This window comes from Pseudobutyrivibrio ruminis HUN009 (assembly GCF_000703005.1).
GTDB lineage: Bacteria > Bacillota > Clostridia > Lachnospirales > Lachnospiraceae > Pseudobutyrivibrio > Pseudobutyrivibrio ruminis_A.
In genome coordinates this window covers 1,814,043-1,871,713 of the sequence record NZ_JNLH01000001.1, presented here as the reverse complement: position 1 = coordinate 1,871,713, position 57,671 = coordinate 1,814,043, and the positions used below count along the sequence as shown (strand labels likewise).

At 39.5% G+C, this 57,671-nt stretch carries 49 protein-coding genes, 1 other RNA gene and 1 pseudogene (2 of these 51 cut by a window edge); 8 read left to right on the top strand and 43 right to left on the bottom strand.

Annotated elements, in window-relative coordinates; all coding sequences use genetic code 11:
* The 18 genes from BO15_RS0108385 to pckA all read right to left on the bottom strand — a co-directional run.
* Positions 1-843, bottom strand: partial view of a permease prefix domain 1-containing protein gene (locus BO15_RS0108385; protein ID WP_033153914.1) — the 5' portion only. The gene continues 123 nt to the left of window position 1, outside the view; 843 of the gene's 966 nt are visible here — the first part of the coding sequence; it begins with the start codon at positions 841-843; the stop codon falls past the left edge of the window.
* Between the two features lie 10 nt (positions 844-853).
* Positions 854-1,192: a PadR family transcriptional regulator gene (locus tag BO15_RS0108380; protein WP_033153913.1), complete on the bottom strand. Its 339-nt coding sequence runs from the start codon at positions 1,190-1,192 to the stop codon at positions 854-856.
* A gap of 208 nt (positions 1,193-1,400) precedes the next feature.
* The gene (gene ftsZ, locus BO15_RS0108375; RefSeq protein WP_033154799.1) at positions 1,401-2,636 is read right to left on the bottom strand and encodes a cell division protein FtsZ; all 1,236 of its coding nucleotides are present in this window, start codon (positions 2,634-2,636) and stop codon (positions 1,401-1,403) included.
* Positions 2,637-2,775: 139 nt separating this feature from the next.
* A complete protein-coding gene (locus BO15_RS0108370; RefSeq protein ID WP_167541222.1) occupies positions 2,776-3,456 on the bottom strand; it encodes a cell division protein FtsQ/DivIB in 681 nt (226 codons plus the stop codon).
* Positions 3,457-3,526: 70 nt separating this feature from the next.
* Entirely contained in the window at positions 3,527-4,684 is a 1,158-nt protein-coding gene (locus tag BO15_RS0108365; RefSeq protein WP_207641081.1) for an FtsW/RodA/SpoVE family cell cycle protein, read from the bottom strand.
* Positions 4,685-4,702: 18 nt separating this feature from the next.
* Positions 4,703-5,650 carry a phospho-N-acetylmuramoyl-pentapeptide-transferase gene (mraY, locus tag BO15_RS0108360; RefSeq protein ID WP_033153911.1) on the bottom strand — a complete coding sequence of 316 codons (948 nt, stop codon included), beginning with the start codon at positions 5,648-5,650 and terminating at the stop codon, positions 4,703-4,705.
* Positions 5,651-5,693: 43 nt separating this feature from the next.
* The gene (locus tag BO15_RS0108355) at positions 5,694-7,727 is read right to left on the bottom strand and encodes a peptidoglycan D,D-transpeptidase FtsI family protein (RefSeq protein WP_052169857.1); all 2,034 of its coding nucleotides are present in this window, start codon (positions 7,725-7,727) and stop codon (positions 5,694-5,696) included.
* Between the two features lie 15 nt (positions 7,728-7,742).
* Positions 7,743-8,240 (bottom strand): hypothetical protein, encoded by a 498-nt coding sequence (locus BO15_RS0108350; RefSeq protein WP_033153910.1) that lies wholly within the window; start codon positions 8,238-8,240, stop codon positions 7,743-7,745.
* A gap of 64 nt (positions 8,241-8,304) precedes the next feature.
* A complete protein-coding gene (gene rsmH, locus BO15_RS0108345; protein ID WP_033153909.1) occupies positions 8,305-9,246 on the bottom strand; it encodes a 16S rRNA (cytosine(1402)-N(4))-methyltransferase RsmH in 942 nt (313 codons plus the stop codon).
* 7 nt (positions 9,247-9,253) lie between these two features.
* Positions 9,254-9,685 carry a division/cell wall cluster transcriptional repressor MraZ gene (gene mraZ / locus BO15_RS0108340; protein WP_033153908.1) on the bottom strand — a complete coding sequence of 144 codons (432 nt, stop codon included), beginning with the start codon at positions 9,683-9,685 and terminating at the stop codon, positions 9,254-9,256.
* Between the two features lie 244 nt (positions 9,686-9,929).
* Positions 9,930-10,811 (bottom strand): prolipoprotein diacylglyceryl transferase, encoded by an 882-nt coding sequence (gene lgt / locus BO15_RS0108335; protein ID WP_033153907.1) that lies wholly within the window; start codon positions 10,809-10,811, stop codon positions 9,930-9,932.
* Positions 10,812-10,832: 21 nt separating this feature from the next.
* Entirely contained in the window at positions 10,833-11,180 is a 348-nt protein-coding gene (locus tag BO15_RS0108330; RefSeq protein WP_033153906.1) for a PilZ domain-containing protein, read from the bottom strand.
* A gap of 29 nt (positions 11,181-11,209) precedes the next feature.
* Positions 11,210-13,570: a phenylalanine--tRNA ligase subunit beta gene (gene pheT, locus BO15_RS0108325; protein ID WP_033153905.1), complete on the bottom strand. Its 2,361-nt coding sequence runs from the start codon at positions 13,568-13,570 to the stop codon at positions 11,210-11,212.
* A 15-nt stretch (positions 13,571-13,585) separates the two neighbouring features.
* Positions 13,586-14,641 (bottom strand): phenylalanine--tRNA ligase subunit alpha, encoded by a 1,056-nt coding sequence (gene pheS / locus BO15_RS0108320; RefSeq protein ID WP_052169856.1) that lies wholly within the window; start codon positions 14,639-14,641, stop codon positions 13,586-13,588.
* A 96-nt stretch (positions 14,642-14,737) separates the two neighbouring features.
* Positions 14,738-15,775 carry a tRNA preQ1(34) S-adenosylmethionine ribosyltransferase-isomerase QueA gene (gene queA, locus BO15_RS0108315; RefSeq protein ID WP_033153904.1) on the bottom strand — a complete coding sequence of 346 codons (1,038 nt, stop codon included), beginning with the start codon at positions 15,773-15,775 and terminating at the stop codon, positions 14,738-14,740.
* A gap of 121 nt (positions 15,776-15,896) precedes the next feature.
* Positions 15,897-16,751 (bottom strand): YihY/virulence factor BrkB family protein, encoded by an 855-nt coding sequence (locus BO15_RS0108310; RefSeq protein WP_052169855.1) that lies wholly within the window; start codon positions 16,749-16,751, stop codon positions 15,897-15,899.
* A gap of 761 nt (positions 16,752-17,512) precedes the next feature.
* Positions 17,513-17,695: non-coding RNA, 6S RNA (gene ssrS, locus BO15_RS13515), on the bottom strand.
* 136 nt (positions 17,696-17,831) lie between these two features.
* Complete coding sequence (pckA, locus tag BO15_RS0108300) at positions 17,832-19,445, bottom strand: phosphoenolpyruvate carboxykinase (ATP) (protein ID WP_033153902.1); 1,614 nt, start codon at positions 19,443-19,445, stop codon at positions 17,832-17,834.
* Positions 19,446-19,759: 314 nt separating this feature from the next.
* Between pckA and BO15_RS12880 the strand changes: the two are divergent.
* Positions 19,760-21,134 (top strand): annotated as a pseudogene (locus BO15_RS12880) (citrate/2-methylcitrate synthase).
* A gap of 169 nt (positions 21,135-21,303) precedes the next feature.
* Here the strand turns inward: BO15_RS12880 and gdhA are convergent.
* The 15 genes from gdhA to gap form a co-directional block, all read right to left on the bottom strand.
* Positions 21,304-22,665, bottom strand: coding sequence for an NADP-specific glutamate dehydrogenase (gene gdhA, locus BO15_RS0108290; protein WP_033153901.1), 1,362 nt, complete (start codon positions 22,663-22,665; stop codon positions 21,304-21,306).
* A gap of 123 nt (positions 22,666-22,788) precedes the next feature.
* On the bottom strand, positions 22,789-23,889 hold the full coding sequence (locus BO15_RS0108285; RefSeq protein WP_052169854.1) for an AI-2E family transporter: 1,101 nt from the start codon (positions 23,887-23,889) through the stop codon (positions 22,789-22,791).
* 110 nt (positions 23,890-23,999) lie between these two features.
* The gene (locus BO15_RS0108280; RefSeq protein WP_033153900.1) at positions 24,000-25,427 is read right to left on the bottom strand and encodes a DUF4340 domain-containing protein; all 1,428 of its coding nucleotides are present in this window, start codon (positions 25,425-25,427) and stop codon (positions 24,000-24,002) included.
* 13 nt (positions 25,428-25,440) lie between these two features.
* Positions 25,441-26,907 (bottom strand): GldG family protein, encoded by a 1,467-nt coding sequence (locus tag BO15_RS0108275; RefSeq protein ID WP_081828603.1) that lies wholly within the window; start codon positions 26,905-26,907, stop codon positions 25,441-25,443.
* Complete coding sequence (locus BO15_RS0108270; RefSeq protein ID WP_033153899.1) at positions 26,907-27,773, bottom strand: ABC transporter permease; 867 nt, start codon at positions 27,771-27,773, stop codon at positions 26,907-26,909. Before BO15_RS0108270 ends, BO15_RS0108275 begins: the two co-directional genes overlap by 1 nt.
* A gap of 1 nt (position 27,774) precedes the next feature.
* On the bottom strand, positions 27,775-28,776 hold the full coding sequence (locus BO15_RS0108265; RefSeq protein WP_033153898.1) for an ABC transporter ATP-binding protein: 1,002 nt from the start codon (positions 28,774-28,776) through the stop codon (positions 27,775-27,777).
* A gap of 129 nt (positions 28,777-28,905) precedes the next feature.
* Complete coding sequence (gene purB, locus BO15_RS0108260) at positions 28,906-30,357, bottom strand: adenylosuccinate lyase (protein ID WP_033153897.1); 1,452 nt, start codon at positions 30,355-30,357, stop codon at positions 28,906-28,908.
* Positions 30,358-30,369: 12 nt separating this feature from the next.
* Positions 30,370-31,815, bottom strand: a complete 1,446-nt coding sequence (purF, locus tag BO15_RS0108255) for an amidophosphoribosyltransferase (RefSeq protein ID WP_033153896.1) — start codon at positions 31,813-31,815, stop codon at positions 30,370-30,372.
* Positions 31,816-31,842: 27 nt separating this feature from the next.
* Positions 31,843-32,709, bottom strand: a complete 867-nt coding sequence (locus BO15_RS0108250) for a phosphoribosylaminoimidazolesuccinocarboxamide synthase (RefSeq protein WP_033153895.1) — start codon at positions 32,707-32,709, stop codon at positions 31,843-31,845.
* Positions 32,710-32,775: 66 nt separating this feature from the next.
* Positions 32,776-34,320 (bottom strand): 2,3-bisphosphoglycerate-independent phosphoglycerate mutase, encoded by a 1,545-nt coding sequence (gene gpmI / locus BO15_RS0108245; RefSeq protein ID WP_033153894.1) that lies wholly within the window; start codon positions 34,318-34,320, stop codon positions 32,776-32,778.
* 42 nt (positions 34,321-34,362) lie between these two features.
* The gene (locus BO15_RS0108240) at positions 34,363-35,742 is read right to left on the bottom strand and encodes a CapA family protein (RefSeq protein ID WP_052169853.1); all 1,380 of its coding nucleotides are present in this window, start codon (positions 35,740-35,742) and stop codon (positions 34,363-34,365) included.
* Positions 35,729-36,958, bottom strand: coding sequence for a tetratricopeptide repeat protein (locus BO15_RS0108235; RefSeq protein WP_033153893.1), 1,230 nt, complete (start codon positions 36,956-36,958; stop codon positions 35,729-35,731). The genes BO15_RS0108240 and BO15_RS0108235 overlap by 14 nt, the downstream gene beginning before the upstream one ends.
* A gap of 166 nt (positions 36,959-37,124) precedes the next feature.
* Complete coding sequence (tpiA, locus tag BO15_RS0108230) at positions 37,125-37,871, bottom strand: triose-phosphate isomerase (protein ID WP_028242618.1); 747 nt, start codon at positions 37,869-37,871, stop codon at positions 37,125-37,127.
* A 165-nt stretch (positions 37,872-38,036) separates the two neighbouring features.
* Positions 38,037-39,260, bottom strand: a complete 1,224-nt coding sequence (locus BO15_RS0108225; protein WP_033153892.1) for a phosphoglycerate kinase — start codon at positions 39,258-39,260, stop codon at positions 38,037-38,039.
* Between the two features lie 191 nt (positions 39,261-39,451).
* Positions 39,452-40,468 carry a type I glyceraldehyde-3-phosphate dehydrogenase gene (gene gap / locus BO15_RS0108220; RefSeq protein ID WP_033153891.1) on the bottom strand — a complete coding sequence of 339 codons (1,017 nt, stop codon included), beginning with the start codon at positions 40,466-40,468 and terminating at the stop codon, positions 39,452-39,454.
* Between the two features lie 225 nt (positions 40,469-40,693).
* Here gap and BO15_RS0108215 point away from each other — a divergent pair, with 225 nt between their 5' ends.
* Positions 40,694-41,503 carry a histidinol-phosphatase HisJ family protein gene (locus BO15_RS0108215; RefSeq protein WP_033153890.1) on the top strand — a complete coding sequence of 270 codons (810 nt, stop codon included), beginning with the start codon at positions 40,694-40,696 and terminating at the stop codon, positions 41,501-41,503.
* Between the two features lie 15 nt (positions 41,504-41,518).
* Here BO15_RS0108215 and BO15_RS0108210 read toward each other — a convergent pair whose 3' ends face one another.
* The 3 genes from BO15_RS0108210 to BO15_RS0108200 form a co-directional block, all read right to left on the bottom strand.
* Positions 41,519-42,304 carry a shikimate kinase gene (locus BO15_RS0108210; protein WP_033153889.1) on the bottom strand — a complete coding sequence of 262 codons (786 nt, stop codon included), beginning with the start codon at positions 42,302-42,304 and terminating at the stop codon, positions 41,519-41,521.
* 125 nt (positions 42,305-42,429) lie between these two features.
* Positions 42,430-44,430 (bottom strand): FAD-dependent oxidoreductase, encoded by a 2,001-nt coding sequence (locus BO15_RS0108205; protein ID WP_033153888.1) that lies wholly within the window; start codon positions 44,428-44,430, stop codon positions 42,430-42,432.
* Positions 44,431-44,566: 136 nt separating this feature from the next.
* Positions 44,567-45,451, bottom strand: coding sequence for a LysR family transcriptional regulator (locus tag BO15_RS0108200; RefSeq protein WP_033153887.1), 885 nt, complete (start codon positions 45,449-45,451; stop codon positions 44,567-44,569).
* A 213-nt stretch (positions 45,452-45,664) separates the two neighbouring features.
* Between BO15_RS0108200 and BO15_RS0108195 the strand changes: the two genes are divergently transcribed.
* From BO15_RS0108195 to BO15_RS0108170, 6 genes are all read left to right on the top strand, one after another.
* The gene (locus tag BO15_RS0108195; RefSeq protein ID WP_033153886.1) at positions 45,665-46,540 is read left to right on the top strand and encodes a shikimate dehydrogenase; all 876 of its coding nucleotides are present in this window, start codon (positions 45,665-45,667) and stop codon (positions 46,538-46,540) included.
* A gap of 16 nt (positions 46,541-46,556) precedes the next feature.
* Entirely contained in the window at positions 46,557-47,762 is a 1,206-nt protein-coding gene (locus BO15_RS0108190; RefSeq protein WP_033153885.1) for an MFS transporter, read from the top strand.
* A 16-nt stretch (positions 47,763-47,778) separates the two neighbouring features.
* Entirely contained in the window at positions 47,779-48,540 is a 762-nt protein-coding gene (gene aroD, locus BO15_RS0108185; protein ID WP_033153884.1) for a type I 3-dehydroquinate dehydratase, read from the top strand.
* A gap of 159 nt (positions 48,541-48,699) precedes the next feature.
* Entirely contained in the window at positions 48,700-49,338 is a 639-nt protein-coding gene (locus BO15_RS0108180) for a TRAP transporter small permease (protein ID WP_330372011.1), read from the top strand.
* Positions 49,339-49,340: 2 nt separating this feature from the next.
* Positions 49,341-50,630, top strand: a complete 1,290-nt coding sequence (locus BO15_RS0108175) for a TRAP transporter large permease (protein WP_033153883.1) — start codon at positions 49,341-49,343, stop codon at positions 50,628-50,630.
* Between the two features lie 59 nt (positions 50,631-50,689).
* A complete protein-coding gene (locus tag BO15_RS0108170; RefSeq protein WP_081828696.1) occupies positions 50,690-51,661 on the top strand; it encodes a TRAP transporter substrate-binding protein in 972 nt (323 codons plus the stop codon).
* Positions 51,662-51,751: 90 nt separating this feature from the next.
* Here the strand turns inward: BO15_RS0108170 and BO15_RS0108165 are convergent, their stop codons facing one another.
* The 7 genes from BO15_RS0108165 to BO15_RS0108135 form a co-directional block, all read right to left on the bottom strand.
* A complete protein-coding gene (locus tag BO15_RS0108165) occupies positions 51,752-52,348 on the bottom strand; it encodes a sigma-70 family RNA polymerase sigma factor (RefSeq protein ID WP_033153881.1) in 597 nt (198 codons plus the stop codon).
* Positions 52,320-53,060, bottom strand: a complete 741-nt coding sequence (gene rlmB, locus BO15_RS0108160) for a 23S rRNA (guanosine(2251)-2'-O)-methyltransferase RlmB (RefSeq protein WP_033153880.1) — start codon at positions 53,058-53,060, stop codon at positions 52,320-52,322. Before rlmB ends, BO15_RS0108165 begins: the two co-directional genes overlap by 29 nt.
* A gap of 122 nt (positions 53,061-53,182) precedes the next feature.
* The gene (locus BO15_RS0108155; RefSeq protein ID WP_033153879.1) at positions 53,183-53,620 is read right to left on the bottom strand and encodes a Mini-ribonuclease 3; all 438 of its coding nucleotides are present in this window, start codon (positions 53,618-53,620) and stop codon (positions 53,183-53,185) included.
* Positions 53,605-55,032 carry a cysteine--tRNA ligase gene (gene cysS, locus BO15_RS0108150; protein WP_033153878.1) on the bottom strand — a complete coding sequence of 476 codons (1,428 nt, stop codon included), beginning with the start codon at positions 55,030-55,032 and terminating at the stop codon, positions 53,605-53,607. The genes BO15_RS0108155 and cysS overlap by 16 nt, the downstream gene beginning before the upstream one ends.
* Before the next feature lie 2 nt (positions 55,033-55,034).
* Positions 55,035-55,580: a 2-C-methyl-D-erythritol 2,4-cyclodiphosphate synthase gene (ispF, locus tag BO15_RS0108145; RefSeq protein WP_033153877.1), complete on the bottom strand. Its 546-nt coding sequence runs from the start codon at positions 55,578-55,580 to the stop codon at positions 55,035-55,037.
* A gap of 115 nt (positions 55,581-55,695) precedes the next feature.
* Positions 55,696-56,670, bottom strand: coding sequence for a DUF4349 domain-containing protein (locus BO15_RS0108140; RefSeq protein WP_052169852.1), 975 nt, complete (start codon positions 56,668-56,670; stop codon positions 55,696-55,698).
* Positions 56,671-56,690: 20 nt separating this feature from the next.
* Positions 56,691-57,671: the 3' portion of a DUF3298 and DUF4163 domain-containing protein gene (locus tag BO15_RS0108135; RefSeq protein WP_033153876.1), read on the bottom strand. Its footprint extends 276 nt past the window's final position; 981 of the gene's 1,257 nt are visible here — the last part of the coding sequence; the start codon falls outside the window, past its right edge — the gene reads right to left on this strand; it ends in the stop codon at positions 56,691-56,693.

The window sequence follows — 57,671 nt, the reverse complement described above, 5'->3', positions numbered from 1 at the left end:
TATTGACCAATAAGATTCCATGAGAATCTTTGCGCCTTTGCTTACATATTCCACATCTTCCTCATTTCCATTTGACTTTATGTCTTTGCGAACAACATTGCCAGCATCCAACAAAGTATCAAAGCTACTATTAATAATTCCAGAATATACAAACAACCATACACCTATGCCAACCATGATAAATATAAAAGTTGCAAATATATCGAAATCAAAAATAATAATTGGCACAACAGCGCATATGCACAAAGCACATCCAAGTGTTATTGCAGCTGCTGTAATAGGCTTAAACTCAGCTTTCTTTTCTTTAATCATATCTGTTGTAGCCATATCCATCTGGCATGGCTCTTTTCTAAGAAAACTGAAATCAGAACTAACAAAACTACTATAAATGAACAATCCTACACCAACTGCTATCCATACAAACATCATAGCTGCGCCATAATTGTCGATATTCATAAAGCCCCAAACAGCATCTGTAACTATTGGCCAGCATACACATGTGATGCAAAGTAAAACGCCTGTAGCTACAAGAAGAGCTCTCTTTTTCTCAGCCTTAATAAACTCAAGTGCTTCATCCATTGAAACGAATCTCTTAGGCTGCTGCTCTCTCTCGTGAACCTCTTCAACCTCTTTGGTAAGCCCTAAATCCTCTGCTAGCTCATCAAGATTACCAAACTCAGAAATAACTGTACCAACAGCAGTATTTTCACTAACACCATCTGCAATAAGCTCGTTATACTTATCCTCCATCATTGATAAAAGCTCAGCCTTTGCTTTTTTAACCTCTGGAGTATTTGGCATACTACTAAACATTGCATCTAAATAGCTCTTAATTGTTTCCATATCTTTTCTCCTATTTTGAAATAAACTTTTCAACTACTTCTTTGGTAAGCTCCCATTCATCACATTTATCAAGGTAATACGCCTTACCCTTATCCGTGATTCTGTAATAAGTTCTTTTCTTTCCATTCCCTTCAGGATCTGGATCAGCCACAAATGATTCGATAAAACCATTCTTTTCCATTCTGGTGAAGGCCGAATAAAGAGTCGTTTCTTTAATAACGTATTTCTCCTCCGAAATACTCTTTATCTGCTTAGAAATCTCGTATCCATACGAAGGTTCCTTCATAAGAATAGAAAGTATCATGGTGTCATTGTAGCCTCTAATAACATCACTACTTATTTCACCCATATAGTACCTCCTACGTCTATCGTACTATGTCTGCCGTACTACGTCTGTCGTAGTACGTTTGATGTAGTAAATATACTACGACTGTCGAAGTATGTCAACCCCTTTCACAAAAAATTTCCATCCTCCATAGCAAATTGTTAGCAAAGCCTCCTGCATTGTGCGGCATAAAAAAGGCACTGCAAAATGCAGTGCCTGTAAGGTTTGATTATTATTTTTTGATTGAATTCATGAAGTCTGGCATTTTGATGTTTAATTCAGGTACAGTGCTCTCTGTAGGTACAGTAGGAGCAGTAGGACGCTGAATTGGAGATGTAGCAACAGGTGTAGGTGTAACAGGTCTGTTAACTACAGGAGGTGTGTTTGTGACACCTGACTGGCTAGCTGGAGCAGCTGCTCCTCTCATGCCTGCAAGTAAGTCAGCGCTTGACTGTCTAGGCTGTGTACCATAAACCATGCCTGTTGAGCTGCGGAATGCACCTGTTGTAGCTGTATTAGGCTCGCCAAGTCCAGTAGCGATAACTGTAACTGTAACTTCATCATCCATTGTTTCATCTTCTGTAACACCGAGGATGATGTTAGCGTCAGCACCAGTCATATCCTGAACATAAGATGTAGCCTCTGATGTGTCGTTAAGTCCAACATCACCACAGATGTTGACGATGACATCAGTAGCACCCTGAATGCTTGTCTCAAGAAGAGGTGAAGCAACAGCCTGCTTAACAGCCTCAAGAGCTTTTTCGTCACCCTTTGCAGTACCGATACCAATATGTGCAAGACCCTTGTCCTTCATAACTGTCTGAACATCAGCGAAGTCAAGGTTAATAAGCGAATTCTTTGTGATAAGGTCTGTGATACCCTGTACAGACTGGTGAAGTACCTGATCTGCAATACGGAAGCTTTCGCCAATTCCCATGCTCTTGTTTGTGATTTCAACAAGCTTCTGGTTAGGAATTACGATAAGTGTATCAACATTTTCCTTTAATCTTTCAATACCACTTAAGGCATTGTTCATACGCGGCTTTCCTTCAAACTGGAAAGGCTTTGTAACGATACCTACAGTAAGGATACCCTGCTCCTTTGCAATCTTTGCAACAACTGGAGCTGCACCTGTACCAGTGCCGCCACCCATACCACAAGTAACGAATACCATATCTGCGCCCTTGATAGCTGCAGAAATATCTTCTGCACTCTCCTCTGCAGAACGCATGCCAACCTCTGGGTTAGCACCAGCACCCTTTCCACCTGTAGTCTTCTCACCTATAGCTAAAAGAGTAGGCGCTTTGCATAAATCAAGTGCCTGCTTATCAGTGTTGATTCCAATGAACTCAACTCCCCCAATACCCTCTTCAACCATACGCTTTACTGCATTGTTGCCAGCTCCGCCGACACCAACAACAATGATTCTGACAGGAGCCCCTGTCTCGTCAGTCGTAATGTTAATCAAAACCATATCCTCCTTTTATTAAACCTCGAAGGGAGGTCGAAAATCTCTAATACCAAAAAAGCATACTATACTTGTACACTAATAACATATTATAGTTTTTCACCTTATTTCGCAACTGTTTTTTACCAAAAATTGCATTTTATTCGACCACCTCAGTATCTTTTTCAAATACAATATCTGTGTTTTGGGTTGAGTAATTCTCAAGATGTAGTGTACCCTGCAATCCTTCGATTTGCGGAAGAATCTTTAATGCACGGTCTATCTTCTCTTCCAGGTAAACGCTACTTCCCAGTGAAATATTGTATGTATCATATTTAAGCGTAATGTGGCTATTTTCATCATATGAAACCACATTAGGCATAATATCATTTTTTTGAAGAATCTTAATCAACGATGTAAGATATCCTATTTGGTCATCGCCGATAGGGAGAGTCATTCCTACTTCAGGTTCTTCGCAAGTTACACCTTCAACCTGCATATATCCTCGGTCAATATAGCTTGCGCTAATCTCTGTAATCGAACCATCATAATTGAAATATACGTATGAGCCATCTTCTTCACTTATGTAACCCAAGATTGGCTTCTCATTGCAAACGATTGTAATACTGTGCATTCCTGTTATTTTCACATCAAATGACTCAATGAATTCAGCGTCACCCTTTGGAAACAGCTTGTTTTTCAAAAATGCATATATGGTATTAGTCGAATACTTGTCATCTAAAATATATTCTGAAACCTGATCAGAAGTATATAAATCAGTGCCCTCTACTGATACATCCGTTAAAGGACATAAGAAATAGGCCAAAACACCAAGTATCACTAATAGTAATATCAGAGAAAATAAAATTTCTATTATAGCCAATACATGGCTTTTTCTTTTTTTACGGCGTCTAGACATCTTCATCACCTTCGAATTCCATATTCTTTGATACGCTAAGCGCCAAACCTAACTCAGTTAAAAGTATAGCTACCGATGTACCACCATAACTAATCAAAGGCAAAATAACACCTGTGTTAGGTATTGAATTTGTAACAACGGCAAGATTTAAAATAACCTGAAGAGCAATATGACTCATAATACCAATACAGATATAGGAACCAAACATGTCCTTTGAATGATTGGCAATATATAAAAGTCTGTAAAGGAGCAAAATATAAAGAAGAATGATACAAACTGCTCCAAATACGCCTAGCTCTTCGCAAATGATAGAAAAAATCATATCGTTTTGAGCCTCAGGAACGATGTACTTTTGCATACTCTCTCCCAAGCCCTTACCAAAAAGACCGCCACTACCAATAGCATAAAGTCCCTGAAGTGTCTGGAAGCCAGAACCAGTAACATAATCTTCAGGATGAAGCCATGTAGCAACACGATCAGAACGATAACTTGCTAACGAAATATATAAAATAATAAGTAAAACTCCACCTGCAGCGGCTCCAAAGAAATACCAAAACTTTGGAGAAGCAATAAATACCATTATAAATGCGATACCCATAATGATAATCGCTGTAGAAAGGTTGTTATAAGCAACTACTGCAAAGATAGGAAGGACAAGACACATTGTCTTGATGGAACCTTCGAATGACCTTTGAGCCTTCGGTGCTCTATCTATAACATTGGCTAAAAGCAAAATAACTGCAACCTTTGCAATCTCTGAAGGCTGAATTGTTATTCCACCAATGCTAAGCCAACGAGCCTGACCGTTAATGGTTGTACCTACAAATATAACCATGACACAAAGTACCATTGAACCAATATAGAATGGCCAAACTAAATGAGACCATCTGCGGTAATCTATCTTTGTAGAAAAAAACATACCCACAAATCCAAGGCCAGATGCAAACATCTGACGCTTAAGATAATATGCTGAATCACCCTTTTTCAAAGATGCAGCATAAGCTGAAGTGCTGTAAAGCATAACAAGTCCAAGTGCAAGGATGAATATTATGATTAATAAAAGCGTATAGTCAAAGTTTAATAGCTTTTTTATTTTCTTACGCCGTTTTGCTTCTTTTCTAGAAGCCGCCAGCTCTTGATCTCTTACCATAAACTCTTCCCCATCCCTTTAGACCATGTAGTATGCAAGTACGCATAAGAAAATAGTAACTGTAGTAAATACTGCAACTACCTTTACCTCTGACCAGCCACCTAATTCATAGTGATGATGAATTGGTGCCATTCTGAAGATTCGTTTACCATGGGTAAGTTTGAAATAACCTACCTGTAAAATTACTGATAGAACTTCTACTAAGTAGATAATAGCAACAATAATAATAAATATAGGCATCTGAAGCATATATGCGCAACTAACAACAAAAGCACCAAGTGCTAAAGAGCCTGTGTCGCCCATAAAAATTTTCGCTGGATGAACATTAAACATTAAAAATCCAAACAAAGCTCCAATCATAGCCGCAATTGCTGGAGTAATATCTGAATAAAGCTGAATAGATGCAACACCAAAAAATGCTGCAATTGCAAGAGTTACAGAAGTAGCAAGGCCGTCCATACCATCTGTAAAGTTAGCACCGTTTACTGTACCAAGAACTGCAAGAAACAGAAGCGCTACTGCAAGCCAACTAATATCAACGAATGCTCCTGTAACAGGAATTCTAAGTTCAAGCGATACATCTGAAAACTTAACCATATATACAGCAAAGCCAATTGTAAGACCAATCTGACCAAGCATTTTCTGCCAAGCCTTTAAGCCGTCTGAGCTTTTCTTGAGAGCCTTTAACAAATCATCAACAAAACCTAAAACACCAAAGCCTAATGTCAACAATACAATTGGATAAATATGAGGTGCCTTTGGTGCAAAATAAAGGCCAACAATCGCAAATGCAATAAGAATCATTATTCCACCCATAGAAGGTGTTCCATTTTTTACCTTGTGCTCTTTGATATACTCTCTCTCAGTGTTTCCCATCTTGAGACGTCTTAAAACAGGTATGCATATTGGTCCTAAAATAAGCACAATAATAAAAGATACCAACATTGGTAAAAAAACTTCTAACATAATAAAACTCCAATTCTCTAACTTATAATTCTCTAATAAATCTCTATTCTTCCTCTTCGACTTCAGGAGTCTCAGAAGGATCTGCTGTGGATTCTGAGCCTTCAGGTGTATCCTCTGTTCCACCTTCGTCTTCTGTTGCCTGAGCTGCCTCAGTAAGACTAGCTGCAGCCGCAGCTTCCTCTTCCTCTGTCAAAGAAGATTCGATTCCCATGTACGGAAGAATCTGTTCAAATATATTATGACAAATCTGCTGAGCGAAACTACTGTGGGCCTGATTATTACCAACAGCACCAACGCCAGGTTCATCAACAATTACATAAACTACAACCTGTGGATTATCAGCAGGTGCGAAGCCTATAAATGAAACTAAATATTTATGATTTCCACGAGGAAGTTTCTCGGCAGTACCTGTTTTACCACCAATTCTATATCCATCAACACCAGCTGTCTTTCCTGTACCATCAGAAACTACATACTCAAGGTAGCTTTTAAGAAGATCTCCAGTCTCCTCTGAAATGGTTCTCTTTAAAATAGTAGGTTCAACTTCTTCTACTGTATTACCGTTAGGGTCGGTAATCTTTGTAACAAGGTGAGGCTCATAGAGATATCCACCATTAATAAGTGAACTAAAGCCACTTGCCAACTGCACCATTGTAGTATTAAAGTTCTGGCCGAATGAATTTGTCGCAAGATTGATTGCAGAATTCAAATCCTCTTCACTATAAATAAGGCCTGCTGTACTAGCCTCTCCTGTAAGGTCAATACCTGTCTTTTGGCCAAAGCCAAAAATTGATTGATAATCAGCAAATGTTTCCGGTCCAATAACTCTAACCATCTGCATCAAGGCATCGTTGCAAGAATTTGAAAGTGCATCAGCAATAGTCTGTGTACCATGTCCACCGCTTCTATATGCGACACACTTTACAAGTTTTGGATAGCCAGTAATCATTTCACCACCATCACAATAGTATGTCTCATCTCCTGTAAGAGCTCCTGTCTCAAGTCCCATTGCAACAGTGAACGGCTTGAAAGTAGAACCTGGCTCGTATGTATATGTAATGCAGAAATTCTGCCAGATTTGGTTCAATGCATCCATCTTTTCATCGGTAGTCATCACTTCCAAATCTTCGTCTGAATAATAACCTGTCAAATCTCTAGGATTGTTCAAATCGAATGTAGGATACTGAGCCATGGCAAGAATCTCGCCATTGTTAGGATTCATAACAAGCACTGCCGTGTGTTTAGAACCAAAAGATTCTGGCTCATCAGGGTGCTCTGCATTATATGCTGTCATTGTTTCATTGTTCCAATCCTCAACAGCCTTCTCAACTATTGTCTGGATATTTACATCCAAAGAAAGAACAATGTTATTTCCATTTGTTGCATCGATTGTGGTCTGTTCAAGGTTGCTGTCGGAATTTAAATAGCCATAAGTACGACCGTTGACGCCATTAAGCACACTGGAATATTTATTTTCCAGACCGATAACACCCACATTACCGCTGCTGGCATATCCTATTGTAGCTGCAGCCAGGCTGCCATATGGATACTGTCTAATATATTCCTTTTCAAACCAAATTCCAAAAACCTTACCTTTGTAGGATTCTGTTGTTTTAAGTTCTTCGAAAGCTGCCATCTCTTCATATGAAACTTTCTTGGCAAGAATATAATATTGAGATGTTGGATTGTCTGAAAGCTGTGTTTTGATTGTGTCAGCATCTATCTCATCAAAACATTCTGTGATTGCACTGATTGTAGTGCTGATAGCGTCTTCATTTGCATTAAGAACCTTACAATCCAAAATTACATTGTAAACATCTACGCTTGTAGCAAGAACTGTTCCTCTAGCATCAATGATATTGCCTCTCTGAAAAGGAATGGTTGTACTATCGTAATCTTGTTGAGCAAGTACAATCTTTTCGTATTTATCACCACTGGTGTGCTGAATGTACATTACTCTGCCTATCAGAACGACAAAAAGAATACAAACAATTCCAAATACTACCCAGAGCTTGCGTTGCATTCTTTTTAAAATTTTATTATTCGGTTTTATTCTTCGTCTTTTATTCTCAGCCATTTTGTATCTCTATTCTTATGGAATATCCTGGTACTGTGACATGTAGTCTGAACCATCTACACTATAATACACTATTTGGCCGCTAGTTGCATACACCATACCAAGGTCATTTATGGCTTTATCCTTAATATCTGTAAGGTTGGTAGTAGTTGCAATTCTGCTTTCTGCTGCGCTGTTATCAGCATTTAAAGTAGAAAGCTCATTTTCCAAATCTGCGATTCTGCTCATTCTAGTTGTAACGTTTGTCTGTAATGCTACATAACCAACAAGCATAACGCATGTCAACATAACTGCTACAATCATATAACCAGTTAATAATCTGTTCTTTCTAAGTGCAGCTGCGCGCTTTCTGTCTGTAATCTTCTGACGGCGAATAGCATCCTCGCGCTTCTCACGCTCGCGCTGTTCTCTTGTAGGTAAAACACGAACTGGACGATATGGCTGTGCGTAAGGATCAACTTCCTTGCGTACTGCATTTCCCTGGTTGTAATAATATGTCTGTAACTGTTGCATTCTCTAACTCCTCATTCTTGCAATTAAAACTAGCATTATTCCCCATTACTATTGTCTTATCCGATTAGCTATCTTTTTTCTCAAAAACCCTGAGCTTTGCGCTCTTTGATCTGGAATTTTCTTCCAGCTCCTTCTCACTAGGCAAGATTGGCTTTCTCGTAACCACCTTACCTTTTGATTTCTTACCACATACACAAACAGGAAAATCCTTTGGACATGTGCATGGGTCTTCATTTCTTTTAAATGCCACTTTCGTGATTCTATCTTCCAATGAATGGAAAGTAATGATACATAACCTTCCACCTGGATTAAGCAAATCGATCATGTCATCGATGTGGTCTTCCAAAACTGTCAGCTCTCTGTTGAGCTCAATTCGAAGCGCCTGGTAGGTTCTTTTAGAAGGATGTCCCTGACCTACCTGAGCTTTCTTCGGAATACTTTCAGCTATTATTTTATTTAACTGTCCGGCTGTAAGTATTGGTGCGATTTCTCGCTGTTTAATAATGTTTTTAACAATTTGCTTGGAAAATTTTTCCTCGCCGTATGTAAACAGGACTCTAGTCAAATCCTCAGCTGAATAAGTATTTACTATATCAGCTGCCGTCATAGGATTATCTTTGTCCATCCTCATATCAAGTGGTGCATCATCAACTCTATATGTGAAGCCTCTATCTGCTTCATCTAGCTGGAAGCTTGATACTCCAAGATCAAGCATGATTCCATCTACTTTAGTGACGCCCTGCTCCAGTAGCTTTTCTTTCATGAATTCATAGTTGCTGTGAATTCTTGTAACTTTATCACCAAACTCTTTAAGTCTTTCACCAGCAGCTGCTAAAGCATCTGTATCCTGATCAAATCCATAAAGATGACCTGTGGTAAGACGCTTTGCTATTTCATAAGAATGACCACCGCCTCCCAGTGTTCCGTCAACGTAGATTCCGTCAGGCTTAATATTCAAATTATCAATTGTCTCATTTAAGAGAACTGAATAATGATTAAATTCCATTTGACTCCTAAATTCCAAGGCCAAGCTCAGCCATGTGTTCTGCTATCTCATCCATATCATCGTAGGTGCCTTCATCTGTCCATCTCTCCTTAGACCAGATTTCAATTCTGTTCAAGACACCAACAGAAACAACTTCCTTATCAATTCCTGCGTATTCCTTAAGGTTACCAGGAATAAGAACTCTTCCCTGTTTGTCGATATCGCATTCTGCCGCTCCTGCAAAGAAGAAACGAGAGAACTTTCTAGCATCTTTGGTGGTAAGTGGAATCTCTCTAAATTTTTCTTCGATGGTTTTCCATTCGCTCATAGGATAAACGAATAAGCATCCATCAAGTCCTTTGGTGGCTACGAAGTGCTCTCCTAACTGTTCACGAAACTTTGCAGGCATAATAAGACGATTCTTGGCGTCTATATTGTGACTGTATTCACCCATGAACATGAAAGCCGTTCCTCCTTTCCACCACTTTGTGACACTTTTCTTCCACTTTCCTCCACTTTTAAATACATTTTATACTATTTTCCTTCATTGCGCAACCCAAAAACCGTGAAAAATCAATGTTTTTCGGCATTTTCTATATGTGGTATGAAGTGGAGGGTCAGACCACAAAAAGTGCATATTTTTATAAAAAATGGCACAAAAAAAGACATTGGAAACTCCAATGTCTTAAAAAAAATACAATTTATTATGAATTTAACTCCTTTGGGGTGGAAAGTGGATGATTCTTTTTATAGTAAATAAATAATCCACTGCCAATAACAATACATGCACCAGCTATCAACTGAGATACCGCAAGATTTGTTCCCCAAAGCTTCAGCTGATCTGTCCTAACTCCTTCTATCCAGAAGCGGCCAGCGCCATACACGATCAAATAGGTAAAGAAAACATATCCATTAAATGTCTTCTTTTTTCTGGTAAGAAGCAAGAATATCAAAAGTCCAAGATTCCATAGCGATTCATACAAGAATGTAGGATGAACACTAATATAAGTAACACCATCAATCTGCACAAGATTTGCAAGCATTTCAGCTGTAACATCACTCTGAGAACGAATAGCATCAATAGGAAGTAACATTGCAAACAAGCCGTCTGTATACTGTCCAAATACTTCTCTGTTAAAGAAATTGCCCCATCTACCAAAGATTTGGCCAATGATTACACCAAATATAGCAACATCCATCACCTTAAGAAAATCAAGCTTTTTTCTTTTGGAAAGTATGTACACACATGCTATACCAGCAAGCACACCGCCATAAATAGCAAGACCACCCTGCCTGATGTTAAGAGCACTAATAGGATTGTCTTTGTAGTAATCCCATGCAAATATAACATAGTACAGGCGAGCACCAATAACGCCAACAATGATAGTGATTATGCATATATCTAAGAATGAATCCTCATCAAATCCAACTCTCTTTGCTTCTTTTAAAATAAAACCTACCCCAACCAGCATACCAATTGCGATAATAACTCCGTAAAAAGCAATGAAAAAGGATCCAATATAGAATCCTTTTCCAACATTATCCAATGTAATATGCAAATTAGGGAAAATAATACTTGTATTCACAGCAATTCTCCCTGTTTATAATTACTCTGCATCGTTAAAAAGCTGATAGATTTCAATCTTGAGCGCATCAGTATCTGTCATTCCAACAAAAATACATCCATACTCATACATACCGTCTTCCAACTTGTTTACACGAACAACCTTGAATACAGTATCGATTGTTTCTTTTGTCCAAATCTGAATTCTAGCATCAAAACATGCACCCTCTTCAAATTCAACATCTTTTACTCTAAAAGCTAAACCAGTCTTTGAGATATTGGTAACTTCTACCTCCATATATTTAACAGTGGTAATGTTAGCCTCATCAATACGCTCGATTTCAACCTTTACATCAATATCCAAACGCTTATTTTTTCTCTTCTCTTCCATGCTCCTGACCTCCCAACCTTATTTGTAGATTACATCTTAAGATTTATACCTTTATTCTTAAGCTTTTCAATTATATCGTCAACTACTTTCTGAACTTCATCATGTGTAAGAGTTCTCTCATCATCGCCAAAGAGAAGTCTAACTGTAATTGACTTTCCGGTGCTATCAGAATATACATCGACAACTCCGACCTTTTTCAATATACTCTGTGCGCTCTCTTTTATTGTATCATTTATCTCAGAAAATTTCTCTGCTACAAATGATAAATCTACTTCAATTGAAGGGTATTTTGAAGGCTCAACATATGAAATATTCTCCTGCTTAATAGCAGCAAGTGCTTCAATGTCGATTTCCGCAAATACGATAGCTGCCTTCTTATCAATTTTCTTTGAAACAAGTGGGTGAGCAACGCCCATCTCACCAATAACCGCATCATCAAGAACTAAGCTATAGAGGTTCTTTGGATGCTCGTATGAGTGAGTAGCCTCAAGTTTCTTGTATGTAAGAGCCTTGTGTCTTACATCATCGATTGTCTCAGCAATCATATCGCGAAGTTCAAAGTAAAGAGTCTCAAGCGACTTTGTCTTTGAGAATAATGTGATACAAAGCTTTTTGTGCTCATCGCAAAGTCCATCTTCCTTTAATCCTTCAACTACACGACCAACTTCGAAAATACCAAAGTCAGTAGCATAACCAGTGTTGTAATTTACCTGGCAAAGCTGAGTAGGAATGATTGAACGACGAAGTGTTTCGATATTAGGGTTTGTAGAATTAGCAAGCTTAATGTTCTCCTCTACTTCCATACCAAGCTTCTTGTATTCATCAGCATACTGCCATACATAAGAATGAACCTCGTGAAGCTGAAATCTCTTAACAAGGATATCCTTTATTCTATCTTCAACGTTTTTATCCTCTGCCATGCGAACTGGGTAAAGAGGTGCATTTGTTGTAGAAAGCTCGAAGTTATCATAGCCATAGATACGTGTGATTTCTTCGATAATATCTGCCTTAAGGCTAATATCCTTTGTAGCACGATATGAAGGAACATCTACATGGAAGTTTGATCCATCCTGTGATACTCCAAAACCAAGTGATGTAAGTGTATCCACAATATGCTCATCACTGATTTCAATTCCTGTGTACTTATCCACAAAATCCTTATCAAAATCAAGAGCTATATGTGGATAGTGGAATGCATATTCGTCTGTTAATGCGGATACAACCTTTACACCGTCATCAATATCAGAAAGAAGCTTCATAAAACGAGCGATTGCAACTGTAGTCATCTCTGGATCAAGGCTCTTTTCATAACGAGCTGAAGCATCTGTTCTGTGAGAAAGGCGAACTGCACTCTTTCTAATAGAAGCAGCATTGAATGTAGCTGATTCAAGAGTAAGTGTAGTTGTATCTTCAACAATTTCTGAATCAAGACCACCCATGATACCTGCAATAGCAACAGGTGTGTTGTCGTTGCAAATCATAAGAGTGTTCTCGTCGATATTTCTTTCAACACCATCAAGAGTTGTAAAAGTGAAAGGCTTGTCGAATCTCTTGATACGAATCTTTTCAACCTTACGTGAATCGAATGCATGCATAGGCTGTCCCATTTCAAGCATGATGTAGTTTGTAAGATCGGCAAGAAGATTGATTGCTCTCATGCCACAGTAGAAAAGTCTGATACGCATGTTTACAGGAGCAACATTTGTATTGATGTTCTCTACCTTTAATGATGAATATCTCTGGCAAAGCTCATCTTCTATTTTTAAATCAATCTTTTCAAGATTGTCATATTTGCTAAGATCAAGTGTTGGAAGCTCCTTGAGAGGACGCTTTGCGATTGTAGCAAACTCTCGAGCGATTCCATAGTGTCCCCAAAGGTCAGGACGGTTTGTAAGTGACTTATTATCAACCTCGAAGATAATGTCATCGATTTCATATAAATCCTTGATGTCTGTTCCGTTTGGAGCGTCATCAAGAATGTCCATGATACCGTCATTATTATCAGAAATGCCGATTTCCTTTTCAGAGCAGCACATACCGAATGAGTCGTAACCAGCAAGTGGTCTTGGAGCGATTGTGATGTCACCAATCTGTGCTCCTACCTTGGCAAATGCTGTCTTCATACCAACGCGTACATTAGGTGCGCCACAAACAACATCTGTAAGCTTTCCATCACCAGCATCAACCTTAAGAAGGTGAAGCTTCTTTGATTCTGGATGTTCTTCTACTGATTTGATTTCAGCAACAACAACACCAGATAAATCCTCGCCTTTATGAAAAATATCATTTTCAACCTCTGCTGTTGCAAGAGAGAACTTTGAAATAAGCTCCATCTTGTCGAGACCTTCAAGGTCAACGAAATCAGAGATCCAATTCATTGAAATAAACATGGTTATAGTCCTCCCTTACTGCTCATCATCAGTGAACTGAGCTAAGCTTGAAAGATTACCGCTGTTCAGATCACGAATGTCTTTAATTCCGTATTTCATCATTGCAAGTCTTGTAAGACCAAGGCCAAAGGCAAAGCCTGTGTACTTGTCAGGATCGATACCACCCTCTTCAAGAACCTTTGGATGAACCATACCACATGGGCAAAGCTCAAGCCATCCAGAGTGCTTGCATGATGGGCATCCCTTACCGCCACAGTTAAGGCAGTTAATATCAAGCTCGAAACCAGGCTCCACAAATGGGAAAAATCCTGGACGAAGGCGAACCTTTATGTCGCGTCTAAATACTTCTGAAAGCATAGTCTTCATGAAGTAGATAAGATTTGAAATAGAAATATCTTTTCCAACCATAACTCCTTCCATCTGGAAGAATGTGTTTTCATGGCAAGCATCAGTAGCTTCATTTCTGAAGCAACGTCCTGGGAAAATAGCCTTGATAGGTGTGCCATCCTCGATAAGCTGCTTACGATATTTTTTATAGATAGCGTTCTGCGCGGCTGTTGTCTGAGACTTAAGAAGCTGTCCATTTTCAAGATAATATGTATCCTGCATATCACGAGCTGGGTGATACTTTGGAATATTAACAGATTCAAAACACTCATAGTCAGTAACTACTTCGCTATAATCTTCAACAGTGAAGCCCATAGACTTAAAGATAGTTTCACACTGACGCTGTACAAGTGTGATTGGATGATAACTTCCCTGCTCAAAGTGCTCTGGAAGTGAAATATCAAACTCAGGAACCTTGTCAATTTCTCTTTGAAGCTCAAGTGCTGCGATTTCTTCCTTCTTCTCAGCAATCTTGTCAGCAACAGTATTCTTTAATACGTTAATTTTCTGGCCAAATTCTTTCTTTTCCTCAGCAGAAAGCTTGCCCATTTCCTTCATTGCAGCTGTAACACTACCTTTTTTACCTAAGTATGAAACACGTATATTTTCAAGCTCTTCAGAGTTTTTGATGTTCTGAAGCTCTTCTTCAAACTTTGTGCTCAATTCAGATATGATATCTATCATGGCTTCCTCCGTAAACTAAATTTTGGCCCGCGGCCAATACTACTAAATCAAAATTTTAGCTTTTATTCCTCTTGAATTCAAGGAAAATGCGCGTAATTATTTAGATAAATCTGTAATTAACATTGCATCTCCAAATGAGAAAAATCTATATCTTTCCTGAACTGCTTCTTCGTATGCTTTAAGCACATGCTCTCTGCCTGCCAAAGCCGAAACAAGCATAATAAGTGTAGACTGTGGTAAATGGAAATTAGTGATAAGTCCATCTATTACCTTAAACTCATATCCAGGATAAATAAAAATCTGAGTCCATCCACTCTTTGGTGTAAGAGGCTTTCCAGCCTCAGCTGCAGACTCAAGGGTACGTGTACTTGTTGTTCCAACAGAAATAATTCTGCCACCATTAGCCTTTGTTTCATTAATAATATCGCAGGCTTCCTGGTTGAGCTCATAGTACTCAGAATGCATATGATGATCAAGTACTTCCTCTTCCTTTACAGGACGAAATGTACCAAGACCTACATGTAGCGTAACCTCTGCAATCTTAACTCCCATAGCCTTTACTTCCTCAAGAAGCTCTGGTGTGAAATGAAGGCCTGCTGTAGGTGCAGCTGCTGAACCATCATATTTTGCATAAACAGTCTGATATCTGTCTCTATCCTTAAGCTTGTGAGTAATGTATGGTGGAAGTGGCATCTCTCCTAACTTATCAAGAATCTCCTCAAAAATTCCATCATAAGAAAACTCAATAATACGATTGCCCTCATCAACAATATCGATAATCTTTCCAACTAAAAGGCCATCACCAAATGAAATTTCCATTCCTGGGCGAGCTTTTTTACCTGGTTTTACAAGACACTCCCACTGATTGTCGCTAATACGCTTTAAAAGGAGAATCTCGACTTTTCCGCCAGAACCAACTCTAGCTCCATATAATCTTGCTGGGATAACTTTTGTGTTATTGATAACCAGACAATCACCTGGCTTTAAATAGTCTTTGATGTCATAGAAATGACGATGAATTATTTCTCCAGTATTTTTATCCAAGACCATAAGCCTTGAATTACTTCTTTTTTCTAGTGGATCCTGAGCAATAAGTTCCTCAGGAAGATCGTAATCAAAATCCTTAACTTTCATGATAAATCCTTAATACTAAATCTTATTTTTCCAATAGATAATAGCATAAAAGCACCTTATAATCAAAAATCTAATACAAAAATAAAAAAAAAGGGACAGTGATTAATCACTGCCCTTCTTTTTATAGAGATCCTTCTTTAATTTTCCTTTTAAAATTAGTCCACGCCAATCCAAAGGCTTCTTCAAAAAATACATTAGCCTCAGCAGCCATCAGCATGAAATACATACAAAAATACAGCCAAAACATAAACATCATCATAGTTGCAAATGCGCCATACATAGAAAAGTTATTGAATATCTTAACCCATATAGCAAGCAACATACTGAATACATACCAGCTAGCTGCACATATAACACCGCCAGGCAACTGGCTAAAGAATGATAGGTTTTTATTCGGCAACACTGTAAACAAAAACGTAAATACGATAACCAAAAAGATAAATACAAATATGCCTCTAAATAATGGTCGAATGCCCACAACATACGCAAGGAAACCATAATAGTTTTTAGCATAGTACTGAAGCTTCTGTGTAAATACCAGCATAAGCATAATTACAACAATAACAAACAACAATACAAGTGTATAAAATATAGCTCTCAATCGTCTTCCAAACCAATTTCTAGTCTCTTCTATTTTGTTTACCTGATTAAGGCCGACCATAAGGTTCTGAAAAGCTTTACCAGAAGACCAGATAGCCATTACTGCTGAAATAGAAATCGCACCAACAGAAGCCTGTGTAACTAGCCTGATAATTCTTTCCACATATGGCAGAAATGTCTCAGGAAGCACATCAAAAACAAGTTCATTCATGTACTCATTTATAGAAGGAACATACCCTGCTATCCACACCAAAAGCATCATAAACGGAATTGCCGACATAATCATAAAGTACGCCGTCTGGGCCGCATACGCCCCAATATTATCCCTTCCGCATTTATCTAAATAAGTTTTTCCATAACCTAAAAATGTCCACATAAAAATCTCCTCTTAATCCCAAATTTTACCAAACCCGCGCTCCTTTTAAAAGAGTTTAATATGTATTTAAACTACTCCCCGTCATTTTCACACAATGACTCCAGCTCCCTGCCCCCTAGCAGGCCGTGGCCCCCTGGCTCCCCCTGGGACATCGCATGAATATTATGTTTTTCTAAGGTGCAAGATTCGCATACTATAATTGCAGGTGTCTTTTGCAGGTCTGTACATTTTCTGAATCTGTATTTCTATGGACGGACACACAATTCTTGGTTAAGATATGGATTTCCAAAACTATGGATACCTTTGGGTGATTTTGGAATGAACTTAGTAGAACAAAAAGAGATATTTGATATGGATAAGCAGCTGCCGCTAGGACGGCGGCAGCAGTGGTCACTTGAAACAGGACGTTGAATGTGCCGCGGTGCTTATCCATACGAATATCTCTTTTTTAGTTCTACTTAGCGAATGTAATATGAACCCAAGGTACCATAGCTTTGGAAATCCATATTATTATTTTTTAGTGTCCGTCCTAGCTTATACAGATTCAGAAAAAATTCATCCCGCAACAAGACACCTGCAGTATGCTCACCTTTTGCACCAAGAAAAACTATAATATTCGCGAAATCGTCCCAAGGGGAGCCAGGGGACCACGGCTTGCAAGAGGGTCAGGGAGCTGCATTCAATCTCATTGGTGACGGGGAGTAGTTTAAACGCAAAATAAAAACACCCTGTGATACACAAGGTGTTTTAAATTCTAAAGAATCTAACCCAGAGTGCCGGGCCTATCAATTGACTCCTAGCTCTAGCTAGGTGGATCGCCGCAACTAATTTTTTGTCTTCCTCTGCGCAATGAAGGCCTGACAGCCAATTAGAAATATAGGCATTCCGTTTAAAGTAAATGTAGGTTCAAAAAGGATAAGTTAAATCGTACATCCCAGGTTAGAAATAAAGTCGGTATGTTTACTACCTGCAATTATATTACAACAGATTTGTGATAAAATAAAGAACTGATTTTTCACAAAAACAGGTCCAGAGTGTTTTTTAACTCTGGACCATTATTTTTTAAATATAGATTATATTCTATAACTGTGGACCTGCAGAAACAAGTGCCTTACCAGCTTCGTTTGTCTCATACTTCTTGAAGTTCTTCTGGAAACGAGAAGCTAAGTCCTTAGCCTTCTCTTCCCACTCAGAAGCATTTGCATATGTATCTCTTGGATCAAGGATTGCTGGATCAACTCCTGGAAGCTCTGTTGGTACTTCGAAATCGAAGAATGGAATCTTCTTTGTAGGTGCCTTAAGAACATCACCAGAAAGGATTGCATCAATGATACCTCTTGTATCTTTGATAGAGATTCTCTTACCTGTTCCGTTCCAACCTGTGTTAACAAGGTAAGCCTTTGCACCAGACTTCTCCATCTTCTTAACAAGCTCCTCAGCATACTTTGTAGGATGTAACTCAAGGAATGCCTGTCCGAAGCAAGCTGAGAATGTAGGTGTTGGCTCTGTGATACCACGCTCTGTACCAGCAAGCTTAGCTGTAAATCCTGAAAGGAAGTAATACTTTGTCTGCTCTGGTGTAAGGATAGACACTGGAGGAAGTACTCCGAATGCATCTGCTGAAAGGAAGATAACATTGTCAGCATCTGGACCAGAAGAAACCTTGTTTACCTTCTGTGCAATCTTATCGATGAACTCGATTGGGTAAGATACACGAGTGTTTTCTGTAACGCTCTTGTCATCAAAATCAATCTTGCCATCATCAGCAACTGTAACGTTCTCAAGAAGAGCATTTCTCTTGATTGCGTTGTAGATATCTGGCTCAGACTCTTTGTCAAGTCCGATAACCTTTGCATAGCATCCACCCTCAAGGTTGAATACACCGTTGTCATCCCAACCGTGCTCATCATCACCAATAAGGAGACGCTTTGGATCAGTAGAAAGTGTAGTCTTACCTGTACCAGAAAGACCGAAGAAAATAGCTGTGTGCTTTCCATCCATGTCTGTGTTAGCTGAGCAGTGCATTGAAGCCATGCCCTTAAGTGGAAGGAAGTAGTTCTGCATAGAGAAGAGCCCCTTCTTCATCTCTCCACCATACCATGTATTAAGAATAACCTGCTCTTTGCTTGTTACGTTGAAAAGAACTGCTGTCTCAGAGTTAAGTCCAAGCTCCTTGAAGTTCTCAACCTTAGCCTTTGATGCATTGTAAACGATGAAATCTGGCTCAAAGTTTGCAAGCTCTTCCTCTGTAGGACGGATGAACATGTTCTTTACAAAGTGTGCCTGCCAAGCAACTTCCATAATAAATCTAACTGCAAGACGTGTGTCCTTGTTAGCTCCGCAGAAACCATCTACAACGTAGAGTTTCTTATTAGAAAGTTCCTTAACTGCAAGTTCCTTACATGCCTTCCATGCTTCCTCTGAAGCTGGGTGGTTGTCATTAGGATATTCTGGAGTTGTCCACCATACTGTATCCTTTGATGTCTCATCCATTACGATAAATTTGTCTTTAGGTGAACGACCTGTATAAATACCTGTCATAACATTTACAGCGCCAAGCTCTGTAACTTTACCTACTTCATAGCCTGTAAGATCTGATTTTGTCTCGTCTTCAAACAACTGCTCGTATGAAGGGTTATAAACAACATCTGTTGCCCCTGTGATACCATACTTTGTCAAATCAACATTAGCCATCTGTCTTACCTCACTTTTCTAATTTATTTAATTAGTCTTCCTTTATTGGGATAAAAACTAATTTTCGCTGATTATCATTTTAAATTTTCGTTAAAATAAAGTCAATCTTTTTGAGCAAAAATTGTTTTCAAATCTGTACAATTTTCTGAGATATTTTTTAGCAGATTGCCATGTATTAATTTTTTCTTAAATATGCCCATATTTTCTTGAAATCTTGTTGAAAAAAATGTCACAATAAACCTTGAGTTATAAATGACAGTTTAGTAAACTAAAGTGTGAAACTGAACCCAAGATATATAAGGAGGAAAATGTTTATGGCAATTGATAATTTCAGCGAGATAACTCCAGAGCTTGAAAAGCTAGCGGAGCTTTCTAAAAAAATCCTCATATATAGATCCTGAATTATATACAACCTATGATGTCAAAAGAGGTCTTCGAGATCTTAATGGTAAGGGTGTACTTGTTGGTATCACCGAAATATCTGAGGTTAACTCAAAGAAATTTGTAGACGGAAAAGAGGTTCCTTGTGATGGTCAGCTTTTTTATAGAGGCTACAATGTTCAAGATTTAGTTAAGAATCTTCCATCAGAGCAGCATTTTGGATTTGAAGAGTGTACATATTTATTATTGTTTGGTACTCTCCCAACAAAAGAACAGTTAGAAGAATTCAAAACTCTTCTTGCAAGCTATCGCTCTCTTCCACCAAACTTTGTTAGAGATATGATTATGAAGAGTCCATCAAAGGATATGATGAACTCACTTGCAAGATCAGTACTTGCATTATATTCAAATGATGACAAGGCAGATGATACATCAGAGCCAAACGTACTTAGACAATGTTTGCAATTGATTGCCAACTTCCCATTGTTGTCAGTATACAGTTACGCTGCTTACGACTATTACTATAATGATGCATCATTAATCATTCATCAGCCAAAACCAGAATACTCTACAGCAGAGAATATTCTTCATTGTCTGAGACCTGATAGCAAATTCACCCCACTTGAAGCAAAGCTACTTGATGTAGCTCTTATCCTTCATATGGAACACGGTGGTGGTAACAACTCTACCTTCACCACTCACCTTGTTTCTTCATCTGGAACAGATACTTACGCTGCCATCGCAGCTGCTCTTGGTTCTCTTAAGGGACCAAAGCATGGTGGTGCCAATATAAAGGTTGTCCGCATGTTCGAAGACATGAAAGCACACTTAAAGGACTGGGAAGATGAGGAGGAAGTCAGCACATATTTGCGTGCATTGCTTCACGGTGAAGCCTTTGACAACGCTGGTCTCATCTATGGTATGGGTCATGCTATTTACTCAGTATCTGATCCTCGTGCCATCACCTTCCACTCTTTCGTAGAAAAGCTTGCCGTTGAAAAGGGCATGGAAAAGGAATACAACCTCTACGAAACAGTCGCTCGTCTTGCTCCAAAGATAATTGCCGAGGAACGCAAGATTTACAAAGGTGTTTCACCAAACGTAGATTTCTACTCAGGCTTCGTTTATCAGATGCTTGGTATTCCTGGAGAGCTCTTCACTCCTATTTTCGCCATTGCTCGTATCGCTGGTTGGAGTGCTCACCGTATGGAAGAAGTTTGCCACAAGGGCAAAATCATGCGTCCTGCATACATGACAGTATGCCCACACAAGAAATACATTCCAATAGAAGACCGTAAAGTAGATTAAACCGTAAAATAAAGCTAGCCATGAATACTCATGACTAGCTTTATTTTTTATCTTAGAAAAACAGAAAATCTCCTGTAGGTAACAAGCTATTATATTTCTTAAGCGAGACATGTTGTCGAGCGTAGAAATATAATGCTTGTTGCCGTAACAGGAGATTTTCGTCATTTAATTAATATGCAATACCCTGTGCCATCATAGCATCAGCAACTTTTTCGAAGCCTGCGATATTTGCACCTGCAACGAAGTTGCCTTCCATGCCGTACTTCTTAGCAGCATCATCACATGCATGGAAGATTCCTTCCATGATTCCCTTAAGCTTAGAATCAACTTCTTCGAATGTCCAGTGAAGTCTCTCAGAGTTCTGTGACATCTCAAGAGCTGATGTAGCAACACCACCTGCGTTTGCAGCCTTAGCTGGTCCAAAGAGAACTCCAGCTGCCTGGAATGCTGCAACAGCTTCTGGAGTAGAAGGCATGTTAGCACCTTCTGAAACTGCTGTAACGCCGTTAGCGATAAGCATCTTTGCATCTTCTTCGTTAAGCTCATTCTGTGTAGCACATGGAAGAGCGATGTCTACCTTGTACTGCCATACACCGTGCTCACCGTTCTTCTTCTCGTGGTACTCAGCTGATGGTCTAGCTGCAGCGTACTCAGAAAGACGTGCTCTCTTAACTTCCTTTACTTCCTTAAGAAGGTCAAGGTCGATTCCCTCTGGATCATAAATCCAACCTGTAGAATCAGAACATGTAACTGGCTTAGCGCCAAGCTGATATGCCTTTTCGATAGCGTAGATAGCAACGTTTCCAGCACCTGAAACTGCTACTGTCTTACCCTCGAATGACTCGCCCTTTGTAGACTTAAGCATTTCCTGTGTGAAGTAGCATACGCCGTAACCTGTTGCCTGTGTACGAGCAAGTGAACCGCCGTAAGAAAGTCCCTTACCTGTAAGAACACCTGTGAACTCGTTGCGAAGTCTCTTGTACTGACCGTACATATAACCGATTTCGCGAGCACCAACACCGATATCACCAGCTGGAACGTCTGTGTCTGCACCGATATGCTTTGCAAGCTCTGTCATGAATGACTGACAGAATCTCATGATTTCCATATCTGACTTGCCCTTAGGATCGAAGTCAGAACCACCTTTACCACCACCGATTGGAAGTGTTGTAAGTGAGTTCTTGAAAATCTGCTCGAAGCCTAAGAACTTAATAACTGATAAGTTTACTGAAGGGTGAAGTCTAAGACCTCCCTTGTATGGTCCGATGGCTGAATTAAACTGAACTCTGTATCCACGGTTTACCTGAACCTTGCCCTGATCATCAACCCAAGATACTCTGAACTGGATAATACGCTCTGGCTCAACGATACGCTCAATAACGCCAAGCTCCTCAAGCTTTGGATTTGCAGCTACAACTGGCTCTAATGACTCTAAAACCTCGCTAACTGCCTGGAGGAATTCCTTCTGCTCTGCGTTTCTAGACTCAAGTCCGTCGTAGACACGCTGTAAATAACTACTCTTAAATTTCATTACAAAATCTCCTTTCAGAATATGTAGTTCAGATAATGCCGACTCTTGCCACCCGACACAATCTAGAAAAGATTTTACTGCATTCAGCACTTTAATGCAATAAAGTTTTTCATAATTTTCTACTTAAAAAGCGTCTTTTTCTTTATCTGTTAAAAAGCGGTCAAATTCCAATTTTAAGAGAGCTGCAACAGGAACCGCTACAAGCATTCCAACAAATCCTCCCAAAGCACTTCCACCTATTAATGCAGCAACCACAAGCAGTGGATGGATTTTAATATTTGAGCTAAGAAGACGTGGATTAATTACATTTCCATCAATAATCATAATTACAACAAGTGCTATTATTCCCGAAATAAGCTCTGTAAATGCCTGCTGAGGCACGCATATCAATAAAAGAGATGCATACCCCACAATTGGTCCTACATAAGGAATAAGATTTCCTATACCTACAAGCAATGCAATTAATAAAGCATCAGGAATGCCGAGGATTAAAAATACCACTCCTGTGATAACAGAAACCAAAAGTGCGTCGATAAACTGGCCTCGCAAATAACCAGAGAAGATTCTATCCGCATCACTCCAAAATCTTTCGAAGCGCTCTTCTTCTTTTTTGCTTGTGATAATTCTAAATGCTCTCTTCCAGTATCTGTTGATTCTTGCTCCGTCAATCATAAAGTACACTGAAAAAATGCAGCCAAAGAATAAGGTTGTAACAACATTCTTCACACCACTTAAAAAGCCTGTCACATATCCCCCAAGCTGATTCATGGAAATACCAATATTTTTCAACTGCTCCTCTATAGTAGAAATCAAGCTTTTCACATCGCTCTGAACTAAATCTGCAATTGATAAAAGAGATTCAAAGTTAATAGCTGAAATGTTCTTGTAAATGGTAAGAATAAGTATGATTAAAATACACGCAATAACAGCAAGCACAATTACAAAGCTCAGTAAAATAGCAACCGGTCTATCCCACTTGTGAGTCTTTTTTCTGCTGAATAATCCTTCGATTCTATCCACAATTGGTGAAAGCAGAAAGCTTATTATTCCACCTACAACCAAAGGCTTTAACACTGCCGTAAATATAGTCCATAACCTAGACCAAAAGCCTGTAGTCCAGTACAAAAGGCATACCACAATCAGCGTTACTATAACAGTTACACTTGCATATAAGCATATCTTTGCATACTTCTTATCCAGTGATGACCAGAACCTTTTCAGCATATACTTCCTCCTTATGTAAAAAATACTTTTAATTCAGTATACAAAAAATGGTTTCCAGAATCATCTGAAAACCATTTTCTTTACATAATTTTAATAATTATAATCTGTTGTTAATCATCTGTTGTAGAATCCTCTTCTGTCTCTTCCACTTCCTTGCCCTTATTTAAAATAGAGCTTGTGATTTCCTCACGAAGTGAAGACATTGATGTCCTGCTGCAAAGACCAACAGTCTTGCCATCCACAGCAACCACACATGAATCGCCATCATACTGATAAAGAACAACATTGACCACAGTAGCATCTTCATCGTTAAGAGTGATAGCAAATGCCAACTCTTCTGTTCCCTTACTGTAATCATCTCCAACTTCTGTCAAAGATAAACTATCGATAAGAGATGTTGCTGTAACAAAATCTACTGTCTCGTCATCAACTGTATAAGTATTTCCGTCGTCCTCATCATACTCAACATTTACAATATAAGTTTCGTCATCAATATCTACTGAGAGCTGTGCTACATTGGTCCAATCGATAGAAACAACTTCTGATGGACGAAGTGTTGAATAGCTAACATCTGCTATATCATCATAATCATCTGCTGTTATTGCATATACGATAGTTGAACCTTCAAAATATAAATATGCTGTATCAGCATCATCTGCCTTTGCAAAATAAATTGTCTGAGTCTGTGACTCTACTGCAGCATCATCGTCCTCATCTGAATCATCTGCAGGAATCTCACCAGTGATTGCTACTGTAAGGGTTGGATTATCAAGTCCATATTCTGCTAAATCATCATCTGTTGCCTTGTAAGTTTCATACTCTGTCAAATCCATAGAGGATAGCTTTTCTACAAATGATGTTACCTTGGACTCTGATACAGGACTATAGTTATCTCCATCAACATAATAGAAATCATAGTCATCTGTATATGTGTAATCGCCATCAGGATCATATACAACATTTGCTTCCCCATCACCGGATGCTACAACCGATGTTACCTGCGAGTAATCATAGACTTCATCTCTATCAAGAAAGTCATCTTGGCTACCAGATACATACTGTAGGATATCATCATCTATCAGATATACGCTCTTTTTATCAACGCAGATATATCGCTTTTCATCGATTGTAGAGAAATCACCGAATGTAATAACGCTGTCTCCATCTGCAGTAGAAAATGTAATGGTAGCCTCTGGACTATCCAATCCATACTGAGCGTAATTCTCTACGTCATCGATAATAAAGCTTGCGTGTACCGATTCAAAATAAGAAAGCATATCAGCTACGTAATCCTGATCTACAGGAAAATCTGTATCATCTGAAATCTGCCATGTGGAATCATTCTGAACAAGTGTCACACTGTCATCGTTATACTCTACCTCTACCTGTGTCAGGTCATCCTCATTAATTGTAAATACTTCTTCATCTATCGTATTTACGGTGTCGATATGTTGCTTTACCGCCTTTTCAACTATGATGGCCACAATTGCAATAACAAGAATGGCGCATAGAATCAGCAGTGTTTTTCCTCTTTTCATTTGATAATCCTCCCTATTCCAGGCTAACCTTTCTTCGTCTTACAACTTCATCAATTCCATATAGTAAGTATCCTACCGGAAGCACACCAATCATAATTACCTTAAGAAGTGTAGCTGCTGACGCACTGATTGTCAGATAGTTGTAATCCAGTGACTTTGATCTGATAGAAAGTGATTCTGTATCAGTCATCTTCCATGACATTGCATTCATGAAGAAGTCCTTGTTTGCACCTGATGAATATGAGTTGTACTGATCCTCCAATAGGTAATCAGAAGCAATCCATACAAGTGAACCATCATTGCTATTCTCTGCTGCAATAGAAAGTGAGAATGGTCCATCAACATCTCCATCTTCCTTCTCATATGTGCTGATATCATAACCTGCAGCCTTTGAATAAGCTGAAGATGATGTATCAAGAAGAGATGTTACTGTATATGAGCCTGTTGTGTTCTCAATAGTTAATCCTGCTGCAATTGGCATAATTACATTGCTGTTCTCTTCAATAAGGGCATCTGTAATATCAGAAGACTCAATTGTTGGAAGAAGGAAATAAGGATAATCAAATGCATAGTTATCTCTGTTGGTATCGATGACAATACCGTCAGTCATTGATACACCTACATAGGCTAACAAGGTCTCAAAGTTTGTAAGCTCACCCTTCTGCTGTGTACCAGATAGTACTACAATATGACCACCATTATCGATGTAATCTTCAAGTATTGTTACCTCTTCTTCAGACAAATCGCTTGAAGGTGAGTTGATTAGGATTACATCAGCATCCTCAGGTATTTCATCCTCATTAAGTAATGAGAACTCTGTTGTCTCCATATTGCCGCTTTCAAGAGCTGATTCCATAGTTGTAGACACATCTGCCTCGCCGTGTCCTGTAAGTACATAAACCTGTGGAAGTTCATCCGATACAACATAATCAATTGCTGTTGTAATCAAGCTTTCACCGTCAAATGACTGTGAAACAGAACCTGTTGTATAGTAAGAGCTACTATCTGCCTCATACATTGATTCATAGCTTATATATCTACTCTTGTCCCCTGATACTACAATCAAAGAATTATTTGTAACAGTTTCTGATGTATAGTTAGACGCAAATGTTGGATATGTATCTGGGTCTTTCTTTTCTACTGTAAGTTTATCTGAAAGGGAATCGTAAACATCCAATAGCTTTTCTATAACTGTCGACTCCTGGCCAGACTGACATATCCAGTAGATAGTAACGTCGTCCTCTAGATTGCCAACTACCGCTTTACTAGATGATGTAAGTGAATACAACTGAGCAGCTGATATATCAAACTGAGTAGCTGTAGTTGGGAGTAAGGACATAAACACGTTAATCGCAATTACAATAGCAAGGACTATAACAGAAATAACAAAACTATATCCACCGATTTTAGCTGACTTAGTATTTAATTGCTGTTTGTTCTTGTCTATAAACTTTTTAAAATCAGGTTTTTGAATCTTCATTATCCGTTATACCTCCTCTTCTCTAATGATTGCACACATAAGAACAAGAAGAAGGCTATGATACTTATGTAGTAAACAATTGCAGTCAAATCAAACACGCCATTGTAGAACATGGTAAATCTTTCAAATAAAGAAATCTGATTCATTACCTTTGGAAGTAAGTCCTCAAGTAATTCCGGCTTTGCAAAGAAAAGGATGATTGCTGCTAAGATTGTTATAAATGAAAAACCATATCCCATTGCATCTGACTTTGTCATGTATTTGATTATCAGGCCAAGGATTATCATTATAACTACTATCGTAATTACGGAACCAACAGCAGATGATGATACCGCGTCAGCAAGTGTTGTGCAGTAATAGTTAAATAACATTACAACAACACAAATACCTGCAGCCATTCCCTGTGATTCTGTTAAGGATGATATAAACATTCCTATGCTAATAAGGGCAAGTCCCAAGAAAATAAATGCAAAAATAGTACCGTAGCTTGTAGGCAAATACACCTCTCCATACATAGAAAAGATTAATGGATATGCGCAGATAAAAATCATTGGCACAACAAACACTACTAGAAGTGCCATAAACTTACCAACTACTATTTCTGTTGTGCTAATAGGCAACGAATAGAGAAGTTGGTCTGTTCTCTGCTTCTTTTCATCTGCAATAATTCTCATAGTAAGAATTGGTACAATGATAATAAAAACAATCTGAATAAAACTTAAAACATACTCAAAATTTGCCACTGATGCATTAATGTTATATATAAGGGCTCCTATTCCTGTAAAGGCAAGTAGGAAGGCGCCAAAAACATAGCCTGTAAGGCTGTGATAATACAATGACAATTCGTGCTTTAATACTGCCACCATCTTAGTCTTCCTCCTCTTCTTCATATTCTTCGTATTCCGAATCCATCTCTTCTAACTCACTCTCCTGTTCAGAAGAAGTCAGTTCAATAAAGATATCCTCAAGTGATGTTTGAACCGGATTGAGCTTTACAAGTGGCACCGAATTGGCAACAAAAGCTCTAAACACAAGTTCACAAACTTCATATGGATTCTCCATTGCAGTAGATAGCTTGTAACAATGATACTTTTCAACATCTTCCCCTTGCTCAAAACTAGAAATAGCATCAATGTGATTAATCACCTTGGACACTTCTTCTTCTGAAGCCTCTGTCATAATTTCAATTTCATTTTCGGATGACAATGATTTGCCAAGATTTGCAATATCATCATACACAACAAGCTTTCCCTTATAGATAATAAGTACCTTCTCACAAATAGCTTGTATTTCAGAAAGAATGTGTGAACTAAGAATAACTGTATGTTTCTTTCCAAGTTCAGAAATCAGATCTCTGATTTCAATAATCTGCATTGGATCCAAGCCTACTGTTGGCTCATCAAGAATGATTACAGAAGGATTTCCAAGGAGTGCTTGTGCTATGCCAACTCTTTGTCTATATCCTTTAGAAAGATGCTTTATTAGTCTGTTCTGCATCTCTTCGATGTGAGTTTCTTGTATTACTCTGTCTATTTCAGACTCCAATTCTGCTTTAGCGATGCCCTTAGCCTCCGCTACAAACTTTAAATACTCCCTAGGAGTCTGTTCTACATAAAGAGGTGGAATTTCAGGTAAGTAGCCTATAAGCTTTTTAGCTTCCCTCTCCTCCTCATAAATATCGTGTCCATCAATTTTTATATCACCGCTGGTTGCAGCTAGACATCCAGTTATAATATTTAGTGTTGTAGATTTACCTGCACCGTTTGGTCCAAGAAAACCATAAATATGACCATCTTCTATGGTAAATGACAAATCATCTACGGCAAGAAAATCGCCATAGCGTTTAGATAGATGCTCTACAGTTATCATATTTCATATTCTCCTTTATTTTTAGTCTATAGTACTGTAGAGCATGAATATTACGCCTATCTGACATCTATGTGAAATGTATGTGAAAAAAAGAGCCCACATTTCTGTGGGCTCAAATGCATATATCGTTTATACGTTAATCTCAGCTTTTACACCAAGTACATCTTTATTTTCCTCAAGGATAGGATTGATAACATCACGAAGGTAAACCTCTACCTGACGTGGGCTACGTCCTACGTATCTTGCAGGCTCCATAGTAGCCTCAAGTTCCTCAAGTCCCATTGGGAATTCATCGTCAGCAGCAATAAGTTCAAGAAGGTTGTTGTCCTTTCCTTCTACCTTAACGTTCTTGCCTGCTTCCATAGAAAGTGTACGAATCTTTTCATGTAATTCCTGTCTGTTTCCACCAAGCTTAACAGCATCCATCATAATGTTCTCTGTAGCCATGAATGGGAGCTCAGACATAAGACGCTTTGTAATTACCTTATCGTATACTACAAGACCATCTACAACATTTAAGCAAAGGTCAAGGACACCGTCTGTTGCAAGAAATCCCTCTGCAATTGAAAGACGCTTGTTTGCTGAATCATCAAGTGTACGCTCAAACCACTGAGTAGCTGATGTAATCGCTGGGTTAAGTGCATCAATCATAACATAACGAGAAAGTGATGCAATACGCTCTGAACGCATTGGGTTGCGCTTGTAAGCCATAGCTGATGAACCAATCTGGTTCTTCTCAAATGGCTCCTCTACTTCCTTAAGATGCTGAAGTAAACGAATATCATTCGACATCTTATGAGCAGATGCTGCTATACCTGCTAAGATATTGCAAACTCTAGTATCTACCTTTCTAGAATATGTCTGACCGCTAACTGGGTAGCATGCCTTGAATCCCATCTTCTCAGCTATCATTGGATCAATCTTATCAATTGTCTCATTATCTCCATTGAAAAGCTCAAGGAAGCTAGCCTGTGTACCAGTTGTTCCCTTTGAACCAAGAAGCTTCAATGTAGAAAGCACATAATCAAGGTCCTCAAGGTCCATTACAAACTCATTAAGCCAAAGTGTAGCACGCTTACCAACTGTTGTAGGCTGTGCTGGCTGGAAATGTGTAAATGCAAGTGTTGGCAGTGCCTTGTACTTATCTGCAAATGCTGCAAGCTCTGCAATAACATTTACAAGCTTTGTACGAATAAGCTGTAAAGCATCTCTCATAATGATAATGTCTGTGTTATCACCTACGTAGCAGCTTGTAGCTCCAAGGTGAATGATTCCAGCTGCCTTTGGGCACTGCTGTCCATATGCATACACATGACTCATTACATCATGTCTAACTTCTTTTTCACGAGCCTTTGCAACATCATAATTAATATCATCAATGTGCTGCTTCATCTCATCAATCATATCCTGAGTAATGACTGGCTTTCCATCCTGAGAAAGTCCTAACTCCATCTCAGTCTCTGCAAGGGCAATCCAAAGTCTTCTCCAGGTAGAAAACTTCTTATCCTGGCTAAAAATATATTGCATCTCCTTGCTTGCATATCTCTCTGAAAGTGGGCTTGTATATCTATCTGTACTCATATTCTCTCCTTATTACTTTTCATATTCACCACGTATATCTTTAGTTGGTGGCTCCATTGGGTATTCGCCGTCAAAGCATCCGTGGCAGATTTCCAAGCCGTCAACCATCTGTGGAAGACGATTGAAATCAAGGTATGCAAGTGAATCGGCTCCGATAATATCCTTTATTTCATCTACTGAATGATTGTAGGCAATTAGCTGCTCGCGGCATGGCACATCTGTACCAAAATAGCAAGGCCACAAAAATGGTGGCGATGAAATACGAACATGCACTTCTGTAGCTCCAGCATCACGAAGCATCTTTACAATGCGATCTGATGTAGTGCCTCGTACAATAGAATCATCAATCATGATAATTCTCTTGCCCTTAACTACTTCTTTAAGTGCGTTAAGCTTTACTTGAACTGAGGACTGTCTGCTTGCCTGCTTAGGCTTGATGAAAGTACGTCCTACATAGCTGTTCTTAATAAATGCTGTCCCGTATGGAATACCTGATTCTAATGAATATCCCTGTGCAGCTGCGTTTCCAGATTCTGGAACACCAACTACAAGGTCAGCTTCAACTGGTGAATCCTGTGCCAAGAATCGACCAGCTCTGATACGAGCATCGTATACTGACTGTCCATCAATAATACTGTCTGGTCTGGCAAAATAGATATATTCGAAAATGCATCTACCATGCCTGCTCTTATCGATACATCTGCTCTTATCAGATTTGATACCAAACTCAGGTGAAATAGTTACGATTTCTCCTGGCTCTACATCTCTGATGTATTCAGCACCGATTGTATCAAGAGCACATGTCTCTGATGCAATTACATATGCATTATCACGTTTACCAATGCAAAGTGGTCTAAAGCCCTGTGGGTCACGAGCTGCAATAAGCTTTCTAGGTGACATAACAACAAGGGAATATGCACCCTTTATTTTGTCACAAGCTCTTGCAACTGCCTCTTCAACTGTTGCACTTTTTAAACGCTCTCTTGCAATAAGATATGCGATTGTTTCTGAATCGATTGTTGTTTGGAAAATGGCACCTGTCATAGAAAGCTCATCTCTAAGCTCCTCTGCATTGATAAGGTTACCATTGTGGGCCATTCCAAGAATACCCTTTATATAAGATAAAACAAGTGGCTGTGCGTTCTCTCTTGTAGAAGAACCAGCTGTAGAATATCGAGTATGTCCTACACCAATATCTCCATGCATGCCCTCAAGTATTTCCTGATTAAATACTTCATTTACTAATCCCATATCCTTGTGAAGGGCAAAATTGCGTTTTGGTCCATTAGTGTCAGATACTGCAATACCACAGCTCTCCTGTCCTCTATGCTGTAAGGCAAAAAGGCCATAATAAATCGAGGAGGCAACCTCTCCACCGTCAAAATCGTACATAGCAAAGACGCCGCACTCCTCGTGCAAATCGTCCCATGGCATGTCCTTTACTTTCAAATCTGTCATAAAATCTCCTAATACATAATATCTGAATTACACTTCGAGTGCTTTGCCAGTTAAAAGCTTGTATGCCTCAAGATATTTATCGATTGTCTTATCGATAACATCCTGTGGAAGAAGGTAATCTGAATCTGGATTAGCCTTAAGCCAATCACGTACAAACTGCTTATCAAATGATGGCTGTCCATGTCCTGCTTCGTAACCTTCAAGTGGCCAGAAACGAGAGCTGTCTGGAGTAAGCATCTCATCTGCTAAAACAATGTTACCATCCTCATCAAGTCCGAACTCAAACTTTGTATCAGCAATAATAATTCCCTTAGTAAGCGCATAATCTGCACACTTCTTGTAAAGAGCGATTGTGTTATCGCGAAGTGCAGTTGCATATTCTAAGCCATGACCAGGGAATTCCTTTTCAAGAACTTCAATGGAACGCTCGAAAGAGATATTTTCATCATGATCACCAATTTCAGCTTTAGTAGAAGGAGTGTAGATTGGTTCAGGAAGTTTATCTGATTCCTTTAACCCTTCTGGAAGTTTAATGCCACAAACAGTACCGTTCTCTTTGTAGCTGGCCCATCCAGAGCCTGTGATGTAACCACGTACGATGCACTCGATTGGAAGCATTGTAAGCTTCTTGCACATCATTGACTTGCCCTTGTATTCATCGTTCTGGAAGAACTCTGGCATGTCTTTTACATCAGTTGAAAGCATGTGATTTGGAACAATGTCTTTTGTAAGTTCAAACCAGAACTTAGACATCTGTGTAAGCACTGCACCCTTGTTGACAATTTTGTTTTTGAGAATTACATCGAATGCAGATATACGATCTGTTGCTACCATAATAATGCTATCGCCGTTATCGTATACTTCTCTTACTTTTCCTTCTTTAATTGGTTTCATAATCAAATCCTCTCTCTTTTTATTCTATTTTATTTATAATCATCGTGCCCCCTAAGGGGCCAATGACTACTTTCTAACTAAAAGTGACTTTCCAGTCATCTCCTTTGGCTGCTCAAGACCCATGATTTCGATAAGTGTAGGAGCGATATCGCAAAGAGCACCGCCCTCGCGGAGTGTGTAGTCACTATCGTAGTTAACTAAGATAAATGGAACAGGATTTGTTGTGTGAGCTGTGTGTGGCTCTCCTGTCTCATAATCAATCATCTTTTCTGCATTACCGTGATCAGCACAGATGAATAATGCTCCATCCATCTCCTTAACTGCCTCTACGGCTTCACCTACAAGTGAGTCAACACGCTCTACAGCTGCAACAGCTGCCTCTATGACGCCAGTATGACCAACCATGTCTGGGTTAGCAAAGTTGATAACGATTACATCGTACTTGTTAGACTTAATAGCATCTACAAGCTTTGCTCCAACCTCTGGTGCCGACATTTCAGGCTTAAGGTCATATGTAGCTACATCCTTAGGAGAGTTTACAAGGATTCTTTCTTCACCCTTGTTAGGCTCCTCAACACCACCGTTGAAGAAGAATGTAACGTGTGCGTATTTTTCTGTCTCAGCAAGTCTAAGCTGCTTTAAACCATTGTTTGCTAAAAACTCACCAAATGTATTTGAAATGCTCTCTTTTTCGAAAGCAATGTGCTTGTTAGGGATTGTCTCGTCGTAATCCTTGAAGCAAGCATAATAGAGATTTAAGAACTCTCTATCGAAGCCTGTGAACTTGTCATCACAGAATGCTCTAGTAATTTCACGAGCACGGTCTGGACGGAAGTTAAAGAATACAACCGAATCACCATTCTTAACAACTGAAAGAGGCTTTCCATCAGCATCTGTAATAACTGTTGGAAGAACGAACTCATCAGTTACACCATCGTCATAAGACTTCTGCATTGCATCAGACACTGAAGTCGCAAGAACGCCTTCACCCTTAACAAGGGAGTTGTAAGCCTTCTCAACACGGTCCCAGTTGTTGTCACGGTCCATTGCGTAGTAACGACCAGAAAGTGAAGCAATCTTACCAACACCGATTTCGTCCATCTTAGACTGAAGTGCCTCTAAGAAATCCTTACCAGATGCTGGTGGAGTATCACGTCCATCAAGGAAAGCGTGAACGAATACATTTGTAAGACCGTTCTTCTTGCACATTTCAAGCATACCGTAAAGGTGCTCGATGTGGCTATGTACACCACCGTCTGAAAGAAGACCCCAAAGGTGAATGTCTCCGCCAGTCTTTTTTGCATTATCGATAGCTTCAAGTAGAACTTTATTTTCGAAGAACTCGCCATCATTGATTGCCTTTGTAATACGAGTTAAATCCTGGTAAATAATGCGGCCTGCGCCGATGTTCATATGTCCAACTTCTGAGTTACCCATCTGTCCATCTGGAAGTCCAACAAACATTCCAGATGCTTGACCTGCTACGAATGGACATTCAGCCATAAGTTTGTCCATAACAGGTGTCTTTGCCATTGCAATGGCATTTCCCTTAGGATTGTCATTAAGACCATATCCATCGAGAACCATAAGTACTACAGGTTTCTTACTCATAGTAAATCCTCCTTATATCTGGCAAACGCCAGAAAAAACTATTTATTTTTTACTAATACGTCCGTCCTTATCAATCTTTGCTGATGATGACAAGGTATTCAGACCATCTATGATATTGCTGTAAGCCATATCTTCTGAACCAAGCAGGCTTGTAACTCCTGCATTAAAACTACATGGAATAAAGTATGAATCTATGCTTCCATCCTGTTTTATATGAATCTGTGCTAATCCTGTATCGTATGATGATGGCATGTTGCTGGTTGTTGAGAACCAGTAGTTGCCCAAGCTGTAGTAGATAGGCACATCATCCATATACTCAATTGTCTGAAGGCAATGGGTATGCCCTCCTATTATTACATCTGCACCTGCTTCAACAAATGCTCTAGCAAGTGCCGTCTGGTCACCACCATAATTGGCAGTGCCTTCTGTACCCCAGTGAGGAAAAACAATAACATAGTCTGCATTTGCTTTCGCCTCTGAAATAGTCTCACAAAAGGCCTCCGGGTGTAGGCATTTCATAACACCTGGCGTAACGCCTGTGGCTTCCTTTGTATAATTAAGAGTTCTTTCTATCTGAGTAGCTGCCACAATGGCTATCTTTCTGCCACCAACAATAAAGTATATTGGCTTTTTGGCTTCCTCAAGATTTACTCCTGCCCCTACAAAAGGGATGCCTTGTAAATTTAGGGTATTTAATGTATCTAAAAATCCAATTTCATCATAGTCATAGACATGATTGTTGGCTACACTAACTGCGTCAACTCCAAGCTCTTCCAGTAAAGCAACTCGACTTGGATCTGCTTTAAATGTATATGCCTTTCCAGCAAGAGGAGCCCCTCTGTTTGTATAGGCAAATTCATTATTTATAAGAAGAATATCTGCCTCTCGCATTTCTTCTAGCAAGTCTGCTGAAAAGCAATCTTCTATTCCATTGATTTGGCTATCCATAAATTCTGTTGTGGCTATTCCTTCTGCAAACGACAAATCTCCAGTAAAATCAAGAACTATGTCTCCATAGATTGGCTTGTCAATTACGTATGTTTTGTCATAGGAATAACTTTGCAAGCCTGTATCCATGCAATACTCGTACCAAAGCACATGAATACTCTTGCCAGTAAGTTGATACCAAATTTCTGGCGTTTGGAAATTTGCATAACTAGCAATTTCCTCAATTACATCTTCGCCATATTCAGATGTAATCATCGCAAGAAAAGACTCGTCTATAGGATGACCTCCTATAAACTCGATTGTACTATTATTTAATATGGTGTCCCACGCGTCCGTTAAATCCGCAATCTCAATGATTTCCGGCTCATTAGCTTCTAGATTTACGGTATCAACCTCAATTGTTTTGTGTCCGCATCCTGTTAGTAAAGAGATAACAACCGTAACTATCGCTATGCAAAAGTTACATTTCTTCATTAATCTGTGCCTTTACTCGGACAACAGCCTCCATAGCGCCTTCATAACCCGAATCAGCCGCCATTTCATAATACGACAAAGCTGTTTCCAAATTCCTCTCAACCCCGTACCCGTTTTCATAAAGAAAACCTAAATTAACCTGAGCAATTGCATAACCTTGCAATGCTGCAAGCTTTTGGTAATAAACTGCCGATGCAAAATCTACATCTACACCAAATCCATTGTAATACATGTAACCAATCTGGTTAAGAGCTGGTGCGTAGTCTGCATCTGCTGCGATAAGATAATACTCCATCGCTTTTTCATAATCTCTATCAACATCTAAGCCATTTTCATATATCTGGCCTAGGTAATAGCTAGCCTTAGCATAGCCGTTGTCAGAAGCAGCTGTGAAATACTCAATAGCCTTTTCTGTATCTACCTCTACTCCATTGCCTTTTACGTAAAGAAGACCAACGGCTGTATTAGCAAGATTGATAGCATACTGATCTGCTAAATCTGTGCTGTCTGATTTCGTAACTCTTGAATAGTAATCAAAAGCCTTTTTGTAATCCTGTGCAATGCCAATACCATGCTCATATGCATACCCAAGATAATATGTACCATCGATATCTCCAGCAATCTGAGCCTTGTATATGTAATCATAAGCTTCTTCTGCTTTTTCTTCATCTTCTGATGAGATTTCTATTTCTTCTGATTCATCTGTGTCAGCGATATCGATATCCTCATCAGATTCATCAGCGAAAAACGCTTCTGGTAATGAAGCCATTATAACTCTGGCTTTGCCAACGTAAGCATTATCTGAGCCACCCTCAATGGCAGCATCAAAAAGCTCCTCTGCTTTTTCTAAATCCTGCTCGACGCCTGTGCCTGTTAAATAGAAATAGCCAAGTGCACATGTACCGTCAACATTTCCTGAATCAGATGCCATTTGATACCAAGAAATCGCCTCTGCAAAATCCTGTTTAACATCCTCTGTGCCGTACTCTAGCATACGACCAAGCATAACCTGTGCGTCAGTGTCGTCCTCATATGCAAGAACTTCAAGCTCACTATATGAAAGGACTGTATAATCCTCAACTTCCACGTCGTCAAATGCGACCTGTTCAGTAGTATCTACTGTATCCTCTACTTCCTCTTCCTCTTTCTTGCCGCAGGCAATAAGTGAAAGTGAGCAAAGGCCCAACATAAAGTATAAACGAAATTTTCGTTTCATAAATTCCTCCAAGGACAAAACGTCCATCAGCGCAAATTATATCATAAAATGAACTTATTTAAAACAAAAATAGCGCACCAGAAACTGGTGCGCATGTAAAACTTTAGGAGTTTTTACTACTTATAATTGACAATTTCAACAAAGTCTTTCCTAAAACCCAATTTTATTAAGCATTAACGATTTTACCGAAATCTGGCTTAAGTGAAGCTCCACCGATAAGACCACCATCAATGTTTGGCTTGCTAAGAAGCTCAGCAGCGTTAGACGCATTCATAGATCCGCCGTACTGAATACGAACAGCCTCTGCTGTAGCACCATCATAAAGCTTAGCAATAAGCTCACGGATGAATCCGCAAACTTCTTCTGCCTGATCAGCTGTAGCTGTCTCACCTGTACCGATAGCCCAGATTGGCTCGTAAGCGATAACAAGGTTCTTTACCTGGTCAGCTGTAACGCCTGAAAGATCCCATGTGATCTGACGCTCAATCCACTCCTTGTATGTGCCAGCCTTGCGAAGTGCAAGTGACTCGCCACAGCAAAGGATTGGTGTAAGACCAGCAGCGAATGCCTTCTTAACCTTTGCATTGATGAGAATATCGTTCTCACCAAAGATGTCACGTCTCTCAGAGTGACCCATGATAACGTACTTAACACCAGCGTCTACAAGCATAGGAGCTGAAATCTCGCCTGTGAAAGCACCCTTATCCTCGATGTAGAAGTTCTCAGCACCAACGTTTACGTTTGTGCCCTTTACAGCCTCTACTACAGGAACGATATCGATTGCAGGTACGCAGTATACTACGTCTACATCATCGTTCTTTACTAAATCCTTAAGCTCAGCAACAAGCTTTACAGCCTCAGAAGGTGTCATGTTCATCTTCCAGTTGCCGGCAATAATTCTTCTTCTTGCCATTTTTTCTCTCCTTTACGAGAATAGAACTTCGCTAGTTACGCCCACAAGCCTTAGTATCTTTTCGCTCGACTAGAATGTCTCGCTTAAAAGATCTAAGAGCTTGTTGTCTACTAGCTTGTTCAATTCTCTTAATCTACATAAATAAGATTTATTTACCTTTACGATTTATTTGTCGTCTGCTGCGTAAACGCCTGGAAGCTCCTTACCCTCAAGGAACTCAAGTGATGCTCCACCACCTGTAGAGATGTGGCTCATCTTGTCAGCAAATCCCATCTGGTTAACAGCTGCTGCTGAATCACCACCACCGATGATTGTTGTAGCATCTGTCTCAGCAAGTGCCTGAGCAACTGCCTTTGTACCTACAGCAAGTGCTGGGTTCTCGAAAAGACCCATTGGTCCGTTCCAAAGAACTGTCTTAGCTGTCTTAACCTTGTTAGCGAAAAGCTCAACTGTCTTAGGTCCGATATCGCAGCCCTCTCTGTCAGCTGGCATATTTTCTGTATCGTATGTAATGCACTCTACTGGAGCATCGATTGGATCTGGGAACTCCTTGATTGTAACAGCATCAAGTGGAAGAAGGATTTCCTTACCCATGCTCTTTGCCTTCTCAAGCATTTCCTTGCAGTAATCAAGCTTTGTATCATCGCAAAGTGATGTACCGATTTCGTAACCAAGAGCCTTCTGGAATGTGTAAGACATACCACCACCAATGATAAGTGTGTCGCACTTTTCAAGAAGGTTGTTGATAACGTTAAGCTTATCAGCTACCTTTGCGCCACCAAGAATTGCAACGAATGGACGTACAGGATTCTCAACGGCGTTGCCAAGGAAGTCGATTTCCTTCTGCATAAGGTATCCAACTACGTTTGAACCACCCTTAGCTGTGATGAACTTTGTAACACCAGCTACAGAAGCGTGAGCTCTGTGTGATGAACCGAAAGCATCGCATACATAATCATCTGCAAGATCAGCAAGTTCCTTAGAGAATGCCTCACCGTTCTTTGTCTCTTCCTCGCCACGGAAACGAGTATTCTGAAGAAGAACTACATCTCCTTCCTTCATAGCCTCAACTGCCTTTGTAGCAGCTTCGCCTGTTACGTTGTAATCAGAAACGAATGTTACTTCCTTGCCAAGCTTCTCTGAAAGACGCTTTGCAACTGGAGCAAGTGACTCGCCCTCATTAGGGCCATTCTTTACCTTTCCAAGGTGTGAGCAAAGAATAACCTTTCCACCATCAGCAATAAGCTTGTTGATTGTAGGAAGAGCTGCCTTGATACGTGTGTCGTCTGTGATTTCACCAGCCTTAAGAGGTACGTTGAAATCGCAACGAACAAGTACGCGACGGCCCTTAACATTAATGTCATCTACTGTCTTCTTATTTAATGCCATATTTTTATCCTCCATATAATCCCAAGTCCGCTAGTTACGGTCACAAGCCTTAGTGTTTCTTCCTTCGACTAAAATGTCTCACTCAGAAACCTAAGAGCTTGTTTCCTACTAGCTCACTTAGATATCTAAAATAAAAAGGGTTCGGTCCAATAGGACCGGACCCTTTAAAAGTCGTATTTCGTAAAAACGAATTAAGCGAGCTCGCTAAAGTACTTGATTGTACGAACCATCTGAGATGTGTAGCTGTTCTCGTTATCATACCAAGAAACAACCTGTACCTCGTACTGATCATCAGAAATCTTAGAAACCATTGTCTGTGTAGAATCGAAGAGAGAACCAAATCTCATACCTACGATATCTGAAGAAACGATTTCATCCTCGTTGTAACCGAATGACTCGTTAGCTGCTGCCTTCATAGCTGCGTTGATACCCTCAACTGTAACGTCCTTCTTGTTTACAACTGCTGTAAGGATTGTTGTAGAACCTGTTGGTGTAGGAACACGCTGAGCAGATCCGATAAGCTTTCCGTTAAGCTCTGGGATAACAAGACCGATAGCCTTTGCTGCACCTGTTGAGTTAGGAACGATGTTAACTGCTGCTGCACGTGAACGACGAAGATCACCCTTTCTCTGTGGGCCATCAAGTGTCATCTGATCACCTGTGTAAGCGTGGATTGTTACCATGATACCAGACTGGATTGGAGCGAACTTGTTAAGTGCGTCAGCCATTGGTGCTAAGCAGTTTGTTGTACATGAAGCTGCTGAAATGATTGTATCAGAAGCCTTAAGTGTCTTATGGTTTGTATTGTAAACGATTGTAGGAAGATCGTTTCCTGCTGGTGCAGAGATAACAACCTTTCTAGCACCTGCATTGATATGAGCCTGTGCCTTTTCCTTTGATGTGTAGAATCCTGAGCACTCAAGAACTACGTCAACCTTAAGGTCACCCCATGGGCAATTGTTTGCGTCTGGGAATGCATAAATCTTGATTTCCTTACCGCAAACGATGATTGAATCATCTGTGTAAGAAACCTCATCTGCATGCTCATACTTTCCCTGTGATGAATCATACTTTAAAAGATGTGCTAACATCTTTGGGCTAGTTAAGTCGTTGATTGCTACTACTTCGTAACCTTCTGCTCCGAACATCTGACGGAATGCAAGACGGCCGATACGGCCAAAACCGTTGATTGCTACTCTTACTGCCATTTTTAAATCCTCCTAAAGATTCTTTTAAAATTTTCTTTGAAGCTCTCAAAGAGCCCCGTATGCACTTTATTTTATACAACATCAATCTATAATTCAACCCCAAATTGAAATATTGTTAAAATTTTCTCAATGTACTTATATTATTTGTATTTTCAAACAATATTTCTTGCACCCGCCAATATCATCATTTAATATTTAGTTACTTATAAGAAGGAGGCCATAGTAATGTTTTGGGACAATCACATGCACTGCAATTTTTCTGGAGATTCCGATGCTTCTCCTATTGATATGATAAACGCCGCAAAGACAAAAGGACTACTTGGTATCACATTTACGGATCACCTTGATATTGACTATCCAAAGCAGTTTGGGTTCTTTGATTTAGATTTAGAAAACTACTACCCTACATTGCATCAACTTGCTAAGCAGGAATCAACTGATGACTTCGCCATATTGAACGGGCTAGAAGTTGGAATTCAGCCTCATGTGGTTGATAAATGTAATGAAGCCGTAAATGCTCATCCTTACGACTTCATAATAGGAAGCACTCACCTTGTTGATAAATGGGACCCATACTTCGACAGCTTCTGGGATCGTGATACAGAAAGCGCATTGCTCACCAGATATTACGAATCCATTCTGGAAAACATTACCGCATTTACAAATTTCGATACAGTCGGACATTTAGACTACGCGTTTAGATATGCACGTAACCAGGAGACAAAGCATAACACACATCAACCATATTCAGAAATCATTGATGCCATCCTTCAGCAAATTATAAAGCTTGATAAGGCCTTGGAGGTAAACACTGCTGCCTTCAGAAAAGGAATGGGTGCTCCTAATCCTGCGCCATCTATTATTAAAAGATACAAGGAATTAGGTGGCAAAATGATTACACTAGGCGCCGATGCTCACTGTCCAGAAGATGTTGCTGCAGATTTTGATAAGCTACCAGACTTATTAAATGATTGCGGTTTTCATGAGTATTATGTATTTAAAAATAGAAAGCCTGAAGCTTATCCATTGAGATAGGCCTCAGGCTTTTTCTTAATCGTTATCAAGTTTTAAAAGAGAATTTACAAGTTCCTCGCAGATTTCCAGTTCTGACTTGCCATCAGTTTCAATTATGATATCAGCTGCAGCAACATATTTCTCTCTTCTTTTAAGCATCAACTCTTCTATAAATTCAACACTCTTATTTTTTTCGATAAGAGGTCTATCGTGGCTATCCTTCACTCTCTCAAGGATTGTCTCTGGCTTTGCAGTCAAAAGAACAACGCGTCCGTTTTTCTTCATCTCCTGGACGTTTACATCACGCATTGGTGTACCACCACCACACGAAATAACCACATTGCGTTTTGATTGCATTTCCTTCAATAGGTTTGTCTCGGCATTTCTGAAGTGCTCTTCTCCATATACCTCAAAAATATCAGAAATAGACATGCCCTCTCTATCAGAAATAACCTGATCCATCTCTACTACTTCCATAGCAAAACATGTGCTCAAATAATCAGAGATTGTAGTTTTACCTGCTCCCATAAATCCAATCAGGACAATATTGTAATTAAACAAGTGTCTAGCCTGGATACGCTTGGCATTTTTAACTATCGAACTATAAATGTCCTTTACTTCCTTGCCGTGACGTTTCCCTTCCAAGCTCTTGTCTAACCAGCGATCTCTTTTTTCATCCTGTTCTGGCTGTAAAATCTGTAAACCATTCTCTTCTTTGTATGCCATAATTTCCTCAACAATGGCATTTCTCATAAGCAATGCATTAAGAATAATTTCGTCGTTCTGAGCAAGATGCTCTCTTAACATTTTGAGCTGTTCCATGTCTTATTCCCCTTTGATACTTTATTTTGAATAGTATCATACTAAAAAATCAGACAGAAAGAAACCACTTTTTCCTTCTGTCTGATAAATAAATTTTAGATTAAATTAATCAAGGAAGTTAAATCTTAAAGAAAATCATGTCTCTCAAGAACCTTGATGATATCACGACCTTCTTCTGTACCTTCGATAATACGACGAGCACGCTTAGAATCACCAATATTGTAAATCTCAACATTTGTATCTTCAAATGCTGTATTTAACTCATCGATGATAGGTGTATTTGAGCGCATACCAAGGCAGATGAAGCCTAAATCAAAGTCGATGTTCTCGATTTCGCCTTCTGGATTCTTAACGATAAACTTATCGTTGCATACTTCCTGAAGAGCTGTGTTTGTCATCTGACGAACATTGTACTTAGCCATCTTTGCTGCTGTATCGCACTTTGTGATTGGATCAAGTCCGTTACCAATGATAGGTAACATCTCGATAATAGTAACCTCAGCACCTCTTTCTGTGAAGTACTCCATAACATCAAGACCTACGGCACCGCCACCAACAACAGCAACCTTCTTACCTGTCATGTCCTCAGGATATGTATCAAGACGTTCGATCATCTTGATAACTGTAGCTACATTTGAATCATCCTTATCAACAAGGTCTAATAATCCCTTGATAGGTGGTAATGTAGGGTTTGAACCTGTGGCATTTACGATGATATCTGGGTTCAAGCTCTTAATCTGATCAACTGTAGTATCGTTGTTTTTAAATATGAAGAGATTTCTTAATTTGCTAGCACGGTTAATCATGTACTTAGGGAAATCAGCAAGTCTCTTCTTATCAGGAATCTTAGAAATCTGAACAGAAAGACCGCCAAGCTCTGCCTTCTTCTCAAGAAGGAATGTTGTACATCCAACCTCTGCAGCTGTACAAGCAGCTTCAAGACCTGCTGTACCACCACCGATTACTACAACGTTGCAAGGCTTGTTAACCTTTCTCTTGTAGTATTCGTCATTAGCGTTAACAGCTGGGTTAACTGTACAACGAATTGGAAGGTTGAGACCAATTCTGTGGCCTGCGCAACCTACGTTACATGAAATACACTTGCGAAGCTCATCCTCACGGTTGAACTCTACCTTATTTACCCAATTAGGATCTGCAATAAGACCACGGCCCATACCGATGATATCAGCATCTCCTCTTTCAAGAATTTCCTCAGCGACCTTAGGATCACGAATATTTCCCATTGTTACACATGGCTTGCCATATTTTTCCTTAACAGCCTTTGCCATGTATGAACGCCATCCATCTGGAAGATAGTTTGCATCAATCTGGAACTGAATAGAACTATTAAGACCAGCAGAAACGTCAAATACGTCTACTTCTTCCTGGAAGTACTGTAAATACTCGATAGTGTCCTCTAGTGTGTTTCCTCCCTCAACAAACTCATCAGCACTAATACGGACAAAAATTGGGAAGAATGGTCCTACCTGCTTTCTTACCTCTTCTACAACAAGCTTTGTAAATCTAGCGCGATTTTCTGGTGATCCACCAAACTCATCTGTACGCTTATTAGTAGTAGGTGAAAGGAACTGGCTTAAAAGATATGAGTGACCAGCATGAATTTCAACACAGTCAAAACCGGCTGTCTGTGCACGCTTTGCTGCCTCACCATACTTCTTTACAATATTGTAGATTTCTTCTTTCTCAAGTGGACGTGGAATCTCCCCGCCTGCCTTTGAAGGAATATCTGATGCAGAAACTGGCTGCTCTCCTGTACGAGCAGAAACAGCTGATGCACCAGCGTGGTTAATCTGAATACCTACACAAGCGCCATGCTTATGCATTCTCTCTGTAAAGTAATATAAACGTGGAATGAAATTGTCATGATCAATTCGAAGCTGGGTTGTACCATTAGAACCCTGTGGTGAAAAGACACTAGCATTTTCAACCATTAATAATCCTGTGCCACCCTTTGCTCTCTGCTCATAGTAATCAATATGAACAAATGTCATCTCGCCATTCTGATCACCGTAGTTAGTTCCCATTGGTGTCATCATGATACGATTCTTAAGTGTCATACGACGAATTGTAAGTGGTTCAAAAATGTGTGGATACTTATTTCTCATTATAGAATGCTCCTATTTACAAACAAAATTTACGTGATAAGAGCTGTCAAGATGAAAAGCGGGCATGCTTTCCTTTTTTATAAGAAAAGTATAATCCCGCTTTAATATCAAAATCCAATTCATTTTTTGTAATTAATTAGTGCATAGAATGTACCAATATGAAGTCAATCATACGTTTTACGGCAGGCATCTGATATCTTCCCTTCATATACGCCATATAAACAGTGTGTGAAAGACTATATTCAGTGGAAAGCTTCTTTATTATAACGTCATTCCTATGAATACTATCTACGTCTGCAACTAAAGCTATACCAAAGTTGGCTGCTACAAGAGCCGCGATACCATTTTCGTCTGGTGATTCGCAAATAAAGTTAGGCTCAATCTTATTTTGTAGGAAAAAATCCCTTGTCAATCTACCAAGTCCTGATTTTCTTGTATATCCCAATACTGGGTATTCTTCAAAAATTGATGCATCTAAGGTATCGTTTTCTTCCAGCGGATGTCCCTTAGGAAGGATAACCACAAGTTCCTGCTGTAATATAGGAATAAACTTTATATTTGGCTCATCCTTAACAAAGGAACCAAATATAATATCGTAGCTACCCGACTTTAAGCCTTCTATATTTTTAGAGGTAATATCCTGATGGAAGTTAAATGTTACTTCTTTATTTTTATCTTCTAAGAGGAACGCTCTACAAACATTTGGTATAAAAGAACCAGCAAGTGGAGCAACATATGCTAAATCAATATGCCCTCCTGAACCAGTTAATTGATGCATTTTACGATCAGCCAAATTGATTTCGTTTAGAATTCTATCAACGTGCTCGTAAAAAATATCTCCTGTTTTTGTCAAAACTACATTTCGTCCAGTTCTTTCAAATAGGACTACTCCTAGCTCTGATTCAAGGGAGTTTATTGAGCGACTAAGGGATGGTTCTGATATATGAAGCTTTTCCGCAGCCTGGTTGAAATGCTGCAATCTAGCGGCCTCATAAAAATACATCATTTGATTTAGAGTCATAGTTCTCCTCTCTCTGTTTTGCACAATATAATTGTTGTATTTTCATTACTTATTATCAATTTTACCACAATTGATAGCTAAAAGCTATTAATAATATGCAATAGAAGTATTGGAATTATACATTAATACACATTAAAATATATGTATAAAGACTGTTAAGATTTTAACAAAGGGCATGCAAAATCTTAAAGAATTTATGGAGGAATTAAAATTATGGCAGAAAGAATTACAGGACACACAGAGCTTATCGGACTTATGGCTTATCCAATCAGACACTCAAGCTCACCAGCTATGCACAATGAAGCATTTGCATATCTTGGTCTCGACTATGCTTACCTTGCATTTGAGGTAGATAATAGCACACTCGAGGATGCTGTAAAAGGTATCAGAGCTCTTAAGCTTGTAGGCTCAAACGTTTCTATGCCTAACAAGACTGTAGTAGGTAAGTATCTTGATAAGTTATCTCCTGCTGCTGAGCTTTGCGGAGCTGTAAACACAATCGTAAATGAAAACGGTGTTCTTACAGGTCACATTACAGACGGTATCGGTTACATGCAGTCACTTAAGGACTACGATATCGATGTTATCGGAAAGAAAATGACAATCGTTGGTTGTGGTGGTGCTGGTACTGCTATCCAGATTCAGGCAGCACTTGATGGCGTTAAAGAAATGTCTATCTTCAACGTAAAGGATGCTTTCTGGGAGAACGCTCAGGAAACAGTTAACAAGATCAACGAAAGAACAAACTGCAAGGCTACACTTTATGACTTAGCAGACCTTGACGCTCTTAGAAGAGAAATCGCTGATTCTTACCTTCTTGCAAACGCAACAGGTATGGGTATGAAGCCACTTGAGGGCCAGACATGGTTACCAGATACTTCATATCTTCGTCCAGACCTTATCGTAACAGATACAGTTTACGCACCAGCTAAGACAAAGTTCCTTGAGATGGCTGAGGAAGTTGGATGTAAGAGAATGAACGGTTTTGGAATGATGTTATTCCAGGGTGCTGCAGCATTCAAGCTTTGGACAGGCAAAGAAATGCCAATCGAACACATGAAAGAAGTACTTGGAATTAAGTACGAGTAAATTTAAGGAGAAAAATATGAACAAGAAATATTTTCCAGCAGCTTTAATTCTTTATTTGAATTACTTTATTCACGGAGTTGGTTGCTCAATCTTAGGACAATCTGTAATTAAGGAAGCTCTTGCTACTAGCTGGGGCGTTGAGGTAATGTCAATCACTGCTATTTCAGCAGCACTTGGTCTTGGTAGACTTATTGCTCTTCCATTCGCTGGCCCTCTTTCAGATAAGTTAGGCCGTCGTATTTCAGTTATGATTGGTGGCGCTTCATATGCTATCTACCTCATTGGTCTTGCTATGGCATTCAACGCTGGCGTTAACGGTGGTTACCAGATTGCATACGTATGCGCTATCGTTGGTGGTATTGCAAACTCATTCCTTGATACTGGTATTTACCCAGCTGTTGCTGAGATTATCAGCGATGCTCCTGGTGTAGCTACAATGGGAATTAAGTTCTTTATCGCTATTTCACAGATGTTACTTCCATTCTTCCTTGGAATGACAGTTGCAACAAACGCAGCAGGTCTTGTTTCTTACAACAGACTCTTCTATGTTTGCGGTATTGCATACATCGTATTACTTGTACTTATCCTTATCCTTCCACTTCCAGATTCAGATGCAGCTGCAGCTGAAAAGAAGGAAGGTCTTATCGATAGCTTAAAGCACACTCACTTCTCTATCGAGTCAGTTGCTATGATTCTTATCGGTTTCACATGTACAGGTACATTCCAGTTATGGCTTAACTGTGCACAGAACTTTGCAAAGACAAATGTTGGTTGGGAAGATCCTTCAATTATGCAGACATACTATTCAATGGGTACAATCCTTGCTCTTATCGTTACTGCTCTTCTTACACGTAAGATTAAGGACGTTCGTTTCATCGTTGCATACCCAGTTATCTGCCTTGTAACATTAATTTTAGTTCTTTCAGCTCCTTCAGTTGGATTATGTAAGGTTGCAGCATTCGTTATCGGTTGGGCTGGTGCCGGCGGACTTCTTCAGATTGCCACATCAGTTTGTAACATGCTCTTCCCTAAGATTAAGGGTACAGTTACAGCACTTGTAATGATTGCTTCATCACTTTGCAACTACACTATTCTTACAGCTGCTTCACAGATGACACCATCAGGCGTTATGGTTATGAACATTGTTCTTACAGCTGTTGGCGTATTACTTGGATTATTTGTAAATCTTAGATACACTAAGATGGTAGAGGCAAATTCATAAAACAGAGGAAAAAAATATGAATACAGTAAAAGTAAGAAATGTTGTTATTGGCGAAGGTGTACCAAAGATTTGCGTGCCTATCGTTGGAAAAACAAAGGAAGACATCCTCGCAGCAGCTGCTTCATTCAACGGCGTTGCACATGATGTAGTTGAATGGCGTGTTGACTGGTTTGATGATGTATTTGATTTTTCAAAGGTTGAGGATGTTCTTAAGGATTTAAGAGCCGCTCTTGGCGACACACCTCTCCTCTTCACTTTCAGAACAAGCAATGAAGGTGGAGAAAAATCTATCGATAAAGATGCTTACGCTACACTCAATAAGAATGCAGCTGCAACTGGTATGGTAGATTTAGTTGATGTAGAAGTTTTCACAGGTGATGATATTGTTAAGGATATCGTTGCTAGCGCTCATGCAAACGGCGTAAAGGTTGTAGCTTCTAATCATGACTTTGACAAGACTCCTGACAAGGACGATATCGTTTCTCGTCTTCGTAAAATGCAGGAGCTTGGCGCAGATATTCCAAAGATTGCTGTTATGCCTACTTGCAAAAAGGATGTAGTTACTCTCCTTGCTGCAACAGAAGAAATGGCAAGCAATTATGCAGATCGTCCAATTATCACAATGTCTATGGCAGGCACAGGACTTGTTAGCCGTCTTTGCGGCGAAGCATTCGGCTCTGCTCTCACATTCGGTGCTGTTGGAAAAGCTTCTGCACCAGGCCAGATGAACGCATCAGACCTTTCTACAATACTTAATCTTATACATGGTTCAATGTAATTATTAAGTCTTATAAGGGCGGTTTGTGCTCAGCACAAATTGCCCTTAAATTTTAAGAATTTAGTGTAAATATTCTGAATTATTTTAACTTTACTTTGCTAAAGTACTTCATAATGTTTATACTAAAATCATACAAACTAGCCAAAGGGGTACCATTATATGACTGGAATCAAACGTATTTTTTTCTTTGTAGATGAATACCTTGAAGAATTCATCATGGTCGTTCTTCTTATCGCTATGAGTGTCATTATGGGCATTCAGATTTTCTGCCGCTACATTTTAGGGGCTTCTCTCTCATGGTCAGAAGAAATCACTAGATATCTTTTTATCTGGTCAGCATTTTTCAGTGTTAGCTTATGCACTAAGAAATGTATTTCAATCAAGATTGACCAGTTCATTCGAAATCTCAAACCAAGAAAAAAAGCATCTGTAAAAGTATTAAATCTTACAGTAGAATTCATTTTCTTTGTGTATTTAATTCCTTTTGCCTACAGATACCTTATGGCTACTATCGAAAGCGGTCAGGTTTCTCCTGCCTGCGGAATCCCTATGTATTACGTACAGTCAGCTCCACTTGTGTGCTTTACACTTTGCGCTATCCGCATCTTAGAAAGATGGTTTTTAGAGTGGCATAATGTCATCCATCAGGAAGAGCTCAAGGATTGGCCATCTCACTTAGCAGAGCTTGAAAGACGTGCTAATATCAAAAATTCTATGAGCAATCTCCTTTCACAGGAAAACTTTAATAAAGAAATACTTGAACAGGACAATACCAGCAACAAGGAAGGAGGAAATTAAGCATGAGCGCAATCACTGTACTTATTCTTTTTGTAATTTGCTTAATTATAGCCATTCCTGTATCAATCTCACTTGGTATAGTTGCTGTTCTTCCAGGAGCATTTGATCCTTCATTTACTGCAAGTGCAAGCTATGTAATCCGTTCCATGGTAGGCGGTATCGACAGCTTCCCTCTTCTTGCAGTTCCAATGTTTGTTTTATCTGGAATCATTATGGCTCACGGTCAGATTTCTAAAAAGCTATTTGACGTGTTCTCATATTTTATTGGTAAGAAAACTGCAGGCGTTCCATGCGCCGTTATCATCACATGCCTATTTTATGGCGCAATTTCTGGTTCGGCTCCTGCAACAGTTGCAGCCGTAGGTTCCATGACCATCCCTCTTCTACTGAATATGGGATATGATAAAAAGTTTTCTACAGCGATTGTTGCTGTAGCCGGTGGTCTCGGTGTTATCATTCCACCTAGTATTCCTTTTATTATGTACGCAATGGCCTCCGGTGAATCAGTAGGTAATCTATTTATCGCCGGCATCATTCCTGGCATTCTTATAAGTATACTTTTGATGCTTTATGCATATATTCATTGCAAATGCTGTGGTGAAGACAAAGAAAAAATTAACGCCGAAATAGATGCACTTCACTCAAAAGGATTTGGAAAAATATTCAAGGATAGCTTCTTTGCAATACTTAGCCCAATTATCGTTCTTGGATGTATCTATGCAGGCATAGCTTCTCCTACAGAGGCTGCAGTTATCTCCGTATTTTATGCATTGGTAATCAGCTTATTTGTTTACAAGACAATTCGCATTTCCGATATATGGAATATTTTTGTGGAAGCAATGAAAACTTATGCACCAATCCTTTTCATTCTTGCTGCATCAACTGCATTCTCACGAGTGCTTACTTTAATGCAGGTACCACAGCTTGTCAGCGGATATATTCTGGATAATTTTACCAACAAGATTATCCTTTTACTTGTAATCAACCTGTTCCTTCTTATTGTTGGAATGGTTATGGATACAACTCCTGCTATCCTTATTTTATCTCCTATCCTGCTTCCTATTGTGCAGGCAGTAGGCATGGATGGCGTTCACTTCGGTATTATGATGGTTGTTAACCTTGCAATCGGATTTGTTACACCTCCAATTGGTGTAAATCTTTTCGTTGCAAGCTCCCTTACAGATGTGCCTGTTATGGATATTGCTAAGAAGGCAATGCCTATGATTTTAATGTTCTTAGTTGCTTTGTTACTTATCACATTCATTCCAGCCATCAGCTTAGTACTTTTATAAACCGTATCAGGAGAAACAATATGAGATTTAAACAACTACTAGCTTTATCAACATCATTAATGATTGTTTTGTCATTTACATCTTGTGGAACATCCACAGCTGTATCTGAGACTCAGACTTATGCCTGGCCCCTTGGAACATCCAGCCCAGAGGATACTGTAACTCAGATATATGCCGAAAAATTCGCCGAAGAAGTATACGAGCTTAGTGATGGACAGATGGTTATCCAAGTTTATCCTAACAGCGTTTTAGGTGGCGACAGAGAGTTGCTGGAATCTTGCAAAGATGGGGACATTCCTTTTATCGTGCAAAACACAGCACCTCAGGTTACATTCCTTCCTGATGTTGCTATATTCGATATGCCATGTCTTTTCAGCACAATCGATGATGTCCGTGAAAAGGTAGATAATCCTGAATTTATGGATAAAATATCAGAAGTTTATGTAGAAGGCGGTTATCAATTACTAGGATACGCCGATCAAGGCTTTAGAGTCATGACCACAAACACGCCTGTATATTCTCTCTCAGACTTCAAGGGACAGAAAATCAGAACTATGGAAAACTCATATCACCTGGCATTTTGGAAGAGCCTTTCAGCCTCTCCTACTCCAATGACTTTCTCCGAGGTTTACATTGGATTACAGCAAGGCACAATTGATGCTCAGGAAAACCCATATGAGGTTATTGTTTCAAACAGATTATATGAGCAACAGGATTATGTTGTTGAAACCAATCACCTGCCTCATTTAATCTCCCTTGTAGCCAGTGATGAGTTTATGAATACATTAACACCTGAACAGCAGGAAATAATAAATCAGGCAGCTACAATTGCCACAGAGTATGCACGTCAGCAGTCAGATGACCGTATTGCATCAAGAATCGCTACTATCGAAGAAAGTGGTACAGAAATCATTCCTCTTTCCGATGATATAAGAGAACAGATTCGCGAAGCAGCCACACCTGTTTATGACAGCATAAAAGAAAATGTAGACCCCGAACTTTACGAGATCTACACCAAAGGAATCTTATAAATCCAATATGTTACGACTACAAGCCTGAAGTTACTCCGTTCAAAGATATTTCACTTGAGTAACCTCAGAGCTTGCAGTCTACATATTGGATTATTTTATTAACTCTTTTGCTTTTGACTTTATTCTAGTAAGTGTATTGTCTACGGACTTCTCCGTTTTTCCCAATTTTGCAGCTATTTCTCTATAGTCATAATCCTGCATATATAACTCAAAGACTTGCTTTTCCATAGGAGACAAGGCTTTTTTCAGTCTGTCTATAAGGTCAAGATTCTCCTCTGCTTCGATAACAATCTCGGCAGGATCATCGGTTGTGAAGGCCGGTTCTTCTCTCTCTGCACCGTCCTCGTCATACAATGAAACATATGCATTTAACGGAGAATGCTTTTTTCTGTTACTAGCCTCGATTGCCTTAATCATCTGGCGATCAATACACATCTGTGCAAAATGAAAGAATGTAACATCCGAGGAAATATTGTAATCACCGATAGCGCTGAAAAGACCTATCATTCCCTCTTGTATTAAATCCTCATTCTCACCACCAACCAAAAAGTACTTCTTGGAATTTTTTAAAACAAGGGGCTTATACTTTTCACATATAAAATTCAGGATGGCCTGGTCGCCATCCCGATATTTTCTAATTAACTCTTCATCTGTTAACTTACTGTATTCTTTGTCTAACGATTTCATAAGCTAAAACTCCACAAGCAACTGATGCATTAAGTGAATCTATATCACCAAACATAGGAATTGATGCTATCATGTCGCAGTTCTTTTTAACTAAATCAGAAACACCATGTCCTTCATTTCCAATTACAAGACCGATTGAACCTGTAAGGTTAAGGTCGTACATTGTAGTGCCACCCATATCGGCACATACAAACCACATGCCCTGTTCTTTCAGCTCTTCCATTGTCTTGCTAATGTTTGTAACCTTTGCTACTGGTGTGTAGTTGATAGCACCTGCTGAAGCCTTTGCAACTGTAGCAGTAAGACCAACTGCTCTGTGCTTAGGAATAACAACACCATGAGCACCAACCTGGTTTGCAGTACGAATGATTGCTCCAAGGTTGTGAGGATCCTCGATATTATCAAGAATGATAAGAAATGGTGCCTCGCCCTTAGCCTTTGCGCGCTCCATGATTTCATCAAGCTCAACATAGTCATAGCTTGCTGCGTATGCCAAAACTCCCTGATGCTTGCCTGTCTCTGAAAGCTGATCAAGGCGCTCTTTCTTAACGAAGCTGATGACTGTGTCCTTGCTCTTCTTTGCTTCTCTAAGTATTGTCTGGATTGGGCCATCCTTGCAGCCTTCCAAAACAAACAACTTATCTATAGTTTTTCCACTTCTGAAGGCCTCCAGCACTGCATTACGGCCTTCTACAATTCTACTTTCTTCCATTTTTCTAAAACCTACGCTAGTTACGCCTACAAGCCTTAGTGTTTCTCCACTCGACTACATGTCTCGCTAGAGAAACCTAAGAGCTTGCTGTCTACTAGCTTACTCTTTCTAATATAACTAAATTATAGAATGTCCAATTCCACGGCTTCCACACCGCGTGCCACAAGCTCACATATACGGTCCATGTCTCCCGTGAGATAAAGGTATCCAAGCACCGCCTCAAAACCTGTAGCCTCCAGGTAATCCATTGTGGATGCATTCTTTGCCTTTGTGTGAGGCTTGGAATTGCGACCACGGCGGTACCAATCAGACTCTGCATCTGTAAGCTGGTCCATAAGGGCCATAACCATGGCTGCTTGGGTCTGAGCCTTGACTACCTGACTTGCCCTCTGGTGAAGCTTATTAACAGGGGTATTGCCCTTATTTACAAGGATAGAACGGATGACGATATCAAACACTGCATCACCAATATACGCAAGGGTAAGCGGTGAATATGTACGAATATCCTTTTGTTCTATGCCAAATTGTTCATTAAAATAGCTGTTTAAATCAACTGCCATACTACTCCCTCACGAGTATCTTTAATCTCTACACCTTTTTCTAAAAGCTCTGCTCTGATTGCATCTGCTGTAGCAAAATCCTTTGCCTTTTTAGCTTCTGCACGACGAGCAATTGCGTCATTGATGAATGCTTCAAGCTCAGCATCAACAGATGAAGCTCCATCTGCTAAAGCCTTTGCATGTCCAATCAAATCAAGTGATAAAACTCTATCAAAGCTTTCTACAAGAGCAAGCTTTGTTACATCGTTTGTATCTGCCTTAAGAGCATCATAAAGGACTGTAATAGCCATTGATGTATTTAAGTCGTTTGATACTGCCTCAAGGAACTTTGCCTCGTATTCAGCCTTAACAGCCTCATCAACTGCTCCATCATTCTTGAGTTCTGAAACACGCTTTACAAGCTTGTTGTATGCCTGTACTGTGTTGTCCAGATTTTCCCAAGAGAAAACAAGTGGCTTACGATAGTGTGACTGTAAGCAGAATAATCTGTATACAAGTGGGTCATATCCCTTTTCCTGAAGAACAGAAACTGTAAGGATTGCTCCCTTTGACTTTGACATCTTTCCTGACTGGTCGTTAAGGTGATTGCTGTGGAACCAGTAATTGCACCACTTATGTCCGAGATATGCCTCTGATTGAGCAATTTCGTTTGTATGATGTGGGAAGATGTTGTCAACACCACCGCAATGGATATCGATGTATTCTCCAAGGTGCTTCATTGAGATGCATGAGCACTCAATGTGCCATCCTGGGTAACCAACACCCCATGGGCTTTCCCACTTAAGGGCCTGATCCTCAAACTTTGATTTTGTAAACCAAAGAACGAAATCAGTCTTGTTTTTCTTATTAACATCCTCTTCTACGTCGTCACGAACACCAACCTCAAGGGCTTCCTTTTCAACTGATGAAGAAAATACGTAATAGTCCTGAAGCTTGCTAGTGTCAAAGTAAACATTTCCACCAGCTACATATGCATAGCCCTTTTCAAGAAGGACCTCTACCATGTGGATGAACTCTGGAATGCAGTTTGTAGCAGGCTCAACAACATCTGGGCGCTTGTTTCCAACTGCATCGAAATCTTTGAAGAAAGCATCTGTGTAGAACTTTGCAATCTCCATAACTGTCTTGTGCTCACGCTTTGCGCCAGCTACCATCTTATCCTCACCTGTATCTGCATCAGATGAAAGATGTCCAACATCAGTGATGTTCATAACACGGCGAACATCGTATCCTGCGTACTCTAATGACTTAATAAGAGCATCCTGCATGATGTATGTACGGATATTTCCGATATGTGCAAAATGATACACTGTAGGGCCGCATGTGTACATGCTAACCTTGCCCTCTTCGTTTGGTTTAAACTCCTCAACCTGTCTAGCTAAAGTATTATAAAATGTAAATTTTCCTGCCATTACTATTCTCCTCTTTTGCATCCTGCGCATCCTTCGCAGCTACGTCCTGTGTCCATTACTACATTGCTTCCATCATAGAATTCGTAGAGTAAACAGACTGCCTGCGCGCTGATGCCTTCTTCTCGGCCTGTAAAGCCTAAATGTTCTTCTGTGGTAGCTTTGATATTAACCTGAGATACATCAATGCCAAGACACCTGGCTACATTTTCTTCCATCAGCTCAATGAAAGGACGAAGCTTTGGTGCCTGAGCGATAACTGTAGCATCCACATTTCCTACTACATAGCCTTCATCCATAACAAGCTCACGAACCTCTTCTAAAAGCTTCTGGGAATCTGCCCCCTTATATTTAGGATCAGTATCTGGAAAATGTGCCCCTATATCCTTAAGCCCTGCTGCACCAAGCACAGCATCTGATATTGCATGTAAAAGTACATCTGCATCGGAGTGACCTAAAAGCCCAAGTGTGTGCTCGATTTTAACACCACCTATGATTAAATCGCGGCCCTCCACAAGCCTATGTACATCATAACCTGTACCTATTCTCATGTTGCCTCCTAATAATATAAAGAAATCTGCACTAGTGGCAGAATATCACCTATCAAACTACTGTATTATAACAAAAAAAGAGGACTATTAATAGTCCTCTTCCACTAATTCCTATTTAGCTCTGGTCTGTCTTCTTATCCTTTTTCTTGAAAGAAAAACCCTTTCCCTTCTTTTTTCTAACAAAGAATATAATACATAAAATAATTGCAATAAGAATGAGATAAGGCAATAGATAGATAATAGCTATCACAAAAGCCTGAATAAAAGCTACAAATCCTGCGAATGAGCTGCCAAAAGCCTCAACAAAACGATTCCATGCTGTATCTGCCTTCACTTCGCTATATGTAGATACTTCCGTAATATCAATAGAAACTGTACTGTAATCTATCTGGTCATCATAAGCTTTCTTTTGAGCTGTGTAACTTTCAATCTGATACTGAACATCATTGATACGGTCTTCTATAGCCAGCAAATCCTCAAGGTTATCAGCCTGCTCTTCAAGCTCCTGCAAACGCTCCAGCTTTGTATTTAAGCTTTTTAGTCGAGCCTGCACATCCACATAGCTTGATGTGATATCATCCACGCTTTCGCTTTTAGATGCAAGTGACCCTACTTCTCCTACACTGTTCATAAAAGCTTCGTATTTGTCCGATGGAATACGGGCTGTAAAACTAGCACTGCGACTTCCATACTCCTCATTACCGTATGATGAAGTACTTTCGAAATAACCACCATTAGCGCTCACAAGCTCCTTAATAGCATCCACATCTTCGTCAAACTTTTTTGACTCTAAATTGATGTAGGATGTATATATCAGCTTGCGACTGGTATCATATTCGCTTAAATCTACTTCACTGCCGCCATCATTGCTGTAGTCGGACTCATAATCCTGTTCTTCATAGTCAGCGTAGTCCCCACTTCCAATGCTGTCCGCTGATGCAGATTCAGATAATCCAAAGCTATCATATCCAGACGACTTTGATTCAGTGGCTGTTGCAAACTCAGCTGTGCTGCCTTCCGAGGCGTTGCCACAGGCAGTAGCAAATAGCATCAAACCTACAACTAATAGCGTTAATACTCTTCTTCTCATAGTCCCCCTCCTAAATTTAATTATTCAAAAACAAATCCATGTTGTTCTTCATTGCTCCATGAAGCAACATTAGAATCATCATATGATAACTCTCCAAGTGTAAAACCTGATTCAGTTACTTCCTTTACATAAAGTGTTGTGTCCATATGTCCTTTGGCCTCTATACCATTTGAAACCTCATACAAATCTACGCTAATTCCATCGTTTGCGATTAAAACGAAGTTGCCTTCTTCGTTATGAATAAAATAGCCTGTGATCCAGCTTCCGTTGCCTGTCTCCTCTTTTAATCCATCATCCCCTACTCGTAAAATATAGTAATTAGTATCAGCCTCTTCATCCCAAGTGTTAACTACGCTGATGTTTTCAAGCTCACCATCACCATTCAAATCAACACTGCTATTAAATCCTGTCTCAGAAAGCTTGATTGCATATGGCATATCCTCAAGTGGAGTGTATCTGTCGGCAATTTCATCATACTCAGAATAAGGAACAGTAAAGGAAATCATACCAGCTGCATATGGAGCAATATCATACTGCTGGAAAATAAATGTAATTCCTAATGTATCCAAATAAAACTCTGGTTGATTTCCATTTGAGAACAATTCCTCAATTACTTCTTTATAGTTGATTACATCATCATCAAAAAGATTTGCTTTTGCCTCATCTGACGATGTAGCTATTGTATTTAATATATATTCCTTTGATGTTTCTCTGATAGAATCAGCATCTCCCAAATCATCTAATGTAATTTGCTCGCCTGTTCCTACATCAAAGCTAACCCCAGTGAAGGAGCCGCCGCCATGTGCTCCGCCAAGGTATACGTAATCGTTAAGTACAAAGCTAAGAACCTTATTATCAAGTCGCTTTAAATCTATTGTTATATTATCAGAATACTTCATTTCGTATCCTTCGTCACCCATTTCTTCATTCTGCTGTTTAGCTTCTTCGTTCCAGTCTTCAATGCCTACATTAAAGTTATCAACCACACCAGAAAAATAATC

Coding starts and splice junctions, on each gene's coding strand:
- queA (WP_033153904.1), bottom strand. CDS start 15,775: ATGAAAGTTAAGGATTTTGATTACGATCTTCCTGAGGAACTTATTGCT.
- BO15_RS0108330 (WP_033153906.1), bottom strand. CDS start 11,180: ATGGAAGAGAAGAGAAAAAATAAGCGTTTGGATATTGATGTAAAGGTT.
- mraY (WP_033153911.1), bottom strand. CDS start 5,650: ATGTTAGAAGTTTTTTTACCAATGTTGGTATCTTTTATTATTGTGCTT.
- cysS (WP_033153878.1), bottom strand. CDS start 55,032: ATGGCAGGAAAATTTACATTTTATAATACTTTAGCTAGACAGGTTGAG.
- BO15_RS0108225 (WP_033153892.1), bottom strand. CDS start 39,260: ATGGCATTAAATAAGAAGACAGTAGATGACATTAATGTTAAGGGCCGT.
- pckA (WP_033153902.1), bottom strand. CDS start 19,445: ATGGCTAATGTTGATTTGACAAAGTATGGTATCACAGGGGCAACAGAT.
- BO15_RS0108165 (WP_033153881.1), bottom strand. CDS start 52,348: ATGAAATCGTTAGACAAAGAATACAGTAAGTTAACAGATGAAGAGTTA.
- ispF (WP_033153877.1), bottom strand. CDS start 55,580: ATGAGAATAGGTACAGGTTATGATGTACATAGGCTTGTGGAGGGCCGC.
- rlmB (WP_033153880.1), bottom strand. CDS start 53,060: ATGGAAGAAAGTAGAATTGTAGAAGGCCGTAATGCAGTGCTGGAGGCC.
- BO15_RS0108310 (WP_052169855.1), bottom strand. CDS start 16,751: ATGTGGACATTTTTAGGTTATGGAAAAACTTATTTAGATAAATGCGGA.
- BO15_RS0108140 (WP_052169852.1), bottom strand. CDS start 56,670: ATGAGAAGAAGAGTATTAACGCTATTAGTTGTAGGTTTGATGCTATTT.
- BO15_RS0108205 (WP_033153888.1), bottom strand. CDS start 44,430: ATGAGAAATAAGTATCCACACATTTTTGAACCACTTACAATTCGTCGT.
- BO15_RS0108365 (WP_207641081.1), bottom strand. CDS start 4,684: ATGGTAAGAGATCAAGAGCTGGCGGCTTCTAGAAAAGAAGCAAAACGG.
- BO15_RS0108170 (WP_081828696.1), top strand. CDS start 50,690: ATGATTGTTTTGTCATTTACATCTTGTGGAACATCCACAGCTGTATCT.
- BO15_RS0108280 (WP_033153900.1), bottom strand. CDS start 25,427: ATGAAAAGAGGAAAAACACTGCTGATTCTATGCGCCATTCTTGTTATT.
- BO15_RS0108190 (WP_033153885.1), top strand. CDS start 46,557: ATGAACAAGAAATATTTTCCAGCAGCTTTAATTCTTTATTTGAATTAC.
- BO15_RS0108195 (WP_033153886.1), top strand. CDS start 45,665: ATGGCAGAAAGAATTACAGGACACACAGAGCTTATCGGACTTATGGCT.
- BO15_RS0108275 (WP_081828603.1), bottom strand. CDS start 26,907: ATGAAGATTCAAAAACCTGATTTTAAAAAGTTTATAGACAAGAACAAA.
- BO15_RS0108155 (WP_033153879.1), bottom strand. CDS start 53,620: ATGGCAGTTGATTTAAACAGCTATTTTAATGAACAATTTGGCATAGAA.
- BO15_RS0108210 (WP_033153889.1), bottom strand. CDS start 42,304: ATGGAACAGCTCAAAATGTTAAGAGAGCATCTTGCTCAGAACGACGAA.
- purF (WP_033153896.1), bottom strand. CDS start 31,815: ATGACAGATTTGAAAGTAAAGGACATGCCATGGGACGATTTGCACGAG.
- pheT (WP_033153905.1), bottom strand. CDS start 13,570: ATGTTTATTTCAATGAATTGGATCTCTGATTTCGTTGACCTTGAAGGT.
- BO15_RS0108235 (WP_033153893.1), bottom strand. CDS start 36,958: ATGAAACGAAAATTTCGTTTATACTTTATGTTGGGCCTTTGCTCACTT.
- BO15_RS0108350 (WP_033153910.1), bottom strand. CDS start 8,240: ATGCAACAGTTACAGACATATTATTACAACCAGGGAAATGCAGTACGC.
- pheS (WP_052169856.1), bottom strand. CDS start 14,641: ATGATAGATATCATATCTGAATTGAGCACAAAGTTTGAAGAAGAGCTT.
- BO15_RS0108250 (WP_033153895.1), bottom strand. CDS start 32,709: ATGAAACCAATTAAAGAAGGAAAAGTAAGAGAAGTATACGATAACGGC.
- BO15_RS0108200 (WP_033153887.1), bottom strand. CDS start 45,451: ATGACTCTAAATCAAATGATGTATTTTTATGAGGCCGCTAGATTGCAG.
- BO15_RS0108265 (WP_033153898.1), bottom strand. CDS start 28,776: ATGATAACTGTAGAGCATCTATCTAAACGCTATGGCGATTTTCTTGCC.
- rsmH (WP_033153909.1), bottom strand. CDS start 9,246: ATGGAATTTAATCATTATTCAGTTCTCTTAAATGAGACAATTGATAAT.
- BO15_RS0108380 (WP_033153913.1), bottom strand. CDS start 1,192: ATGGGTGAAATAAGTAGTGATGTTATTAGAGGCTACAATGACACCATG.
- BO15_RS0108180 (WP_330372011.1), top strand. CDS start 48,700: ATGACTGGAATCAAACGTATTTTTTTCTTTGTAGATGAATACCTTGAA.
- gpmI (WP_033153894.1), bottom strand. CDS start 34,320: ATGAGTAAGAAACCTGTAGTACTTATGGTTCTCGATGGATATGGTCTT.
- BO15_RS0108355 (WP_052169857.1), bottom strand. CDS start 7,727: ATGGCTGAGAATAAAAGACGAAGAATAAAACCGAATAATAAAATTTTA.
- tpiA (WP_028242618.1), bottom strand. CDS start 37,871: ATGGCAAGAAGAAGAATTATTGCCGGCAACTGGAAGATGAACATGACA.
- BO15_RS0108175 (WP_033153883.1), top strand. CDS start 49,341: ATGAGCGCAATCACTGTACTTATTCTTTTTGTAATTTGCTTAATTATA.
- BO15_RS0108285 (WP_052169854.1), bottom strand. CDS start 23,889: ATGCTGAAAAGGTTCTGGTCATCACTGGATAAGAAGTATGCAAAGATA.
- BO15_RS0108215 (WP_033153890.1), top strand. CDS start 40,694: ATGTTTTGGGACAATCACATGCACTGCAATTTTTCTGGAGATTCCGAT.
- aroD (WP_033153884.1), top strand. CDS start 47,779: ATGAATACAGTAAAAGTAAGAAATGTTGTTATTGGCGAAGGTGTACCA.
- mraZ (WP_033153908.1), bottom strand. CDS start 9,685: ATGTTCATGGGTGAATACAGTCACAATATAGACGCCAAGAATCGTCTT.
- gap (WP_033153891.1), bottom strand. CDS start 40,468: ATGGCAGTAAGAGTAGCAATCAACGGTTTTGGCCGTATCGGCCGTCTT.
- BO15_RS0108240 (WP_052169853.1), bottom strand. CDS start 35,742: ATGAAGAAATGTAACTTTTGCATAGCGATAGTTACGGTTGTTATCTCT.
- BO15_RS0108270 (WP_033153899.1), bottom strand. CDS start 27,773: ATGGTGGCAGTATTAAAGCACGAATTGTCATTGTATTATCACAGCCTT.
- purB (WP_033153897.1), bottom strand. CDS start 30,357: ATGAGTACAGATAGATATACAAGCCCACTTTCAGAGAGATATGCAAGC.
- gdhA (WP_033153901.1), bottom strand. CDS start 22,665: ATGAAATTTAAGAGTAGTTATTTACAGCGTGTCTACGACGGACTTGAG.